This window comes from Sphingobacterium puteale (genome assembly GCF_003627955.1).
In the GTDB taxonomy this organism is placed as follows: domain Bacteria; phylum Bacteroidota; class Bacteroidia; order Sphingobacteriales; family Sphingobacteriaceae; genus Sphingobacterium; species Sphingobacterium puteale.
This window is the reverse complement of the sequence record NZ_RBWS01000019.1, coordinates 1-57,671: the sequence shown is the minus strand read 5'-3', so window position 1 is coordinate 57,671 and position 57,671 is coordinate 1. Positions and strand designations below refer to the sequence as shown.

Sequence of the window (57,671 nt, the reverse complement as noted above, 5' to 3'; positions counted from 1 at the left end):
TCCATATTACCTTGGACCCCGCTTTGATGGCACTTTTTTTTGCATAGACCTTCGTATAGTTCACACCAGGCTCATTCCAGGTACCGCCGTTGTTGGAACTATTCTGTAAAAGTGGTTCTAGGCGATCCATTGCCCTTGCGAATCTTGCCTCAGGGGTCTCTCCAGCTTCAAATTCCTCCCATATGGTAATAAATTCTTCCGCTTGAGATTTCGGTAAAAGTCCGAATATTCTATGGGCTGCCATACGCTCATCCTCCGTATTGGTATGTGCTTTCTGCGTATCGTAGATAAAAGTGTCACCAGCGTCAATTTCAACAATATCATGGATCAACACCATCTTAATAACTTTCAATAGATCCACTGATTCGTCTGCGTACTCAAATAAAACCATCGCCATTAACGCTAAATGCCAGCTATGTTCTGCATCATTTTCACAACGGTCGCTATTGAAAAGCTTGGTCTTTCGCTGAATGTATTTTAGTTTATCAATCTCCTTGATAAAATCAATCTGTCTTAATAATTTCTCCGGTGTCATCGTTATGCTATGATCAGGTAGACGTTATACAAAATTAATAGATTTATAAGTTCCGTTAATTGCCAAATAGCAATTAACGGAATAGCTCTTCCGGTTGCAGATTTTATTGACATCCATAGGACAAACCCAGGCTCACAGATCCGTGTAGATTTATTAAATTTGATCAACATCAAATCCCATCTTGACGAATGAAGAAAATAGGATTTTTATCTTTTGGGCATTGGTCCAAACATCCGGCTTACAGTACGCAGACTGCAAGTGACACCTTGCTTCAGTCCATCGATCTGGCTGTAGCAGCAGAAGAAATAGGCGTAGACGGAGCCTATTTCAGGGTACATCACTTTGCGAACCAGCTGGCGTCTCCTTTTCCCTTACTGTCTGCTATTGGCGCCAAGACCCATACGATTGAAATAGGTACCGGAGTCATTGATATGCGTTACGAGAACCCATTATACATGGTGGAAGATGCCGGGGCTGCAGATTTAATTTCAGAAGGCCGGTTACAATTAGGAATTAGTAGGGGTTCACCCGAACAGGTGATAGACGGTTGGCGCTATTTTGGCTACGAACTCGCTGAAGGGGAAACCGATGCTGATATGGGGCGTAGGAAGGCACTGGAATTTCTGGAAAAGCTGAAAGGGGTAGGTTTTGCCGAACCCAATCCGTACCCGATGTTTCCAAACCCTCCGGGCCTGCTCAGACTAGAGCCACATGCAGCGGGACTACGTGACCGCATCTGGTGGGGAGCGGCATCGAATGCAACAGCTGTATGGGCGGCTCAAAACAGCATGCATTTACAAAGTTCGACATTGAAATATGATGAAAATGGGAAACCTTTTCATATACAACAGGCTGAACAGATACGTTTATATAAAGCAGCATGGAAAGAAGCAGGGCACCCCGGCGAGCCTAGAGTTTCTGTGAGCCGGTCAATTTTCGCATTGGTAGATGACTTAGACCGGTATTATTTTGGGCAGGAGTCGGACCGTGCAGATAAGATTGGATTTATCGAAGCGGACAGACGCGCTATTTTTGGCCGCAGTTATGCCGCCGAACCGGATCAACTTGTCAAAGAACTGGCTCAGGACGAGGCCATCCAAGAAGCAGATACCATTCTCTTAACCATTCCAAACACCTTAGGTGTAGATTACAATGTGCATGTGCTTTCCGCTATTTTGGAACATGTCGCACCTGAATTAGGGTGGCGTTAGCTATCTCATACAAATGATAAACAACATTCGTTACAAAACCAAAATCGCAGTAATCGGCGCGGGCCAAGCCGGTCTTTCTTCAGCTTACCACCTGAAAAAACTGGGACTGGAAATTAATCGGGACTTTATTATTCTGGATGAAGCCCCTTCCCCCGGCGGCGCATGGCAATTTCGATGGCCTTCACTGACACTAAGCACAGTAAACAGAATCCATGACTTGCCGGGGATGTCATTTGAAGAAACATTGACAAACAGTGAGACTGAAGTGCAGGCAAATATTGCTGTTCCACATTACTTCGATTGCTATGAAAAGAGGTTTGGGCTACAGGTATATCGTCCAGTCAAAGTAGATCGGGTATCTTTACACGGGGCACGTTTTCACATAGATACTGCGGAGACCCTATTTTCAGCGGAAGGCATTATCAATGCCACAGGTACCTGGGAGAGCCCTTATATCCCTCATTATCCCGGAGCAGATTTATTTCAGGGGGAACAATTGCATACAAAAGACTTCAGAACAGCGGACTATTTTCGAAATAAACACGTTATCGTTGTCGGCGGCGGAATATCGGCCATCCAGTTGCTGGATCAGATTTCAGCAGTAACAACCACAACCTGGGTTACCCGGCGACCGCCTCTGTTCCGCGAAGGACCTTTTGATGATATGGCCGGTCACAATGCTGTGGCGATGGTCGAAGAACGAGTCAGACAGGGATTACCGCCGTTGTCGGTCGTGTCGGTCACGGGCCTCCCCTATTCCACTGAAATCCAGGCGATGGAAAAACGAGGTGTACTCACGAGATTTCCCATGTTCAGCGAAATTACGGCGACGGGCGTAAAATGGGAAGACGGCCGAGAAGAAAGGGCTGATATTATCTTATGGAACACCGGATTTAAAAGTTCATTGAAGCATTTGGACGCAGTATTACCCAAAGAAGAAAATGGGGGCATTTTAATGGACGGTCGCCTTGCGACAATGGTTGCTAAAGAGCCTCGAATTCATTTAGTTGGTTATGGCCCTTCGGCCTCCACGATCGGAGCCAACCGAGCGGGAAGTGCTGCAGCAAGGGAACTTGTCAAAACATTGCATCTTTTGTAGTACTATTTTTGGTCGGCATCAAATCAGAATTGCCGTATCAGTAAAAATCTCTTTATATTTAAGCCTATTTAAATCTTAAACAGAAATAGTTATCACGATGGATATCCAAAATATTGTTCCAGATCAATCCATTGCCCTTTTTGTCAAAAATATTCTCGTATTCGAAGACAGCGAATCCTCAGAAACCATCCTGCCGTTTTTTGCGGATGGATATCCCGGACTTCTATTCCATCAAACCGAAAATGGTATAACCATACAGCCGCATGGAAAAAAAATGCCAACATTTTTTTTATATGGCCAAACGATCAAACCCATCAACATACATGTGAACGGCCATTTTCAAATCATTATTTTTCAATTGTATCCATTTGTTTTACGCGCTTTCTGGGGGATCAATCCCCGGGAGATCAATGACAGCTGCCATTATCTGACTACTGGGCCCGAAAACGATATCAACAAGATTATTTCAAACATCCTATTCGCCTCAACCATAGAAGAAAAGATCAGGATTATCGCGAACTTACTGCTCGATTATTTTAAACATAAAAGTAATAAGCTCGATTTCCTGGTAAGAGAAGCAATCCAATACATCATCGACAGCAGGGGGATAATTGCTATCAAAGAAATCGCCGAAAAAGAAAAGCTGAACATTCGTACACTGGAACGAAGATTTCTCAGAGAAACGGGTGTTTCCGCAAAGCAATTCGCAAAAATAGTCCAATTTCAGTCTTCACTCAACCAACTGGAGACAAAAGATTTCAGCAAGATAAATGATATCGTTTATGCGAATGGATACGCCGATCAATCACACTTTATCCGGGTATTCAAAGCCTTTACGGGGGTGACTCCCAACACGTTTGGCAAAATCTAGTATTGTCGTTTTTGTTCTATTTTGAATGTTTGTTGATTCCGAATTTTACATAAAGAAAATTAAATAAAATCGTTATCTATTTAAATTCAAAAGCAATGAAACTACAAGAGATCACTTTAGGAGCAGCAACAACTACTTCAGCATTAATAGCAGGCCTATTTTTCGCCTATACATTCTCCGTCAATTTAGGGCTCCATAAATCGGATGACAAGACTTATTTGATAGCGATGCAAAATATCAATAGAGAAATTTTAAATCCTGCATTTTATAGCTGTTTTCTAGGAGCACCATTATTATTAATTGTTTCATCGGTATTGTATTTTGATTTATCATCTCCGAAATTCTATCTGATCCTGACGGCATGCATAAGTTATATTGTTGGTGTATTTATCATTACCGCGGCTAAAAATGTTCCGCTAAACAACCAATTGGATTCATTCGATCTTTCAAAAGCATCATCGGACGCCATCTATCGGATGCGACTTCGTATTGAAGATCCTTGGGTATTCTGGAACAATATACGAACCGTATTCTCCATTATCACCTTAGTTTGTCTAATTATCAGCCTTATTTTTTTTAAATCCAAAGGTTAACAAAAAGCGCAGGATTCCGTTAAAACTGCTACATACCATTTTCTAAAAGCATAGGCGGACACCCCAAGCTATCATAGGAAACTGATCCCGCCAAAAGCGAAAAAAGCAAAAGAGCTTACGGATTTAAATTTATTTACAACGGATTTAAACCCTACTATATTGAACTGTAGATTCTATTGTACTTTTATGAAAAATAAGAGCAAAAAACGCAGTTAATATCATATTAAAATATCAAAAACAATAAAACATATTCCTATGGAAATACAAAGAATAATTCCAGCCTTGTTACTTGCATCCCTGGGTTTAACATCCCTATCATCATGCAATGGTACATCAGTGGATACGATTAAGGCAATGGAATCCAACTACGACAACCATAACAAGACCATTGAACTAATTGGTGAGTTCGACGCTCCATCCTTTACCTTTTCATCGGGTAATTCAAAGACAATGGCAATGAATTTTGTTGTGAAACCGCATGCGATCAGCTCCGAAAAATTTACAGCATTCAGCGTGATATTACCGGTTGGCACAGAAAACAACAGTGTTCTATTTGAACTTCCGGCGGACCAAAAGAACTATACACTCAAAAATTTCCACGTCATTGATAAAAATGGGGAGAAAACCAATCTCGACACACATACTACGTTTAAAATGACCGGCACCGTACATTACAATGAATTAGAAAAGCCTGAAGCTGAGCGCGACAAAACTAATTTCAATTACAAGATAACGGACGTAACATTTGAAAAAGACTAAAATACGATTACGCAAATCTGATCTAATACATTATTAAAAAACTAAAAATATGATAAATATTGAGCTTGGAAACAGCTTCTCATTTGGATGGATAATTATTGCAATTGCCTTGATCATGGCACTGGGGATTTACATTGCGTACCGAAAACAACAAGTGATTAAAGTAAAATACATCATCGCGGTGATCGTGATGTTGGTAGTAGGAATAAAATGGCTTTTTGAAAATTAAATGCAGCGTGGTATAACGTCCGGTAGCTGCGCTGCAAGCTATCTTCAATGACCTGTGGGATAAGTAAAAAACTTACAGCGTTGAATAGATTTATTTTTGTAAATTCAAATTTGAAGGTGCGCGCGATCGCCACCAAATGTCAAAAGTCAGTTTACGATGAAGTTTATTTTCGCTTTTAGTATTTTTTTATTTTTTTCCTGTGCATTCGCTCAGGAGCATCCCCAGTTTATTCCTTTCAAATCCGAAGGTAAATTAGGTTTATTAAAGATTTCCGAGACGGAACTTGTCCCGCCCGATGCTTTTGTGGACGGCCCCGGTAATTATGATGTGGTCGGAGATTTTCAAAGTTATATCATCGCGAAAAATGAAGGCGAGGACGAGGTCATTGATGCCCGTTCTGGAAAAGCGCAGTTTGTTGGACATCTGGATCGCACATGTGGCCTTTTGAAAATCAACAAAGACAGCTATTATCACTTTGAGGTAAATGGAAGCTCTATTCTGTTAAATTCGGCAAGTTCGCCAATACAACTTACGCACTCCTACAAAAAAATCGAACCAAATCAGGATGCTTGGGACAACGAAAGCGTGGATGGTAAACAGTATCTCTGGGCGTTAAAAGAAGATGAAACCTACGCTGTTTTGGACGCTAACAATAGTTTTGTTCCAATAAACTCCTTACCCAAATTTGAAAGCTTTGATCTCATATACCGAATAAACGAAAATGCACCTTTGACCCTGATCGGATTTGTGCTGGGAAGCAAAACCGCAATCCAACGTACTTTTGGTCAGAAATACGGTATACCTGAGTCGAGTCACACCGTGGAAGTCTACAATACCAGTTTTAAAAAAATAGGCAGCACAGTTTATAAACGTGAGGCAATTGCAAAACTATTCAACCAGAAAATTGAACTACGCGGCAGTATGATGCCACCTCCCAGTATGGCGAACCAGATACTTATTCCTCATAACAAAGCTATTGTACTGAACAATGAATTTAGCTTAATACCGGCAACGGACGATCCCGGACAACTGGTATTGGTTAACACCCAACAGGGAAATGCTCCCGTCCTGGGAAATGACCATTTTGATTACAGATATATCAGTATATCCCAAAATCTAAAAGCGCTCCTACAGATAAGACATGCCGAAACAGGAACTTTCTTTTATTTTGATTTTAACGGGCTATATTTCCCAAAAGGGCTTCCTTTAATCCCTGAGAATTACAGGAAATGGAAGTAACAGAAAGAAGAAAGATTTCAATGGAGAATAAACAAAATACGATCACAAATATCAATTTTTAACAGATGATTATTTTGATTTTAGTATTAAGTGCAATGCTGGCGACTGTAGCTTTTCTAGTCACCGAAAAAAATGCAGACGCATCACTTTCTGGATATAACACACTTTCCACAGCTGAAAAACAACAATTTGATATAAAGGCTTTTATTCCATATTTCCGAAAATTTCATCTATTACTAGCGGTTTCATATTTGCTGATTTCTATCTTCCTGCTCTTCGCTATCAGTTCGCATTGGGCGAAGATTTTTAGTATAGCTTATCCTCTGCTTGCTTATATATTTTTTATCTGGAAAGCCAATAGCTTTTTCCTAAAAAGGAATAAAAAACAGTATATTCTTTCAATTGTTGTCATTTGCTTTCTTTTTATTGTGCTTATAGCGATGATGGTTCTGTTTTTAAGGGGCTGATCCTTTGATAGCCATAATCAATCCTGGTAGGATCGAAAGTATCAAAAAAACTATTTCTAATTTTATAGGATTATCGTTGACTACATGGACAAACGCTCAGAACATATACAACAATGGATCGACACCTACAGTGAAACACTTCTCAATAGTGCACTTTTTTTGTTATCTGACAAACAGGATGGGGAGGATATTGTCCAGAATGTATTTATTTCCGCATTTGAATCTTACTATTCTTTCGAAGGCCGAAGTAGTGTGAAAACCTGGTTAATGGCTATTCTCAAAAATAAAGTCGCTGAATTTTACCGCAAAAAATATCGACACACAGAAAATGTTCCACTGGACCGATATTTTGATCAGGAAGGATCATGGAAACATGCCGATATCCTACAAGACTGGAATGAACAAGACGAAAACCTGCTTGACAACAATGATTTCAACAAAGTAATGGCGGATTGTATAGATAAATTACCTTTAAAATGGCTTATCCCAATAAAGCTTTACTACTTGGAAGAAAAAAAAGCAGACAAAGTATGTCAGGAAACAGGCATTACGACAACTAACCTATGGAAGATCCTTCAACGTGGCCGTATGCAACTTCGGGAGTGTCTGGAATTCAATTGGTTTAACATTTTATGATTTTGTAAAGGATGGTAAGACGACTCATACATCTGCTATTGATGCCCTGCAGGCAGGCAACCCTACTCATGGAAAAGCGAAACACGAACAGCATAACGTCCCTACAAAAAATCCGTCTAAACGCGCACCTCATGATCTGTAAATGGTGCCGCGCTTATAGCCGTAAGATCAATGTAATGGAAGATGCGATGAAAAAAATATTTACACAGGACGTTCCTGACAGATTCAACAAAACTGATTTACAACTATTTAAAGATAAATTAAAAGAAAAACTGAAATAATAAGATTTTTTTGTCAGGAATTTGAGGTGCATACTACTAAGAGAGAAACAATTTAAATGTTAGAAAAATGCATCCCATGACACAAACAAAAAATCCCACGACCCCATCATCGCAATGGGGGTTTTACATGTCCACATTTGGCGTTGTTCTCATTCTTCTGTGGCTTGGAATATTCAAGTTTACAGCGACAGAAGCCATGGCCATTAAGCCATTGATAGCAAATCATCCGCTTTCTTCCTGGTTGTATCGCCTGCTAAGCGTACAAACAGTATCCAATATTATCGGCATCTTTGAAATCGTGGTTGCCCTACTTATTTTACTAAGTTTAAAACTCAATCCGCTGAGGCGATATGCCGGTGTGGGATTATGCATTATTTTTACAATGACCCTCAGTTATCTTTTTACCACTCCCAATATGTTGAGATATGTAAATGGGGTTCCGGTAACGGACTTCTTTATCCTCAAGGACATATTATTTCTTGGATTTGGAATCAATTTACTACAATCAGCTAACAAATAAAAGATCATGAAAATTATATCGACCATTACTATGCTCATCCTTTTTGGCTTCGCGATAGTAAAAATAGGCTTTACAAAAAGTGAAGAAAAGGTATCAGTTTCGGGGGAGAGTACCGTAGATTACAGGCTAACCAAGGAAATTTATTTCGCTGGAGGGTGCTTTTGGGGAACAGAACATTATTTTAAACAAATAAGAGGCGTAACGGCCACCGAAGTTGGTTATGCGAATGGAAAACTAGCCAATCCCAGCTATGAACAGGTATCCGAGGGCAATACTGGTTTTGTTGAAACCGTAAAAGTCAATTACGACCCGGCCAAAGTTGATTTGAAATTGTTGATTGACTTATACTTTAAAACGATTGACCCAACAAGTTTGAATAAACAGGGGAATGACATAGGTACGCAATATAGAACCGGAATTTACTTTACAAAAAAAGAGGATGAAAAAACGATCCGGGGAGAAATCGAACAGCTCGCGAAAAACTATAATTCCAAACTTGTCGTCGAAATTGCTGCATTACGTAATTTTTATACTGCTGAAAATTATCATCAGGATTATTTAGGAAAGAATCCGGGCGGCTATTGCCATATTCCGGCGGACCTATTTGAAAAGGCCCGGCAAGCAAACCAGCCCACGCGTTACAAGAAGATAGATAAAAAAATTTTGAAGAAAGAATTGACACCATTACAATATGATGTCACGCAAAATAGTGCGACCGAAAAGGCTTTTGACAATGGCTACTGGAATGAATTTAAGGAAGGTATCTATGTTGACATTACAACCGGCGAACCCTTATTTATTTCGACAGATAAGTTTGAGTCAGACTGTGGTTGGCCGAGCTTTTCCAAGCCGATTAGCGATAGTTTAATTGCCGAAAAAAACGATAAATCTTTTGGAATGAGCCGAACTGAAGTGAGAAGCAAAACAGGTGATGCTCATTTAGGGCATGTTTTTAATGATGGTCCCCCCGAAAAAGGGGGATTGCGGTATTGTATCAATAGTGCCTCCTTACGCTTTGTTCCAAAAGAACAGATGAAAGCCCAAGGTTATGAGAAATTTATTCCTTTATTACAGAAGAGCGATAAATCAAAGTAGTATCCTACTCCCGATAGCCTTATTCGTAACGAGAATAAAAGTTTATTTATCTGTCTATAACTTGTTATTTTAAGATCTGCATAAGCTGTTATATTGCGGCTTTTTGGATACTACCTTATAGATCAGCTATCGTAAATGTATCGGAAGTATAGGGACAAAAAAGCCAGGTTAAAAACTGGCTTTAAAAATAAACATATGATGGATTAGTAAATGGCTTCGACTGGATTTAAAATACCTTTATAAATTTACTTTTAAAGGTTTCCACGGAAACGTGAATAAGCTGTTCGATAACGACCCTCGCGGAGTCTTTGCTAAACTCTTCTAGAAATTTTCATAAATCATTTACTCTTACAGGAACAAAATACTGATAGGTATCTTCTATACTATTCTCAGACTTAAGTATATTATAACCTTTACGTTTCAAGTCCTGAAGGATATCACTCGTCAATGGTATATTCATTTTACTATTATTACTATCTCAGACGTTCATCACGCTGTCCATTTAATTGTTCGGATTTATAGGAATTGAAAGCAATGAACATGCAAGAATAATGAGCAACCAATGTTCTTATATGTACAACGATATATCCTAGCGCATTATATATACTGTTCGACGCCGGGACATCATACATTAAACACATTCATCAGCTTTCAATCCGTGTTCAAATATAGCAAATAAAACTAATTAAATTAGCTTTATTTACTATATATTTTAGCTGAAAAATAAAAAACTATTACCTATGGCATTTAATTCGACGCGGCCGGTTTTTACAACAAACAAGACAAATCCCCGGAAATATCAATTGAGGCTTACCAATCCGTGCTTGCATACCGAAAAATACACGCTGCTAATATTTGGATGAACATGTTTTCATGATGGTCAATCGTCGTCAGGTAGTTTTGTTGCGAATACCACTTCAGCGGAGTCCTATAATGAACGGCTGATATCAACGACATTGAAGATCTGATCCACGTCATCCAAACTAACTTCAAAATCCGGATAGGTCGCTTTATCCGAATTTAGCGAACGTAATGTAAGGATTCCGTTCGCGACATCGTGATGGGCGATTTCTTTAATAATTACTCCTTCATATCGATGAACGATGACCCAGTATCTATATTTATGGGTATGGAATTTCGATTGCCAGAGCTCCCGTTTAATCAGACGCCCAGTAACAATATCACCATCCAGAACACTGGCGTCAGTCCCATCGGTCATACTGTCACCACTAACTTCAAAAGAACGGTAAGCCCCCTTGTGAAATTCATTCACCGTAATAAAATGTGCTGGTAAATCATCCATGTATTCGGCATCTGAGAATCCCGAAAGATAACCCGCTTTTGCCTTCTCAGTAACGAGCTTAGTTTGCATCAGATATCGTCCGGGCGATACCTCAAAGAATATATTGTTCTTATTTTCATCAATAAACTTAACGTCATTTGAAAAATACCCAATTGATTTTCCATTCCCAACGCTGACTGCTGCAAGAGCATCAGACTGAACGAATATACCTGACTGGGCTCGCTCCCCCTTCCCATACAGCAGCCAGTCGTATTGAACCTGTGGAAAGGCATTTTGAATCCGTGTTTTCATGGTAAGTCCAATTGGATATTCCCCTTTCTTAATGCGGGAATATACCTGCTCACGCACGCCCAATAAACTCGCGAATTCCCGATTGGTAATCCCCATCTCCAAGCGTAAAACCTCAAAATTATTATGTGGATAAGTTTCCATGTTTTTATAGGATAAGAATAAATGTTACACTAATTCATAACAATCTGACACTAAGTTACACAAGATATTAAACCTAAACAAATAAATAAACAAATAAAACACATTAAGCACTAATTATGAGATAGTTACAATTAAACAAATAAGTTTAACAACGGTAGTAAACAATAAAAAAATGCGTAAAATAAAATTCAAAACCCTTGAATGATTAACAATTTTGTTTAACTTTGTTTAACAATGAATTCACATCGGTAAATTATATCCGAGAAATTTATTAGACGGCAATGTCCCATCAATGGCTTCGCTTAACGAATAACAAAAAGACAGAGAAAAAAACAGGTATATACTTAAAAGGAACATCAATATGGAACGCTTCATCACAACGCATGCACAGCTAAACGGATCCGTCGGATTAAACCGGAAGGATATCAGAAATCAGAACATTATTTCAAAACAAGCACAGGAAATGGAGCTTATGTCAGTTCTATTTCCACAACAAAAATTAACTGCTGTAAAAATGCAACGAAATAACAAGACCAATTCCCGACGCATGAACACATTATATTACTCTTTCATTTTAAGCTTCTTAAAAGAAAATCATCCGGAAATATTAAGATCAATTGACAAAATTTATGAGCCTGATCTTTCCAAAATCAGTCAAGTCATCGACTGTTATTGTGAATTTATGGGTATACCCACCCAACAGATCATGGGTGAATATATCAATTATAAAGATATTCAACATCGCTACAAAGCAATCGCGGTAGTCTTGCGCATTTTTCAGCCAGAAAAATTAGACAACTTAAAAACTAAAGTAAAGAGCACAATATACAAGGAACTTGGACCGTATTTAAAGATTAATAGTGATACCTTACAAAAATCCATTATCTGCGCATGCAACCAATTTGACTTATATAATGATTTTAAGAAAGATATCAAACAGGCGTCAAATTACTATTTCATTCATAAACGTTTCAATGATAAGTAAGATGATTTTCCCAGAAATTATACCGATCATAAAATTAGTGAGCTCAACACTTTCTCTGATCGGTATAATAACCCTTAACCTTTTCGCCATATCTTCCTTCGCAGCCACCAGAGCATAAGGCTTGCCAGGACAAGTAGACCAGTAATAAAAAATAGCATACTTGTTACCATTGGTCGCTCCGTTCGCCTTGTCGTTCTTTCCGCTGACTTTAATTTTTCATCTTTGCGCAGTAGATTTTCAATGACCAGCTGACTTTGTCCGGAAATAGACTTCCGGAATACATTGCTGCTATCTGCATAAAGCGTCCGTTTTTTATTGACCTTCCCTTTACCTATCCGTACAATTCCATCCGGACTGATCTCGATTTCCGCACCCTCGATCTGCATAAGATCTTCAGATTGTTTCAGATTTCGGACGTAGGACTGCCCAACCTCCAAATGACTGCTACTGGAATCTATTTGTGACGATACCATCACTTTCCCCCTTGCCTCAAGCATATGCGATTCACTTGTCTTTACTGTTTTTTTAAATAGACCGCAGCTACTAACGAGTAGTAGCACTACGGTCAATGCAAGTATATTTTTCATTTTTCACTTTTTTTAATTCAATCTGCAACTCTTTATAAAGCTTCATCAGATCATCATATTTCACCTGTAACTCCGCCAAGGTCTTTGAACAGGCCATACGATCGTCATTGGCGAGCCTGAGTCCTTCATTGAGGTCTTCAATAATTGCTCTTAAATGTTCAATGTCTTTTTCGAGCCGGTTTGCGTAACCTTCCCATTTGTCGATGACTTTCCCGGCATTCTCTACATTCGTTGCTTCCACTTCCGCCTGCTGTTTAGGCCGTCCAACAAGGTAACCACCGATAGCCGTAACGATAGGGATAATCAATTTTTCTAAAATCTCAAGTATTTCCATAGTAGTTCTTTTTTATGAGTGATTTAAACTTCATCCATGGGAACTGTTTTCCCGGATCCTCTTTTCTTCCCGGAGCAATATCACTGTGCCCTAAAATTTCCTGAATAGGATAATTGGCAACGATTGCCTCACAGACTTCAATCGCCGCGGCAATCTGCTTCTCCGTATAAACCTCATTTCCTTTATTTTGCAGCTCGATCCCAATGCTATAATTGTTCAGATCTTTTAAACCAGCCCATGAACTCAGTCCCGCATGCCAGCATTTAATATTGAACGGTGCCAATTGTGTCACTATACCGTCCCGGCTGATATGCACATGGGCCGAAACCCTGCTCTGGGGATCCAACATCCAATGAATCGCACTAGTGGCATTGGATGCACCATCATAATGCATAATGATAAAAATAGGGCTGATAACACGGCCTTTATTAGATGTCTCGTGATAGGAAACTCCTACCAATTTGTTTTTTTCAATATCCATATCTTCTTATATTATTGATGATTTATTTCTATATTCAGCGCTTTTCCTTATTAAAATCCGGACTTTAGTTTTATTCAAATAAAAGCCGTCATGTATATTTCAGCTAGTATTTCAATACAAATTTATTTATGGGCAGCACCTGAAAAATGAAATATTACGCATATACAAGCGGTATGAAACAACTACCGAATATCAGTGAAAGGATGGCTTCTTTTTATTCCTGATGTAAAAATAAAAGCTACTTCGGACTGATGTGGCTTTAAAATAGATGCATGGATTCGTTAAGAATATATGATCATGATTGTTAAATGTTGGCAATAAAAGGAGCTTTACGAATATAACTTCTGGCTTCTAACCGACCGATAAGAAAATCCGCCAATTCAAAAGCGGTCATAGCATCACTGGGACAATCTACAAGACTTGCTTCCACTGCTCGTCCGTATTCATTTGTTGATTCGATCTTGGGCAGTCGGACCAGCATACAGTCAATACTGTTTTTTGCCAACAGCTCGTATCCAAGCTGTTTGTCCACGGTGGATAGAGGATAGTGTGTCTTCATCCTTTTTTGATCAAATGGGCTATCGACATCTACACCTGCAATAAAGATATAACGTTTTACTCAGACTCGTTTGACAAAGAAATGTATTGTCCCGAAATCGTTGACCGAAAATTAGCACTCCTTTGGCCGGATAAAAACATTTTTGTTACTTTTTTGTTATTTGATCGTTATAGCATAGGATGAGTTATACCGTGAAGGCTAGGAAATCGGTTCGCCTAGCCTTTTTCATCAGTCCCGCCATTTTCGGAATTCGATTTCCGATAAATAAATGAGGTCCCTAAAATAAAGCAAAAATTTAAGATTCCTTGTTAGCCACCCTAACCAAAAGAAGGTTTAAAAAGCCGCTTGACCTCCTTCGTTCTTTTTTATTAAATTAGAGACCGATCAATAATTTTCATGATGGAATTCATACTATCATAAATCGAAATATGCGTAAAACAATTAAATAGAACAAAAAATCTTCAATAGAAATTAATTACAAATGGATAAATTCAGTCTTTTAGTTGGGAATGATATCAACAATATTTCTCCGGGGATCAGTTGGAGCGATTTATTGACCAATATTAAAGCAAAATATCAGCTGACGGGATTGGAAAATGGGCAAAAACCTTTCCCAATGTTATATGAAGAGATTTTTCTAAATGCGATCAAGATGCAGCAGCTTAATGAGAGGGAACTTAAAACATATATCTCGGACAGCGTCTCCCAAATAAAACAAAATGAAATACACCAGTTAATCCGATCTCTTCCGACGAAGAATATCATCACAACAAATTATGAATTCAGTCTGGAAGGCCCCACAGCAAAGGTTAATACAAGTCTTGTCAGGGAAACAACCTATAGTGTTTTTCGCCGGCATGAAACAACAGATAAAACATTTTGGCATATCCATGGGGATTGTGACAACCCGACCTCCATCAATCTGGGCTACGAACATTATTGCGGACAGCTCCAAAAAATGAGAGATTATGTTGTCAATGGCACCAATTACACGTCTGATACAGTATTTAAAGCGGCATTAATAAAAAGGCTGAAGCAAAAAAAGAACCTGAAACTGCAATCCTGGATAGATCTTTTCTTTACACAAGACATTCATATCCTGGGTCTTTCACTGGATTTTGTAGAGATTGATCTCTGGTGGCTATTGACCTATCGTGCTCGAAATAAGTTTTATCGAAAGAGTAATTTTATTCAAAATCAGCTATTTTATTATACAACAAAAAAATGGCATCAAATCGCTGTGGATAAAATGCAATTACTCAAAGCTAATGATGTGGAAATTATTGTTATTGATGAATCGGACAAAACAAAGTATTACAAAAAGATATTGAAAGAGATCAAAAAGCGCTATCAGCTTCCACCAGATAAATAATCCTTTTTATATGAATAACCAGAACGGAGTTTTTATAAGATTTTTGTTTCAGCGTATAGCACACTTTTTGAAGGCGCACTATGCATAAAAAAGGCATTTCCTCAATAGAGTCTCATTGACAAATTTCAGAAAAGTTGATCTTAACACTTTTTCAGCGATCGTTTTCTCTCTATTCTTCAGTTTCAGTAAAAAAATCCAGCATCTGTTGCAAAGCAGTTGCCGAATGCATTCTGTCACTATTTTCCAATGTATCCTGTGTCGCTGCGGCTCCCCGTTGAACCATCTGTTTTTCAAAATAGGAAAGTGCAAGTTCTAAGCTTTCAAAATTGCCATCTGTCAGGCACGCCGCAAGTTCAAATGCATCTTGCATGGCAACATTTGCGCCCTCTCCCGCAAAAGGCGGCATACGGTGGGCAGCATCGCCAATCATGGTGAGATTAGACTGCGTAATCCAACTTTGATCGAGCGGAAAATAGTACTGTGGCCGAGGTATAAAATACACATTTTCGTTAGCAAAAAATTCCTCCCAGGCTTCCCCCCAGCCCGAAAAATTAACATTTAGCCAATCGGAAACCTGTTGTTTAAGATTAACATCATTAGACTGCTCTTTAAAAACATGTTCGGGCGCTTTTGTACTAGCGACAAACATAATGGATCCATCTCCTTTCGTTCCATACCCAATGAATTGTTCATCGCCAAAAGCCATCACCTTCCCTCCTTTTGTAAATTCAAATAGTTTAGGGGCATTTTTTTGCGCATCATAAATATTTCCCTCTACCAATGTAATTCCCGAATAAATTGGATTGGGTGCATTGAGATAAGGACGTATTTTAGAATTTGCACCATCGGCGGCAATAACGAGATCCGCATAGGCCGTTTGTCCATTTTTAAATTGCAATTTCCAGCCTTCGCCTTTTTTTTCCATTGAAACAAAATGACGATTCCAGACCACAGTATCTGTATTCAGCGAATTCAATAAGATCTCACGTAGTGGAGCGCGATCAATTTCTGGTCGGTTTTCGGCAACTGCGGCGATATGGTCATGATCGTCAAATATAACATGGAGTTTCTTATCTACGATACGTAACTTACTGGCTGTCGGACGATGATATTTATAGAATTCGTCAATAAGTCCAGCACGTGTTATCGCTTCAAGACCTGTTCCTTCATGAAGATCCAGTGTAGATCCTTGCACACGTACCCCGCGGTCAATATCGCGTTCATAAACTTGTATATCCGCCCCGCGCATCTGTAATAATCGGGCAAGGGTCAAGCCGCCTATTCCACCGCCAACGATGGCAATTTTTTTGTTTTCAATTAACATCATAGTGTTCTTAAAAATATTTAAGACAAAACTATTTCGATGTCAGGGAAGATAATAGTATAAATCGGTCATTTTTATTTTTTAGCAATTCCTTAGGAACCACTCCTGCGAATTTCTTGATTTCTTTGATAAAATGATTCTGATCAAAAAAATGCTCCTCAGGAAAGAGCTTGCCTTGTGCTATATGATCTAAAGAAGCCCGAAAACGTAAAATGTTGGAATACGCTTTTAGGGAGAGCCCAAACCACTGATTAAAATAACGATTGATCTGTCGACTTGTCCAGCAGACTTTTTCTGAAAGCTCAGAAACTGTTACAGAGCCTTTACTCTTGTATATAAGATCAAATAATTTCTGTTTACGCTTATCGATAACTGTCGGTAAAACTGACAGCAACAATTGGGTAGATTTTTCAATAAACCGATCAAAATTTTGTAGATCCTGCTCACTAAAACCCCAAAAATCTTCCTTCAATAATTTACCGGAATTTATAATATCAGCTATGCTCTCCTGTAAAATATATTCTACTGCAAGTAACTTTAAACTAATGCAAAACATTACGCAATCAACTGGAATTGATGCCTGCTCATGTGGCTGTGTACCCAGGCCGAGCAATAGAATCCGGAAACCATCTGCCGGAGAGCAAAAAAGAAACAAATCCACCCGCCCATCCGGTAGGCCTATTGTTTCTTTTACCTCATCTGAGTGGTTATATAGACACCAAAAACTATCCACAAAATTAGAAAGCGGGTCATCGGGTTTAATAATCTTGTAATATAGCCCTTCTTCCATTATATTATTCCACTTGTATGTTATGACGTTCTTATTTATTGATTCATGCCGCTTTTATCCTTTGTTAAATTTAAAAATTAATCTCACAACATCGGGGGATCAATTCTTTTATTAACACAGAAATATGCTACCGATTCCGACAGGCTTTGCGGAATAAATTTTCGTCTATTTGAAAAGCCGTTGTTCTCATAGCACGTTTATTGTTCGGCAGTATTTTCCAAATCTTCTTCAATAACTAATATCGAGTTCGGTGCCGTCATAGGATATAAATCAGGAGCCTTCGGTTATAGGGAATTTAAGTTAGACAAAAAGGTATTGGAAGATGGGTTAAAATAAAAAACAACGTGCGCTACTGGAAGCAATAACATACGGGACTCAGCAAAAAAAATTAGGATGCCATGGAAAAAAAACATAAAGAATAGCCTAGGTAGAACTATATTTTCCTATTTTATCTGGAGCGTATTACTTACTTTTATACCTTGACCTTAACACGCTAAAAATGGCAATCAAAGATATTGAAATTGTAAAAACAGAAATTCTATCCAATAATTGGTATACCTTAAAAAAGGTCACCTATCAATATACAAAACCAGACGGAACGGTGCAACAGCAAAGCCGCGAAGCTTATGATCGAGGAAATGGAGCCGTAATACTATTATATAATAAAGAATACAAGACTATCATTTTGACCAGACAGTTTAGAATTCCAACCTATATCAACGGAAATGAATTTGGAATGTTAATTGAAGCCTGTGCTGGTTTATTGGATCAAGATTCGCCACAGGATTGTATCCGTCGGGAAACAGAAGAAGAAACAGGTTATCAGATCAAGGAAGCAAAAAAGATCTTTGAAGCGTATATGTCACCCGGTTCGGTTACCGAAATTCTACATTTCTTTATCGCGGAATATACGAACGGCATGAAGATCAGTGATGGTGGTGGATTAGAAGAAGAAGAGGAAAATATAGAGATACTGGAGCTAAATATTCAAGATGCATTAGCTATGATCGAAAGCGGCGAAATCAAAGATGGTAAGACCATTATGCTACTGCAATATATTAGATTGAACAATATTTTGTAGCGATATCCTCCCAGCCGAACATCTTAATGGACTACCGCTGTAAAAACATACTTGGCCTGCTGAAAACTGATCGTTGATGGTATGTAATGTGGTATCCCCATATACACCTGTTCGGTACCCGTTCCTAAAATATATTGAGACCCTTTCTTAAGCAAAACAAAGGGTCTTCTTTTTTTCTGTCCCCAGCCAAAGGGAACATAGTAATAATCACCAGCCAGCGTATCTTTTTTGATATTCCCCTGAATCTCTCCTGAATCAATTTCACCACCCGGGCGATAAAATCGTAATTTCCCATGAAAACGGCTTTCAAAGAGATTAAGTTCAAGTTGCGCACTATCGCGATTACTATAAGCAACGTACTTCGATAGCTCTGCATCCCTTCTCTTTTCCTGGCAACCTGTAAATAGGAGGACAAACAGGATAAAACAAATTGCAATTAACCGCATTCTTCTGATAAAATTTGACTAGCCATTGATTCAGCTAAAAATACAATTCGTAAATCTAACACTAAAATATTAGCCGTTACCCACGTTTGTCACGATTTTATCTGCTAACGCTTTAAGCTGCTGCATATCGGAATAATCCAGCTTTAAAGCTTCAAAGATCTGCATGGGAATGCAACTCGCTTTTTCTTTCAGTTCTGTCCCTTGTGTAGTTAATTGTATCTTCACGACCCTTTCATCTGTTTTGCTTCGGGTACGGGTGAGCAATGACTTGCCTTCCAGCCGTTTCAGTAAAGGTGTAAGGGTTCCGTTATCCAAAAACAACTTTTCCCCAAGCTGGTTTACGGTTTGTCCGTCATTTTCCCATAGGGCCATCATCGTAATATATTGCGGATAAGTCAAATCTACCTCTTCTAAAATAGCACGATAACGTTGCATAATCTCCCGATGCAAAACATATACGGAAAAACACAACTGTTTGTCCAATTTCAATAAGTCATCCATTTTACAAAGATATTGTTTTCTTAAAGTCTGAAGATCAGGAAGTGCCTATTTATATTCGATGACAAATTCTTCTTTTGGCATTCTCACTTTTTTCATGGTAGAGATCCAATCACGAGAAGCGTCGGCAACACCGACATACATTAACGATACACTTTTCAGCCCAAGTTTATCCAACTGCAGCACCTCATCCACAACTTTATTATCAAAGCCCTCTGCCGGAGTACTGTCTACCCGCAATTCGGCTGCTTGTGCCAAGGCTAAACCCAATGCGATATAAGTTTGTCGGGCAGTATGGGCAAAATTATGCTCTGCTGCCTCATTTAGATAAATGGACTTCAATTTATCTGTATAAGATCCGAAGCGGCCCCGCGGCAAATCCCGCTCATCTGTTGTGAAATCATATACTTTATCAATGCGCTCTTCTGTATATTTATCCCAGGCCGCAAAAACCAGCACGTGAGAGCATTCGCGCATACAGTCAGGATTTAAGGCACCTTTTGCCAGTTCATCTTTCAAAGCCTGATTTTCGACCACCAATACTTTAAATGGTTGTAGCCCCGAAGATGTTGGCGCAAAGCGTGCTGCCTCCAATATCTTATCAATATTTTCTTGTGAAACCTTTTTTGTAGGATCATACGCTTTCACAGCATGTCTCCATTGTAAGTCTGTAATTAATGACATTTAATTGCTATTTTATTTTGAAAAAAGAACGGATAATATCGCCAACAATGCCGGAATCCCCTGTACAAAGAATATCTTTCTACCTGCCGTAAAACCGCCGAAAATGCCTGCAACAAGAACACAGCCCAAAAAGAATAGGCGAACATTATCGCTCCAGCCCGGATCGCTGATAAAAAACGACCAAGCCAAACCGGCTACCAAGAAGCCATTATATAAACCTTGGTTTGCAGCCAGTCCTTTTGTGGGCTTAAACAGTGCATCGGGAAGCGATTTCCCGAAACTACGCCGTCCTGCAGTCTCCCATGCAAACATTTCCATCCAAACAATGTAAATATGTTCTACCAGGACAAATAGAGTAAGCACAGTGGCTATATGATCCATATATTATTCGTTATTTGATACTGTTAATTTTACTTCGATATTACCTCTGGTCGCATTGGAATACGGACATACCTGATGCGCTTTCTCAATCAGCTGCTGCGCAATGTCCAAGCTAACCGCAGGGATATTCGCATGCAATTCTGCCGCAAGTCCAAAACCGCCATTCTCCAATTGACCAATGCTCACCCTAGCGGTAACGGCTGTCTCACCTGTTTGTATCTTTTCTTGTCGAATCACTAAATTCAAAGCACTGTCAAAGCAGGCAGCATAACCAGCCGCAAAAAGCATTTCTGGATTTGCATAATTATCATTTGCACCACCAAGCCCCTTCGGCATCCGAACCTCCAGGTCCAATATACCATTTTCACTTTTCACCTGGCCGTTTCGGCCGCCTTTGGCGGTAGCCCCTATTGTGTATAACGTTTTCATATTTTATTTTGTTTTCGTTTCAACATCACAAATATAGATTGAAAAATTATATTGTGCAAAATATAATTGCTCTATTGACATTAAAATGAAAATTGGCGGCAATCCGAAGGGATGGGGCGTGGATATTTTGAGTTAATGAATAAAAAAATCTAAATTTGATTCTTGCAAATTTAATCCATATGGAAACAACCTCAATTGAACAGTTCTACCACGAAATCAACGCAACGATACCCAAGGAAATAGCACGGGAGATCGGGCATTTTAATGTGTTTAGTTACGCAGAACTCGCTGCCGCATTGAAAGAGAAGCCCATTATGCCATACAACAAACGAACTTATTATAAAATCAGCTTAATCACAGGAAAGAATACCGCTGAATACGCCGATAAAGTGATTGAAATAGAAGAGTCTGCTTTAGTATTTGCGACACCGAAAGTACCCTATCATTGGATACCCAGAGACGAGCAGCAACAAGGTTATTTTTGCGTTTTTACCGATGATTTTTTAGCACGAAATAAAAGTGGCGTTGTTTTGGATGATCTGCCTATTTTTCAACCGGGGGGACTTCCCGTTTTTCAGATCTCCCCGGAGCAGCGTCTTGAGATTGAACACATTTTCGAAAAAATGAATAAGGAGTTATCTTCCGATTACGTGTTTAAATATGATCTTTTAAGGAATTATGTGCTCGAAATTATTCATTATGGACAGAAACTACAACCGAAAGGCATCAGCAACCCGACCCATAATGCCGCCTCTAGAATTACCTCCCTATTCATCGAGCTATTGGAAAGACAGTTCCCCATAGAATCTCCGATGCAGCGTTTGCAGCTACGGACAGCAAATGATTTTGCCGAACGCCTTGCAGTCCATGTGAACCATCTGAATAAAATTCTGAAAGACAGTACAGGGAACACAACCACCCACGTAATTAGTGCCCGAATCACACAGGAAGCAAAAATTCTTCTCAAACAGACAGACTGGAATATTTCCGAGATTGCCTACTCGCTCGGTTTCGAAGAAATAGCACATTTTTCTAATTTCTTTAAAAAGCAGACCAAGCTTTCTCCAAACAATTTTCGTTCTCAGCCGCTATAATTTGAATTTCGCAAATATTCATTTGCTTTTCACAAACGCATCGGATACTTTAAAAGCGAAATTTGTCCTATTAAATTTTAAAACAAAATAAAAATGGCTAAAAATAAAATCGCTTTAGTAACTGGCGGAAGCCGGGGGTTGGGAAGGAACATGGCAATTAATCTCGCTAAAAAGGGAATCGATGTCATACTGACTTACCATAGCAACAAAGAAGAAGCAGATCATGTGGTGTCTAACATTCAGGCCTTAGGACAGCATGCCGCTGCATTTCAATTCGATGCGGGTAACATCAATTCCTTTGATCAGTTTATAGCACAAATAACCGATCATCTAAAAGAACAAACGGGGCAGCCGAATTTTGATTTTTTGATCAACAATGCAGGTACGGCATTATATGCCCCTTTTATGGATACGACAGAGGAGCAATTTGACGCAGTATACAATATCCATTATAAAGGTGTCTTTTTTCTAACCCAGAAAGCGCTTCCCTTTATAAACGACGGCGGACGTATTATTAATATATCGTCCGGTCTTGCCCGTTTCGCTTTTCCGGGCTCTTCCGCTTACGGTTCGATGAAGGGTGCGGTCGAAGTTCTGACAAGATACCTGGCCAAGGAGCTTGGACATCGTGGTATTGCAGCAAATGTCGTCGCTCCGGGCGCAATTGAAACAGATTTCGGCGGCGGACATGTACGTGATAACAAGGAAACAAATGCACATATTGCGAGTGTAACGGCATTGGGGCGTGCCGGCGTACCGGATGATATCGGCGGCGTTGTTGCCTTTTTGTGCACAGAAGACGCCCGATGGATCAATGGACAACGCATTGAGGTATCCGGAGGAATGAACCTTTAATCATCTTAATAGAAAATAAGTATATATCTTACTGTTATAATACAGGTTATATACTTATTAAAATATTGTATATTATTTTCGCTGCTATCACTCATGATTCATCTTAATGAATATAATACCAATTTCATTTTCTTTTTAAAAACAATAAGCATACTGTTAATTTGCGCTTCGAATGGCTAAGTTTGTAGGATAGATGAAGATACAACTTGCAATAATAAGTGATATACATGCCAATATTGTGGCATTGGACGAAGTACTAGCGGACATAAAAAAGAGCGGGGTAACACAGATTTACTGTTTAGGTGATCTGGTCGATTTTGCCCCATGGGGAAATGAGGTTATTGCCCGAATACAGGAAAGAAATATCCCCTGTTTACTCGGAAATCACGATCAGAGGATTGCCTTCGATGAGCCTATTATCCCCTTACCACACCACGATGCGATCGAAACAGTAAACCGTGACATCGCCATCAATCTCAGCAAAAACGATATAACAGCTGCTCACAAAAAATGGCTAGCAACATTACCTTACAATATTGAATTAACGTTCAAAGTCGGTGATCGTCTTAGAAAGATCCTGCTTGTGCACGCCAGTCTTCATAGTAATGATGAATACATTCATGAATCAACACCCAAAGCGGACCTCTCAATTCAATTACGCGAAAGAGCCATTGATATCTTGGTCATGGGTCATACCCATCACGCCTATGTCCAACGGACTGAAGAAGTCCTGTTTATCAATTGTGGGTCTGTCGGCCGAAGCAAAGAAAAAGACAGAAAGGCTTCCTATACCTTAGTGACGCTGACAGAAGAAAACATAGAAGCCAAAATAGTTAAAGTAGATTATCCGATTGAGGAAGTCGCAGCGGCTATTTATCACAGTGATATTCCCGATTTCTATGGCGATTTTTTACGCACCATAGAAAGTAATTAACAAAAATCCCCGATTGCTTATCTTATATCGTTTCAAAAAATAACTTAACTTTTTTAGAACAATATTAACACATCGGGGATATACATTTTTATTTCAGGAACAATTTCCGAATCGCTTTATTCGCCACATCCATAAGGTAAATATTGCCCTCTTTATCCACCACAACATCCTTTACCGACGTGAATTTAGCTGTCGCCAATGTACCATCCGCATAGCCATAGTTTGCTTTTATCAAGGTTGTTACCTCTTTGGTTGTCATATTGACTTCACGGATAGCATAATTATTGTTATCAGCGACGATTAATCGGTTATTCAGGCCAGGGCTAATTCCACCGATACCATTAAACCTTGCGGCAGTTCCTATGCCATCTACGTATCCAGCATCCGAATTTCCAACAAATATTACCCCGCGGTTATCACCCGGTTTCACTATTTCAATCCCATTGTTGCTGCTTGTATTCTGATCGGAATAATACAGGTAGCCCTGGTTATCCACAAAGGGTTTGCCCAACACCCAGGATGGTCCCGTTACCCTTGTATAACTTCCAGTGTTATTGACTTTGTTGACCCCCAATCCAAATCCAGCAACCGAGACATACAAATTTCCTGATAAGTCAATACACATGGCTGTCGGCGAAAATCCGCGTGCGTGTACTGTACGTTTACCTGTAGGCGTAATTTTAAAGATCTGATTTGCACGTTGATCGCTGACGTAGATATTATTTTGCTGGTCAATTGCTATTCCTGACGGATAATCAAAAATTGCGTTGGCGCCATCGACCTGCAAGATGGAAACACTCCCTGTAGGCGATACCTTCTTCACTTGTTTATTCTCTGGATCTGTGACGTAGATATAGCCTTGTTGATCAATTGCCATTCCAGCCATGTTACTGCCAAAAGTGGTCATTCCGGGGCCACCTGCCAGAGTCGTTATTCCGGCCCTACGGAATGGTCGCGGTGCCAGGGCGTCTTGGTTGCCAACGACAACTTTCACCTGACCTGTTGTTACTCCTTGTGGTGCTTCCAGTACTAATTGATTCTCACTGGCACTGCTTACCCGCGTCAAAACTCCGTTAAAATAAACGAGATTTTCTGCCAGATTTGTACTAAAACCAGTTCCCAGGATTGTAACACTCGTCCCGGCCAGACCATTGTCCGGACTCATTGAACGTATCCCCAATGTCTGATCTTTGAATTGTGGGCCTTCGACCGATTGATCATTGACAACAACCTTTACCTTGCCTGATCCAGTCCCCCCTGGAATGATCAGCTTAATCTGATTTTCGCTAATTGAAGAAATAGCGACCTGCTTTCCATTGATGAATACCTGATTTTCGTCCAATATCTTACTAAATAATAGCCCATTAATCGTCATTTCGGCTCCCTTTGGACCACTTAAAGGTGAAACTGCTTCAATCACAGGCTTGCCGACCACTGTAAACACCGGACCGGAGATCTTCTGTTCATTGATATTGACGGACAAGAGTCCCGTACCCACTCCTGCTGGTGCAACAACGACAATTTTCTCAGGGCTGGATTCCAGGACGGTAGCAATTTTACCATTAAAATCTACCACATTGCCCGAATTCAGCTTCTCGAAGCCTTCTCCTGTCAACGTAACCTTTGTTCCTGCTCCACCAGTGGCTGGTTTAATGCTGCGAATAACCTGATAGGTAAAATTCTGTCCCTGAGACTTTTTCCCGTCTACACGTACTTCCACAGCACCATATCCAGCATCTTCGGGAACTTCAGCAATGATCACCTTATCGGTCACGCTTACCACCAATGCTTTCTTGCCATTAACGTAAACCTCCGCTGGAGTTTCAGTGCTGCCAAATCCCTCACCGTCAATCCGTAATTGGGTACCGAGGGTACCATTCGTCGGAAAAACTTTTGCTATAGACAGGTCCTGATAAGTATACGTGCCCACATCAAAGCTATTGTTACCATATTTCAAGACAACTGTTCCACTTTTATCACCTTTCGGCACACGTAATACGACTGCTGTGGGAGTCGCGCTGATTACCTCTGCCGAATTTCCAGCAACTGTGGCTGTAAATTCAGTTATTGAACTACTGAATCCCTCTCCTTCAATGGTAACCAATGTGCCCGCCTTGCCTGAATTAGGATAATAGCTATTTACTTTCGCTATCTCCTTATCTATCAATTCCTCTTTTTTACTACAGCTGATGAATGCAATCGCCATTGCTATGCATATCATTGTTAGTTTTATTATATTTTTCATAAGAATAAATTCTTTTTTTTACCTTATTTATTGAGTTTCACCACTCGAATCATTGTTTCAATTGTTACAATTTAAACTGTCTTCTAGGCGTCTTTTAATTAGAAAGTATAGCGAACACCACACTGTATCTGTGCCCTCGAGTTAAAATAATCTATGCTGTAAGGTTGGCCCGGATCGCTGAACGTAAATACAGGCCAGCTTTCCGCATTTTGGCTCGGGGGGAACAATGTAGGTGTTAACCCTACGCTACTCGTGGAATTAAATGTATTGGGCGAAAAGTATTGAATACCCCATTTTCTATAGATCAGATTAGTCAAGTTCATAATATCCACTGAAAATGTAATAAATTGTTTTTTTGACTTCTGAACAAAGAGATCATGGGCAATGCGTAAGTCAGCCTGCAGATTCCATGGTGTTCTTCCCATATTTCGTTCTGTGAAGTCACCTCTACGGGAACTTAAGTATTCGTTGCCGTCAATAAATCGGTTAAAAGCTTCCGCCTGCTGTTGGGCGGACATCCCACCGGCGATATCCTTGAAATAACGGATTGCTTCTGTTGCTCTCGGAATGTACACCAAGCTGACCTGCTGAGGCAATCCCTGAATACTATTGTTGACGATACCATAGGTGAATGGGCTACCCGATTGCGCACTAAAATATAAGGTAAAACTTGTCCGTCCGGCACTGCGCCATACTTGTTCATAATTTATGCTTGAAACGATGCGGTGACGTATATCAAAGTTACTATAGGCCAATTTCGGATTGTTCGGAATTAACGATTGATTGAGCTGCCAATTACTCTCCATAGAATTACGGACCCCATTGCTCAAATCTTTGGACTGTCCATAGGTATAGCTCAAAGTCGCATTCAGCTTTTCTTTGATCGTTTTCCCGATCGTCCCTGTGATGCTATACCGATAGCCTTGACTGGTATTGCTCAACAGATAAACATTTGAAAAACGATTGTCAACAGTACCACTGTAAACAGGTTGTTGCTTGCCGATATCATATCCATACCATAACGGATTATCTTTATTATTTAGCTGTTGGAATAATACATCTTTTATATTTTTTGTATAAATACCTTCCAGTGTGAACTTCCAGCCTTCCGCCTGATAGTCTATCCCTAAACTTGACCGTAGAACTTGCGGCAGTACAAAATTATTATCAACCAAGTCTACCTGTGTCTTACCCGTGCTTGGATCATTGATTATGGCACCGTTTTGTCCAATAAAGTCACCTATCCCATTCTGGCTAGGTTTAATGGGATCAGAGCCCGGAGCAAAAGGTTTTTGATCAGCTTTTTGATCAAATGCACCATAACTGTCACCCGTATTGTAATAAGCATAAGCGAGCCAAGCGAACGGTATACGTCCCGTAAATAATCCGGCTCCGCCTCTTATGATCAACTGTCGGTTGTCCATTGCTTCCCATCGAAACCCAATACGTGGGGAAAGTTGGATTTTATTTAAAAATTCGTTTCTAAGGCGATTGGCAGGGGTGTATGTATAACTTGTCCCAAAACCAGGATCCGCCCACATATCGCTGACTTTGTCACTTAACGTTGGCATATCGGGTAGGCTAGCTAAATCTGCTCTAAGTCCAGGGATAATTTGTAAATGATCATTTACACGGATTTCATCCTGAACATACAGACTATACATATTGACCGAGAAGTCCGCTGCGGGATGATCTAAAATATAGGATCGTGTATTGTCTGTATAATTATAGCTCCCTCTAACACGATAAGGTACATTGGCAACAAAATCGGCAATACTGTTGTAATCCACTCGACCATTCCAACTGTTGACAAAACCATAGCGAATACGATAAAGTTCATTATGTGTTCCAAACAAAAACTTATGTCTACCTTTCGTCCAGTTCAGGTTTGCTGTAATCTCCCATGTCCCTTGTCGCATATTAAAAATACTGGCTTCGCGATCAGTTCCGAGATAGATTGTTGTTCCTGGTGTACGTCCCTGAATCTGCACCTGAGGCAAAGAAGGGTCACTCAGCGGGTCACGACGGTCGTTTACCTGCGTATACCCCAATACAACATTGGAGGAGAGATTGTTACTAAATCTACTCTTTAATTCTGCAACAGTACTCGTTTGGTTATTTTCCTGTTCAAATGCCATTCCACTGAAACGAAAATCTTGCTGATCCCTGTCCATATGTGTCGCTTTGCTGAAGATCGTATTGTTACGAATAGCCAGCTGATGCAAGGCATTGATATTCCAGTCCAAGCGGTTAAAGAATTTGGTTGAACGTGACCAATTGGTATAATTATCAGCTGTTCCAATATTAAAAATATCTCCGTAACGCGACTGCGCCGCCGTTTTTATCGCCTCGACATCAGCGCGATCCAGAATATGGGCCGTTTCAACCGTTCCTACACGCAGTTGTGTAGGATCTTGACGTCGTGTCAGCTCTTCATTGCTGAAGAAAAACAACTTATCTTTTATCAATGGAAACCCAATTCGAAATCCCGTTTGATAGTCATAAAAATCTTTATTCATTTTCCCTAGCGTTCCCACACGATCTTTCCCAGTAAGGGCGGCATTACGTCCATAAGCGTACACCGAACCCTCGACCTGATTCGTCCCGCTCCGTGTTACGGCATTGACAGATCCACCCGTAAAATTTCCTATTTTAACATCATAGGGAGCCAGATACACTTGCATATCCTGGATAGCATCGATCGATATCGGATTGGTCCGCGTGCTGCTTCCTGCCATTCCCGAGGTACCCGTCTGTCCGCCTAGAGAAGGGCTAAAACCTATCGCATCATTATTGACAGCTCCATCCACAGTCACATTATTGTACCTGAAGTTAGTTCCGCCAAAGCTATTATCCCGGCTTCCCTGTGGTGTTAGTCTAGTCACATCCGTAATCGAACGATTTGCTGTTGGCATATTTCGTACCTGTTCACGGCTAATATGACTCCCTGTTCCTACTGTACCGGCCCTAGTTTCCCGTTTTCGGCCTGTTATGACAACTTCACCAAGGGTTTCTGTGCGCTGTTGCAGAATAAAGTCAATTTGCAAAGCTTCTCCCAGGCGTACAAAGATATCCTCTCTGTGATCGGCCTGAAGCCCTATACTGCTCACATCCACTGTATACGGCCCACCGGTACGAATATTGTTCAAAGTAAAATGTCCATCTTTATCTGTGGACTGTACGTAACGCGTGCCTGTGGGGGTGTGTACAATAGTAACTGTCGCTTTCTCGACAGCGCTTCCAGCACTATTTTGAACCTTTCCGATAAGTGCACCTGACGTTTCCTGTGCCGAAGAAACAAATCCTTGCACGAGAAGTAAAAAGAGGAAAATTAACTTGAGTGTTGACAATAGCGGATAGGCGATCCCGATTGATCTTCCTATGCATATATTGTCATATTGATATCTATTCATTTCTTGTTTTCCTAAATCGTGAGATAAAACTTTTTTATTATTGTGTAATCTGCAAGCCCTGATCGACAATATGCAGTACCCCCTCACCAGTTAATATATCCTGTTTATACAGGAGGACGTCACTGGTATTACCCAGGCCACGGAGTGCGATGCCCATAAATGATCCCGGAGAGTTTACATTGGGAATCAATCTTATTTGAATACTATTTCCATCCAGCATCGTTTGCTTAGATAAATTTGTGTTACCTGTACTTAGAATATAATCGTATACAAAGCGGCGATCGCGAACGATATGATAGTTGACTACTTGTTTCAACTCTGCCAAACCTGCTTTGTCAACCTCTTGTACCGAAGCGAATCCCAGTTTCGCCATCGCCGTATTGATTGGCGCGAAAACGGTATAAGGCCCTTGATTACCTTTATCCGATAACACAGCAGTTCTTTTGACAGCTCGGGCAAATATGCTGATGCTTGCATCTGCATTGATCGCGTCCACAATCTTATCATGTACATAAGGCGTCATCACCCGGTCGAGGACCTGTACCAGTCCATTCGAGGCTGGCAAATTTTGGGTCAAAATACGGGCACCATTTAATGTGAGTACCGTATCTGCGCCTTTGACCCAATGTGTGGCATAAACTTTACCTTTTCGTGTTTGCAGCTCTTGATTAAATAAAAATGGCAGTTTATCCAATTCATATTTTCCGTCCAATAGGTGATAGTTGGCGATATTCGAAATTATTGAAGCACGTTCAGCTAATATTTCCACGACACTGGTGTATCCCGCATTAGCAAAAGCTTCATCCGACGGTGCCAACAAGGTATAAGGTCCCTTACCTGTTTTCAGTTCCTTATCCAAATTGCTTACACGCAAAGCAGCATTAAACGCCGATAAATTAAAATTATCAGCAACGACAAGATTCACACTGTTATTATCGAAGCCAACAGCACTGTCCTCCTTTTTACAGGCAAATGTTAGGCTACTGATCAGCAAAAGCATTACATATCTGCTAGCGCTAAATTTATATTGTCTCATCTCTATTTAAGTTTAAAACCTTTCGGAACTAACAAATTATCAAGTACGTGAATAGGTCCATTGATGGTATTGATATCCGTCTCCACCATATTGACCGGCGCCTGTTCTGCATTTTTTATCTTCATCTGGATCTGGTTCTCATTCTGGGAAAAGGCGAATGGCATTTTATAAGCATATTGAACCTGACCTGAACCGCCTATATTCACATAATAATCGTTTAACAATACAGGATCCAGGTCATTGCTATAAAATACAGTGTTGTTACCCATCGCCATACCATATGCCGGATCCTTTGTCGCCACTATCCTTCCCCAATTGCGATGATAGCTGAACAGAGTATCCATCGGATAGGCTCCACGGGGCTCAAAGTATAATTCATCATATCTCACATCTCCTCTTTTGGCATTGAACGCTAAAATATCCTGTACACTGTTAAATCCCGCCCGTTTAAAGGCATCATCCGTAGGTGCAAATGTTGCGGTCAAGGTCAGATTGGCCTCATTTTCGTAAATAGGATCGCTTTCCGCCACCCAGCCACGGGTATAAGGTGCCCTGGCATCGGGATAATAGCTTAAAAACTCCTCTTTGCTCATTCGATAACCCCACAATGGTTCAATATCATCCAACATTTTCTCAAAAAATGCCTCCTCTGCCAATCGCTGAGATTCAATAAAAAAGGTAAACCTTCCGTCTGCCTTTAATGCATCCAATATGGTCATAGTCGGTTTTTGAACAAATTTCTCCATGAAATAGATCCCCCCATCTGTTGCGGATTCGTAAGTTAATTTGCCTACTGATTTACCATTAACCAGTAGCTCTCCATCTTTTACAGCTAGATAATGTCGGTAATAATAAAGGTCATAGCGTCGTCCTATAGGTTCCTCATTATCATAAAAAGGAACACGAAATTTTGAATTTTTCAACATCGAACGAACCATTAAACTATATTTACCAAGTTTAGTCTGATCAAGCTCACCCCAGAAGCTATAAAACTGAACAAATTCGATAAGTTCTTCGGTTGTCATTTTTTGAATAGTCTCCGCTGTAATTCCAGCTTGCTTGAGCGCATTATCGGTTGGAGCCAAAACCGTGACTTTCGTATGAATACCTTGCGCTTTAATAAGTGCTGAGATATTGCTTTTTTGCCAGGCACCTAAAAATACTTTCGTCTCGTTATGTTTAGCCAGTAATTGGCCTATATCTTGTGTTGCCTCGTTTTGATAAGGAACCTGTTCACCTACAATGTCAGGCATAAATTCGGTCTTACGACAAGAGAAGATCAGGAGCAAACCCGCAACCCACATCAGTACGATATGTCGAGTGACCTTAATTGATTTATTTTTCATTTTCTTCCTTTTTAATAACCTGATCAGGACTTACTAAGCCTTGATCCAAATCATGTACCACACCGTTACTACACAGATAGTCCATTTTAGCCCCGACCGAATAACTTATATCCGCCAGGATAATTGAATAAAATGTATCGTTACTTCTAAGCTTCATATAGTAACTCATTTTCCAGGTCGGATAAGTCTCATTCGCCAAGTATTCCATGTAATGGATATTATCTTTCAAATGATACTTATACGAACCGTTCGAATTAATAATGCTGAACACCTGCGAATCCGAGATAAAAAAATGTTTATCATACATGATATAGGCACCGAATAATACCTCAGCTATATATCTTTCAGGCACGGCGGTATCCAAAAAGTTCATCGTAATTCCTTTCTTTTCCAGTGCCTCATTTGTTGGTGCGAACACCGTGAATGGACCTTTTTCAGCAAGTTGGTCCCACAGTCCAAATTTTTTCAATCCGGCGACAAACACCGTATATTCCTTTTTATCACTCAACCATTCCTGAATATTCTTTTCAAACTGGGGCTTCATCAGCTTATCAAGCACATGCAGGACACCGTTGGACAGCACTACGTCTTTACGGATTGTCTTTGCACCGCTGAAAAACAACATGTTGGATGGTGCAGTTGCCCCGGGCATGATCGAACCTATGGAAGCATATAATTCTGACCCCTCAAGGGTTGCATACCGAAAATCGACAGCGTTGCTCGGAATATCACTCAAATAAAGGCGTCGGGGAAGGATATGGTAGGCAATGATCCGCCGTAGGCTATCTTTATTCATCCTGTCAAAATCAGTTGGCCTAAATATCCCTATTTCATTAAATGCAAGATCATTGGGTACGAGCACTGTGAATGGTCCCGCTTCATTGAGCTCCACTGCCATTCCTGTCTTTTGGAGCGCAGCATCAAATAGGCGCATTTCGTAATTATTATGAATAAAATCTGCTGCCGGCCGTATATTTTCATTCGGTACAGGCATAGTAAGATTGTCATGTTTACAGCTTTGTAGGATAGAAATAGACAGGTATACAAAAAAGCAGCCTATAAACCTCATCTTAGCCATCTTATATTTTATATTTCGATTCATCTTTGCTTATGTTTAGTAGATAGGAGGTGCATATTTCCGTTGTATTGTCGTTAAGTACACTCGACCATTAACAACTTCAATCGTGTTGACCGTAGCGAAAGTGCGCGGGTTGTCTTTTCCGGAATGGACATTGACCAATAAATTCGGAAGCAGCGTTCCATTTTCATTACTTGTTAATCCAACTTTTCCATTCAGAAGACAGTTAAGTACAGCCCAATTGCTTCCTGTATTGCGGTCACTATCGTAAAAAGGATTTGTAACCGGATTCATTCCGGGCGCAAAAAAGTCAAACCGTTCCCATATGGATGTTCGAATGCCATTCGCATGATTACTTGCCCATAGCGGAAAGCTCGCATAGGAACTTACAACATCTGAGTTCGTATTACGTCTGATTGTGGCCATAAACTTACCGCGATATCCTTTTACGGTGGCGGCATAGTGGCTCAACTCTTCCTGACTTTCATAAAGCGACATATACACGTTCATTTCATCCTTGATGCCATACTTAAAACTTGCGAGTTTGTAATCGTCATCTTTTAAACTGGCATCAGCTTCCCAGAATCCTTTTGCGCTCATATTGTAAAAATTGACGTAGACCAATGAATCCGATAAAGGGAGTTTATGGAAGTTTTCCTGCCTCAATAAAATCCCATGGTCTTTCTTGACAAAATCTTTTTGCAGCAGATGCAATGTATACACCTCCTTACTTTGGAGGTTAATCACCGTATCTATCAGGATGTCATTTCTTAAGCGTTCTTCCAATTCAAAGAACGGAACTGTATTTTTGGGTCGGTAAGCAAATACAAGGCGCACTTCTCCAGATGGAATCTGTGCCCAGCTGCTTAGATCAAATCCATTTAAAACCGGACCAACCAGTACATTCTCTTTTCCCGGATATTCTGGATTACTCAAACTTGTGCTGTTGCCGATATGTGAAGGATAAGGTGGCGCATAAGGATCACGCTTGTCCAAAAAATCACCTATGATTTCTGCTCCTGTAAATTTCCCGTCAGCTCCAGTCTTTGGATTGATGAGCATACAGAAATAAGGTACCTTATCATCCTTGCTGCCCATGGTCTGCACATAATTGATGTTATTAAATACCCTGAGGTAAGCAGGCTCATCGATCTGTGTATAGTCAATTTTGGTACAAGCTGTGAACAGGATGAGAAAAAGGCCTAATACACTTACGCCATGTAATATTCTTTGTGTTTTCATCGTTTAATTTTATTTTTCAGCTGTAGTGAAGCGATCAGATTTATTCATCGAGTGTTTGCTTTAAGCGGCATTCATGAGCTCGCTTCGCCCGGTTAACCATTCCCCTATGTGAATGAATAAATCGTGATGGTTTCATTACTTATTATGTTTGATAATGATCATTCTAGCTTTCTCTTTAGCAGATGCTCCTGCACCGCTTTTTCCAATTAATGCGACGGTATAAATTCCGGGTTCGTGAGCAGGTAATGCTCTTTTTATTTTTGTATAAAGAGATTTATCCGCAATAAAGTCAGTAGATTTCAATACATCAATATCTTCGGCCCACACGCCAGGAACCACATCAGGCTTAGATCGATAAGCCATAATCTGGTAAGGCTCCATCATCGTATTCATATTCGTGTAAGGCATATGTGTCGACGGAATTCCCGGCTGAAGATTCACATTGGAATGATTTCCGATAGCTTGCCCATTTGGAAGTGTAAACGTGATATAAGGATTACCAATAGATAGATTCAGGAAACGATTGAAAAAGAAAAACTTAAAGGCGAGCCTGCTATACGTACCATCATCTTCGGCAGGTAAAGGCAGCGTACCACTTAGATCATTGGCAATCAGTAACAGTTGAGCCCTTCCATTTTGATCCGGGTATATCCAAATCGTATAATTTTGATTACTGCGTAGCTCCGAGTTTAGGGAAGCGATAACATTGCCCGAATTGTCGACTGCCTCAATCGTATACCGTTTCTGGGTAAATACACCATACGCACTCACTTCTCCAAAATCAAGGCCCGATGCAAGTGTCTTTCCGTCTATCTTAAATCCGATGGACTGGTCTTTGTATGCATTGACTCCCTGTATCCGAAGATAACTTTGGTTCACCGGCGCAGCGATATCTGTAATAATCTGAAATGAATTCTGATAGACATTCACAGTTTCATCTATTTCATTGGAGATATAGCTAAATTTCTGCGGAGCAACTACAATCGTATATACCCCACCGGGCTTGAAGTCCTGAATGGGAGCATAGACCAGATTAGTTGATCTTGCATGATTTTCCGGGATGGTAGAAGTTGGCAGATCAATCAGACCATATTCATGTCGTTCGGATCCCAATGCGGGAAGCGGTCTTCCATCCTGAAGCAATACCTTGAATTGATAAGTACCGTAAGGCAATTCAATATATTCAGACGCCATACGTGCAACTGATATTGCATTGGTCTTTGGGCTAACCAGTGCACCGTCGGCATAGGCCAGCGATATCTCCCCAACCAAATTCTCCTGTGCCCCCGTCAATCCATTGGCTGGATTTTTAATTGCCCCAGCTAGATTCACAATCCTGATCTTGAAATGATCGGGTTTATCCGGGCTTGTCGCTGCCCGCGCTATGGAGACAACCTCAGGCTGACCATTCATGAACGTAGTTGGTAGCAAAAAATAATCTTTGGGTGTATCATAACTATTATTTACATTGATTTTAAGATCATGGTCTACACCAAATCCCGTATAATAACGTGCAGCAAAACTCAATTCAGCCTCTTCTTTCTGGTTAAAAAGATCTTGTGGAATAGGCCATATTTTCCCCAGACGTCCATCCGTTGGGAAATACGATGTCCCCGGATATTTGTAGTTATCCTGATTTAGCGGATGTAATACCACAAAATTGGTCAAGCTATCACCATTGGCAATAAGTTGGTTGTAGTCAAATAAGTTAACAATTCTCGAATTCGAATTTGGTCTATTTTCGGTTACAGAACGATTGTCGGTAATAACGTCCAGCTTTTCTTTTTTACAAGCGGAAAAAGAAAGGGAACATAAAGCCGAAACTCCCAACAACCGCCAATAACTATTGGTAAAGACATTGATTTTCATTGGATTAAAATAAGTTATAGGTAAAACCGATCATAATTTCCGCACCACGTTTGTAGCTTCGGTTGATGTATTCATTTCCATACCATTTCCCGCCGGTCTGTGGGTTTGCATACACTGTTTTTATGGCAGGATTCATAATATTTTTGGCATAGCCTTTAAACAAGATCCGTTTATTCAGCTTTTGTGAAAACACAAAATCAAGATAAGGCACGGGCTGCGTGTACAGATCAGGCTCCCCTGTCAGATTAATCTGTACCAAACGTTCGCCCACCATGTTGAAGGTCAAGGTCAGATCAGTGCCGGACTTGCCATTATCATAATTTAACCAAGCATTGATGGAATAAGGGGCTTGTTCAAACAAAGGGCTATTTTTAGGCGTGTACCGATCAAGGGAACGATTCGCTTCATAACGTTCGGCAGATTTTTTTATCTCGCTCTGTGCCAACAGGAGGTTTGTACCGAGGAACAGATTTTTCAAAGGATCATATAAGCTTCCTAAATTCTTGACTACCTCGAACTCCAGTCCCCACACTTTACCGACATTAGCATCATTTTGGAATTGAATTGTCGGAAATTCAGGGTAAGTGGCGGCCAGACCTTCCGTTTTTAAATTAAAAACTTTGACCAATTGATTCTCGATACGTTTTCCGAAAGCAGAAATAGCGATCACTTCCCCTTTTGCAGGAAACCATTCCCAACGAAAATCTGCATTTTGTGTATACTGATTTTTCAGATTAGGATTACCGACGACCAACCCCATCTGGAACGCATCAAATTCAAAGACGTTCGTAATCTCCCGCAGCTCCGGTCTTGCCAAGGTCGTATTGAAAGCTCCACGAAAATTCATATTATCGTTGAGCGTATAAGTGGCATTTACCGAATAAAAAGGTTTGTAACCTGTTTTATAGACAGAATTTGGATTAATTGGATCCAATGGAATACGTGTTCCATCCGGAGATGTTGCCGTAAGTGCAGGATCTAAAAATACATTGGCTGTATCTACCGCCGATCCGATATTGGTCAGCTCAAACCGTACTCCTCCCGCTATACGTAGCTGCTCCGCAATTTTAAGATCCAGCATACCATAAAGCGCATTGGTTTCGAAATAGCCTTTATAGTTGTTTGGTGATTTTTGGCTATTGTATAGAAATCCTCCTATTGGCATCATTCCTTCCCCCTGTCCGGCCTTGGGCAGCACAACGCCAACTATTTCATTGCTGACCAGGCGATCCAGATTTCCTTGCACATCATACAAAGGAATTGATTTATTGCCCGTAAAATTCGATCCCGGCAGAAACAATTGGTTTTCCATGAATTTGCGGTCTCTGAACAGGTAGTTAAAGCCCGTCTTTAACAATTGTTTCTGTCCAAACAGCTTAAAAGGAAAATTTAAATCCGCTTTTGCATTAAAATTGTCTTCATTTAAATTGCGCCATCTCCGACCATTGGGTTCGGCCTGGATAATGCCATAATTTCCAAATCCGTTGACATATCCCGATGTGAGTGCATACAGGTGTTCAGAATAAACATAATCATCGCTACCTGCCTGTTCTCCGACAATGGGCCGTCTATACCAGCCCCCGCCTCTGGGGGTGTAATCCACCAGACTTACAAATCTAAAATCCGGATCATTTTGGGTGGATTTTGATGTCGCCACGTTATAGCTCAATCGCGGGGAAAATTCATCTTTCAAAAACTTATGTTCACCTTGTAAATTAAATGTATTCAGATTTCGGAAAGTCTGTTTTAAGGAATGAATGGTGCTTCGGACCTCCCCCGGTAAACCTGAATATTCATAACGCCCATTCAGATTAGTTGCGATTGATTCACCCCCCCAGCTTCCGAGGTATTGCATGCTGATTTCATGCTGTGGATTGAAACGATAGGTAACACCGACAAGTGTACCATAGTTAAGAGTTTCTGTCCCTGTATTTTCTTGATAGGTTTGATATTTGCCCATAAATAAGCTATTGGGCGTGATATAATTGGGGATATTTCTAAAACTGAATATATCGGGATTGCCTGTAACGACACCTTGGTAGATACTGTATTGTGTCAGTTCGCCCTGATAAGTATCCGAGAACCTTCGGTAATAATTTCCACCGACAACAAGTCCCAATTTGTGTTTACCGAAAACGTCGTAGCTATTTCCAAAGGTAGCGGAATACAGCTGATTCATAGGTGCCCGACGATATCGTGTCGTCATGACAGGATCAAAACTTTTCATAATACCATTGATGCGGTTCACTTCCTGATATCCGGAGGGACTATAGTTGCTATTGGCGATCATATCCTGAATCGAACTGAGGCCATTGGGATATTGTTTCGCGAGATCCAGGAAATCCCGTGACAGGTCCTTTTTATTAATTCTTGTCCCTAACAATCCCATTTCGCTATTCCAGAAGCTATTATAATTACCGCCCAGACCGATATTCGAATTGAGACCGGTCTGCGCGATAAGTTCGAATGTCATCTTATCTGGTACAGATTTCGTTTTGAGTTCAACGATACCAGAAGCTGCATCTGCGGGCTTATCTGGCGTAACTGTTTTATAAACCGTAATATTGTCCAGCAGTGACGCAGGCACGAGATCCAGGGGGATCGCACTACGATCAGGATCTGAAGATGCCAGCCGCACCCCATTCAACTGTCCAATCACAGACCGGTCCCCTAGCCCTCTAACGGCAATATATTTATCATCCGTTACGGTCACTCCCGTGACACGCTGTAGCGCCTGAGTAGTTGTGATACTTCCTGTTCGCTCGATCATTTCAGCGGAAATAGCATCCTGTACAATGGATGCACGTTTACGTTCTTCCAGTACGGCCGTTTCCGTATTCGTTTTGCGCCTTGCCTGAACAGTGACCTCCTCCAGGGCTGTCGCAAGTGGTGCCAGACTGACCGCAAGATTTGCCTGTGCTTCTTTTATCTCCAGTTCTCTTGTCTGATAACCTAAATACGAAACAACCAATGTTGCCGGAATTCTGGAAACCGTTAAGGAGAAGTTTCCATTGGCATCGGAATTCGTCCCACCCGAGGTTCCCTTGACACGGATAGACACACTGGCCAGCGCGCGCTTGGTTTCCTGGTCGGTTACCCGCCCCGAAAGGAGCTGTTGCTGTACTATAGGAGTTGCTTTGCTGGAACCCGAAGGCGCAGCTGTCACAACAACTAATTTATTCTTCACGACATAACCAAAAGGCTGTCCTGCAAAACAGATCGCTAACGCCTCCTCCACAGTCGCATTTTTGAGGCTGATATTAATGGTTTTTGCTCGATTAAATAAGCCATTATCGTAAAAAAAATCATAGCCGCTCTGCTGCCTTATTTCTTTTAAAACAGTTGGGATATTGCTATTTTGCCTGTTGAGTGTAATCCGTTGACCATAAGTAAACGCACTGACTTTCACCAACAAACAAGTTAAAAATACCATGGTGATTTTCATAACACGCATGCATTGATAAAAACTCATATATTTGTTGTTGTTAATATTATTTGATGATTATTGAATCGCAACGTTATCGATAAGCTTAACACATTGACCAAAGGTGTTACCAGCACCTTTGGTTGTTTTCATTTGGCTTATCGCATGATTAGATAGGTCAATCTATCACAATAAGCCTCCTTCCATTAAGTTTTATTTTTACTTTTCCAGTGATTTCTAACATATCAATGATGGTGGATAACGGCTGAGAACGCGATACCATACCATCAAATCTGAGCTTTTCTAATCGTTGGGGGCACTCCACATCCACATTGTACCACCTCGAAATCTTACGCAACAAACTACTCAACTCTTCGCCTTTAAATACAAAATCGCCCTGTGTCCAAGCAATATCCTGCGAGCTATCGGTATCATCTATACGCAAGCGCTCATTTAACAATGACCTTTGTCCGGGTTTTAACAAAACAGATTCATTCCTTTTTAAAGAAGTGACGCGCACACTGCCTTCCAACAGCGTTGTCGTGGTATAAGGTTCATCGGGATAAGCATTGACATTGAAATGAGTTCCGAGTACTTCGATTTTTTGTTCTGCTGTTTCCACATAGAAAGGAATCCGTTTTCTATTCGCTCCAGTCCCTATTTCCAATTTTGAGATTTCAAAATAAATTTCTCCCGTCATACGCACAGTTCGGGCATTTTGAGCAAACTTCAATGGATAGGTTAGCGTGGAATTTGCATTCAAAAAAGCTTTGGATCCATCGGGTAGAATAACCTGATATTGATTGCCCCGATTGGTTGTAATTTTATTGACCGCAGCAGTGGCTGCAACATCTTGCTCAACGGCCCGATAGACCAATTCACCGTCTTTGTTCTTTTGTATCTCTACGCCACCCTGGAGCGCCACAACACTTCCCTTGCGAATATCTGCCAAAGAAATTACTGAACCATCTTTTAACGTGAGCACTGCAGCATCTTTTCCCGGAGAACCGACCTGTTGGACGGTTGCCATTGTTTCTTCAGGAACTTGTTGGCGGAATAAAAACAGTGAAATTGCCCCCACAGCAAATAAGGCGGCTGCAATTTTAAACCAGACCGTTTTGCCAATTTTCTTAAAACGGTGCTGGTCAGAACGCTTTTTTATCTGTTGCTGCAAACGGGAATAATTTGCCTGAACGGATTCTTCACCGGAATAATAGCCCAATGCCAGGATAGTTGTCTTTAATTCTCCAATGGACTGTTGATGTTCCGGATATTTTTGCAGCCATTTTTCCCATTTCTCGATGTCCTCTTTATCCGTTCTCTTGCAATAGTTGATAAAAGATTCATCTCGCAATAAAGCCTGTAAATTAAGTTCGTCCATTCTGCTCTAATTGTAATTTATCCAATAGAGCAAGGGACATCATTTTTTCACTACTTATTTTTAAGAAAAAATCAACAAAAATGAAGAAAGCAATCCTACGGCCACTTTAAGAAAGATTTCTTGTTCACTGGATAGATTATTTTTGATCTTTTCCAGCGATTTATAGATGGTATTATAAATGGTATGAATAGAAACTTGATTCGCATCAGCAATCTCTTGATAGGAAAGGTCCAGAAAAAAGCGCTGATAAATGACCAGACGTTGTTTTGCCCCCAGCTGTTCCAGGTGCTCTTGCACCAATTGCGCAACAGTGTTTGTTGTTACTGTACGAATATATTGTTCTTCGACAGACTGATGGACAGCCGGATCATGTGGTTCTTCGGTAAAGTCCAGATCTGTTAGTTGAAGTGTTTCTTTCCGAAAGAGCTTTCGAAAGAATACGGTGATGATATAATTGTGGTAATTCCGTATTTGTCGATTGCCTGTTTTTTTCTCCCACAGTTGTAAGAACACATCATTGATAGTGTCCTGAATGCGCTGCATCGACATTTTTTTCTTCAGCCCCAAATAGGAAAGATAATGGTAATAGTGTTTATATAAGGTATAAAATGACTCCTCACATTCATCTTCCACAAATTGGTCCCAAACATTCTTTAAATCTTTTCCGGTTAGTGCAAACATGATCTCCTGGTAACAATGAATTGAACAAAAGAACAAAAGTCTTATTAACAAGAGATTAACCCAAGATGAAGAATAAGGAAATTGTATGTAAATTAGCGAAGGAAGAAACTAATCAATAAACCACATAATAAGTCATGGATAGAAATTCCTTCATTGCAAACAGACTTAGAGAAGTTTTATTAAGCGGTCATTGGATTGCAAATACCAATTATCAGGAACAACTGTCGGATATCAGTTGGCAACAGGCGATCTTCAAGATCAAGGATTTAAATACAATTGCGGCCCTTACTTATCATATCAATTACTATTTAAGGGGACTGCTTGCGGCGCTTGAAACAGGAAAACTGGAAATCAGTGACAAATACAGTTTCGACCTGCCTGAAATAACTGAAAAGAACGATTGGGATAAACTTCGGTCTGATTTTTTGACAAATGCAGCGCTTTTTGCCGATAAAGTCGAACAACTTGATGCAGAAATTTTTGACCAGCCTTTCTTTGAGGAAAAATATGGATCCTATCTCAGGAATATTGAGGGTGTGATTGAACACAGTTATTATCATTTGGGACAAATTGTCCTGATAAAGAAAATGATCAGCCAATAAATCGCATTATCGAAGGAAATTTAGCTAATTTTGGCACTTATGATAGCAGCTTATTTTCAGTCATTAGGCCTCTTCAATCCGGAAGAAATTGACCAGATTGTTCAGCTTTTTGAATATAAAAGACTGAACAAGAACGATTTTTTTGTCAAAGAAAATCAACCCTGTAATGAGGTCGCGTTCATTGCATCCGGAGTCTTTCGTTCGTATTACAGTACCTCAAGCGCAGAAGATGTCACCTATTGTTTCCGATTTCCCAACAGCCTAATCGCGGCCTACTCTTCTTTTATCACCGGAGGACCAAGTGTTGAAACCATGCAGGCCCTCTCTCCCGCCGAATTATGGGTCATCAAAAAGAGCGCTATTGACAAACTTGCTGATGAAAGTCTAGTTTGGACAAAGTACCTCAAAATGATCGCTGAGCAACAATATCTGGAACTTGAAAAACGCATCTTTCAATTACAGAAAGAAACAGCTTTGCAACGCTATACGGTCTTACTTCGAGATCAACCCGAATTTGTCCAACAAATACCGCTACAATATTTAGCCTCTTATCTGGGCATTACACAACGGCATTTAAGCCGAATCCGAAGCGAAATCACTTTTTAGACATTTGTCCTATAATTCAAGGACCAGTACCTCTACTTTTGTGTTATCAGAAGAATAACATGATGAAGAAAATACTTGTCATCAACGGTCACCCCAATAGGGAATCCTTCAACTTTGGTATTGCGGCAGCATACAAAAAAGGCGCTGAAGAAGCTGGAGCAGAAGTCCGTTCGATTAATATTGCTGATCTGAATTTTAATCCCAATCTTCAGTTTGGGTACCAGAAGCGAACAGCGCTCGAACCCGACCTCCTGAAAGCCTGGGAAGATATCCAATGGGCAGATCATTTAGTTTGGGTACATCCCGTTTGGTGGGGCGGTCTTCCGGCTATCATGAAAGGTTTTATCGATAGGCTCTTTTTGCCCGGTTTTGCGTTCCAATACCGTGAAAACTCTCTTTTTTGGGACAAATTACTCAAAGGAAAATCTGCGCGGATTATCACCACATTAGATCAACCCGGTTGGTATTATGCCCTTATCTATGTCAGGCCGAGTGTCAATCAACTCAAAAGATCAACCTTGCTATTTTGCGGTATATCGCCTGTAAAAGTGACATACCTCGGAATTATAAAGACTTCCGATGCGACAAAGCGGGATAAATGGCTGCAAAAAATCAAACAGCTCGGACAAAGACAAGCTTAAACCCGCTTTGTTTCTCCGGCAAATTTTTCAAAGAGTAAATGCCCTCATTTGTCTTTTTGCCAAATGGCAATTGTCCCTTTCGCGCTATGCCCTAGTTTTGTTCCATCAATTCAATACAACAAGCAATATGGATATTTTAATTGGACTCCAGTGGGGAGATGAAGGAAAAGGAAAAATCATTGATCTGATCAGCCGTGATTATGACATTATCGCCCGGTTTAATGGTGGGGCAAACGCGGGGCATAGCATTTACCATAAAGGCAAACGTGTCACACTCAAACTGCTGCCCTCAGGAATCTTTTATCCCCATATCAAAAATATCATCGGTACCGGTGTGGTCATCGATGCTTTGGCACTTCGGGCGGAAGTGGAACAGCTTCAAGCCGATCTGTCTGATGCCGATTTAATCCATCGGATTATCCTATCAGCAAAGGCCCATCTTGTATTACCTACCTACAGGTACTGGGATATGTATTTCGAAGAATCCCCACAATACCGTACTATCGGAACAACAAAAAATGGCATTGCCCCCACCTATTCCAATAAAATACTCCGACACAATGTACGTGTTGGTGATATACTCTCCAACAATTTCGAAGCAGACGTGTTCCAGATCCTAAAAAAGCAGCACCTTGAGCTGCAAGCTCTGGGGCAGGATATTCCGGCAGTACAAGAATTATTTGATAATTTTCTGAACGCATGTAATTTTTTAAAAAAGCTACAGATTACGGATACCGAAATTATCATCAATGAAGCACTCAGCAACAATAAAAAAGTATTGGCTGAAGGTGCTCAGGCCACTTTATTGGACATTGATCATGGTAGCTACCCCTATGTCACCTCCTCAAATACCATTGCCTCCGCAGCATGTGTAGGTTTGGGTGTGTCGCCCAGACTAGTTGATAAGATCTATGGAGTTACCAAGGCCTATTGCACACGTGTGGGAAACGGTCTATTTCCAACAGAGCTAACAGGCCCCCTTGCTGATGAACTACGTGAAAAAGGAGGCGAATTTGGATCCAACACCAAACGACCCCGGAGGGTGGGCTGGCTAGACCTTCCTGCATTAAAATATGCGGTCATGTTAAACGGCGTGACCGATCTTGTCCTGACAAAGGCTGACATTTTAAACGGCATGTCCGAAGTACCGATTTGCACAGCCTATGAGATAAATGGCAACACAAAAACCTTAGCCGCTCCATCTTTTGTGGACGATGCTGCGCGGCCAGTCTGGAAATTTTTTGACGGGTGGGATACACCCCTGAATAAAATCAACCAGCAGGCACAAGTTCCGAAAGAACTGAAACTATTTATCTCCTTTTTGGAAGAGGAGTTAAAGATCTCCGTAAAATATCTATCCACTGGACCGCAACGGGAAGAAATGATTATCTTAGGTAATTAATGCACGTATTATGGAGCAGCTTTTAGCCTATATCCGAAAATTTGGTCAACTTGATAAGCGGGAGGAAGGCCTGATCAGGCAGGCCTTTGAGAAGAAGACTACTCCAAAAGCGACCTATTTTGTCGCCTGTGGAAAGGTTACCAATAGTATAGCTTTTGTAGAAAGCGGTGTATTTCGTTCCCTTTATTACAATAATAAAGGCGACGATTTTACAAGATACTTTATCTACGAAGGCCGATTTATCGGCGATTTTCAAAGTTTTCTGGACCGTACTCCGTCCAACGATTATATCGAATCCATAACAGATGCACAGCTATGGAGCCTTGATATCCATAATTTTCTGCTGTTGGAAAAAGAGATCAAAATCTGGCCCTTACTGATGGCTAAGCTGTACGGTTTTGTCATTGAAAGCAAGTTAAAAACAGCAAATACGATGATGAATCTCGACGCCAGAGAGCGCTATCTGCTGTTTCTAAAGCTCTATCCCGGGCTGGCAAACCGAGTGCCTTTAGCGATGCTGGCTTCCTATCTGGGCATTACCGCTTCATCCTTAAGCCGCATCCGAAAAAATATCGTATAAAGGATACTATTCATAGCGGGCCAACATCCGCCGTGAAGCCGGCGGGCTGTCACGGAACCATACATCAAACTGTGGTTTTGCGATATGAAATGTCAGTTATTACCTCATTTAATCTACCATCTGTATAGCAAGCGCGTTGTAAAAACGTTGTCTTTGAGATCATCAGAAAAATTCGGCAAACTAGTCGCCTCATTGGTTACATGCTCGTTATAGACGGTAAGTTTCAGACGATTGCTGATCTGATAAGCAACACCGTAACCCAATGTACTGAATTTTACATCTCCATCGGCCGTAAAATTATCAGGCATTCCGATGGTCATTCCGCTTGCCTTTGTATTGGGATCATACACATCGTAAGCTAACAAAGCTGTCACACCTGTTTTTGCGATTTCCTGCGTAAACCAAAGGTAATAACCGTTAAATTTCCGTTGGTACAAATCCGTTGTCGGCTGTGTCGTAAAACTTCTGCTGGCATACGGGCCTTTGATATCCGCCCCTCCTGCGACACCGGGCTGGTCGCCAGCGACATATTCTGTTTTGAAGCTGGATTTTCCAAAGCTGTTGTCCAGTTCAATCTGTAAGTTTGCCCCATAGTAATTTCTGCCAATTCCTTTGCCTTCATTCTCATCGCTGGTATGCGCAATATAACCGGCTCCATTAGAGGTATAATAAGTCTTTGTGTCGTTACGGACAGATCCTTTATAGAAAGAGCCCCCAAAACCAAGGTGCAATCTCTCATCGGCAAGACTATCGAATTTAAAAGCTAAGTTTCCGATCAGATCTTTTTTGGAATCATAGTCTTTTGCTGAGTGTCCACTTCCATTTACCAGGGCGAGGTCTAAATTCAAGAATTTCACTTTACCCCCAGGGTGATAGCTGACCATCCCGCCAAGATCACGCTCCCGTGGCATTAAAGTTTGAAAAACACGTGCTCTTTCCGGGAAATCACGATAACCTGAGGAGTAAACGATGGAATAACCAAAGGGTCTGTTGAAGAGACCGGCTGTAAGACTTAAGCCTTTCTGATCAGGATGTCTCAATTGGATAAAAGCATCCATTAACTGCACGCCGTCCTGAGTCGCATCGAGTTGGAATACAATACTTGAATAGGTATCCACCCGGTCGATCTTAAGGCGGCCACGTCGGATCATAAAACGATTGTCCGAGTTCTTGGAAAAATCACCACCGGAGAACGAAGTTATTCCTGGAGATTGCGCCTTTTGAAACTGTGTCTGAAGGTACCCTGTGATTTTGATATCGTGTGGATCATAACTTGAGGGCGCATTGTTATTTTGCGCCATGGCTACTGCCGGACCGATCAGAGTTGCGAGTAAAAGTGCTTTTTTCATTGAATAACTTTTTTGTAGCAATGGATATCATCAGAACTTGCGAACATGTCTATAAACAGATCTTATGTCCAGATGGTTCATTGGTATTATAATAATCTCTAATATAATGAATGAATCTTAAGAGGATTACAGGTTCTGATTAAATATTATAAGTCCTCTTATTTCAATGCCGTAAAAATAGATTCTCAATGTTAAGTTAGTATTAATAAATTGTTAGACTATTAATTTGTACACATAAAATTAATGATTTGGTAATAATACATCAAGATTAAATAGCCACAAAACATAATTGCCATCCCTTTTGATAAGGGATGGCAATTATTATTACAAAACAAAGGAATATTAGTATCCAGGATTTTGAACAAGATTAGGATTCTGTTGAACCTCAGCTTGCGGAAATGGTAATACGACAGTAGTTGCGCCCCATTTCTGTTCTTTGGCAGTTCCATGAGCAGGAATATCTCTCCCTGTTCTTAGGAATTCAAATGTTCCATGTCCTTCAAAAGCTAATTCGATTCTTCTTTCTTGTAAAATTTTTGAAATCAACTCACTTTTGGCGGAAGCAACTATAGAAGTTGAAGCATCAGATCTATGTCGTACTTGATTTACTATAGTAAGCGCCTCTGCACTAACAGAAGTTCCTGAAGCAAGATTTGCCAAAGCTTCTGCTTTTGTCAACAATACTTCACTATATCTCATCACAGGAGCCCAGTCTCCTATTGTGGTAAACTTTCCATTCCAGAAAGCGCCATCTTCATCTACAATTAGATCTTTCCTTCTTAAATCATTAGTAGTCATTAGATTAACAAAATCAGGACTTGCTTGAATATCCCCTCTTAATCCAGGAGAATAATGTTGTCCTAAAGCATGATTTGTATTCGGATTATCCGAACCATTATGCGCAACGGAGAAAATACTTTCCGGAGTTGTATATTTAGTAAAAATGTCTTTTGGAGACACTTCCAAAGAGTATTTACTAGAAGAAATTACCTTGTTAGCAAACTCCAATGCTTTAGTATAATCCTGTTTATATAAATAAACTCTAGCTAACAAAGCATCAACAGCACCCTTTGTAGCCCGCCCTACATCCGAAATGCTTCTAGTATTAGTAGCTTCTGGCAATGAAGGATATGCCTCTTCTAAATCTTTAATAATTTGGTCATAAACTTCTTTAACCGTATTACGAGGGATTCTGTTCGAAGGATCAAAGGGTTTATCAGAAACTGCTAGAACCAACGGCACACCTAAATGCGAGCCATCAGCAGTAAATTTATAAGGCTGAGCCCAAAGGTTTATCAAGTAAAAGTAACTTAATGCACGAATAAATTTTGCTTCGGCTTTATATTTCGCCTCGTCTTCTGGCGAAGCTATACCTGAATAGATTGCAATATTTTTTAGAAATAAATTTGCTTCGTTAATCGTTCTATACCCACCAATGAATGCGTCTTCAACTATTAGATCATCAGATCGCAATAACGAGAAATTAGGAATATTTCCAAAATTGGAAGGGACTCCGCAGTCAATACCTCTTATATCAGAATATATCAACACTCTTCCACCCAAAAACTCTCTATTTTGCAATGCATCATACATTCCAATTGCCGTTTTGGCGATTCTATCTGCAGAAGCAAAAGCCTCTGCAGGATCCAACTGTGCATAAGGACTTTCAAATAATTGTTTCTCACACGAAACAAACAAGGACCCAAATGCTATTGATCCCATCAAAATATATTTAAATTTTAACATAACTCAGATTTTAAAGTGAAACATTTAATCCAAATGTATACGTTCTTGGTTGCGGAACAGCTCTACTATCAACACCAATAGCAATATTTGAATTATTTCTATTAGAATTAACTTCTGGATCTTGACCCTTATAGCCTGTTATAATAAAAGGATTATAAACCTGAGCGAATAGCCTTAATCTACTAATTCCGATACGTGATAAAGTTGCTCCACCGAAATTATAACCCAAACTAATTGTTCTTACCCTCAAAAAGTCGCCTTTTTCTAAAAATTTATCAGAGGCAGAGTTCGCCTGATTATCAGTCAACACCACTCTCGCAACGTCTGTTTTCTGTCCAGGGGTAGTCCACCTATCCAAAATTTCCGTACTATTGTTTACAAAGAAATTTGAAAGTAATGCAGCTCTGGTAGAATTGTAGATATAAAATCCACCAGTATAAACCATAGAAACACCAAAATCAAAATTCTTATATGTAAAATTATTGTCGATACCTCCATAATACTTAGGTAAACCTGATTTGTCTGTGTAAACAGCATCAGCCCCTGTCATTGCGGTTGTTGCTTTCCCATCTTGCGTCCAAGACTGAGTATCTGGATTATACATCTTTACTGCTCCATCAGCTGTATACCAAGTTGGATTTCCAGTCTGTTCATCAACTCCAGCCCAACGTCTTAATTTATAGGTACCTAAAGACCTACCAACGCTTGCAACAGAATTACCTTCAATAATATCTACACCTTCAGTGATCAAATCTTTAACTTTATTGCTAATCGCTGTAAAATTAAATGAAGTATTCCAAGTGAAATTCTCTTTTTCGATGGTTTTCATATTAAAAGTGAACTCGACCCCTTTATTGACCATTGAACCAATATTCATGAATATCGAGCCTGCTTCACTTACTTCAGATGAAGGTACCCCTGTAGTATACAATGGTTTTGCTTGTAAAATTAGGCCAGAAATATTGTTGTTAAAATAATCGATTACAAAATTATATCGATTATTCATTATATTAAAGTCAATACCAATATCCAGCTTTTCTGAAGTTTCCCATTTTAAATCTGGAGTTCCAACTTGGTAAGCAGAGTAGCCGTTTAAGCTAGCATAGGATCCACCTTGGTATAAATCTCTTGAAGCATAGGATCCAATCCCCCTAGAATTACCAACTTTACCATAACTCGCTCTCAATTTTGCATAGGAAATCCAATCAACTGATTTCAAGAAATCCTCTTCTGATGCTACCCAACCCAACGATGCAGATGGAAAGTATCCCCATTTTGAGTTCTTACCAAATGCTGAAAATGCATCAGCACGTATGGCTAAATCAATTAAATACTTATTTTTGAATCCATACCCAACCCTTGAGAAATAAGACTCTAAACCATTAGAGAAAACCGTTCCCCCAGTCATACCCATTACATCATCTGTACCAGGAGCGACGCTTGTAAATGTTCCGTCAATAATATCGGTAAAGTATTCGTCACTAATATTACTAGCTCCGGCATAAACTTGCTTTTCTTTTGTAAACTGATATTCTGTCCCTAATGTTACAGACAATCGATGATCTTCATAAAAGGTCTTATCATAATTGATATAATTTTGCCATACCCATTGATTTCTATTTCTAAAATTATCCTGAATTAATCCTAAATAAGCTGTTCCAAGTCCACCAATGTTAGGGTGGCTGTATTGATGTTCATAGTTATTCAAATAATCTATACCAAACTTACTCGTCACTCGTAGACCCTGGACCGGTTGAACTTCGATATAACCATTAGCCAATATCTGCTCTGGAGTGTTCTGATTTAATTGCTTGTCCAACGTAGCAATTGGATTCGCTATATTTCCTCCTGTGACACTTGAATTGTTTATTTGATTTAGATTCTTTCCAAACCCCAAGTATCCAGATCCACTCAGATTGTACCCAATGATATTGTTTGGGTTTCTAATCGCAACATTTGGAAATGCATTTAATGCTGCAACGGTTGCCCCCGCAATATATCGATCTGTTAAAACCCCATCATTCACAGTTTTAGAATACGATAGTGAAATCCCACTCTTCAACCATTTGGTCGGTTTAATATCACCATTTAACCTAACTTGACCTGATTTCAACTCGTTTTTATAAATGATGCCTTTTTGATTCAAATATCGAGCAGACCCATAGAAATTTCCTTTATCATTTCCAGAAGATATCGAGACAGAATTATCATAGCCAATACCAGTTCTATAAACTTCGTCTAACCAATTTGTTCGATCATTTACACCGTCTCCATCAATATCACTTTCTTTCGCTATAACGTTTACAACACCCTTATAGCGCGGTGCCGCATTTTTTGCCTTTTCATTACTGATTTCTATAAACTGATCTCCATCCAACAGATCTATTAACTTCGAAGGCCTACTTGAGGTAATCTTGGATTCAAAACTAATATTTGAAACTCCATTAGCAGCTCGAGATCCATAAAGAACCGCAGCAGCCGCATCTTTTAAAACTTCTATGGACTCAATATCATTACTGTTAATTAAGGCCATTGGATTAAAACGAGTCCCGTCACCGCTATTAAATGTATTCACATTTTCAACAGCGTTCATTGGAACACCATCGATTACATATAAAGGAAGCGAGCTTGATGAAATTGAATTAACACCTCGAATTCTAACAGACATTCCATCTCCCAATGTACCTCCTGTTGAACCAATTTGCACACCGGCCATTTTTCCAGACATTGCTTGTTCAAAACTTAATGTTGGTTCTGCTGCAATTTTATCGCCTTTTATAGTACCTTGTGAACCTGTCAAATCTTTTATCTGCCGTTGTCCATAACCGGTGATCACAACCTCTTCCAATTCTCTATTAGAATCGTCTAAAGTCACATTAAAAGCAGACTGTCCTTCTTTTACAATTAAAGTTTTGTCTGCGAATCCAACTGAACGAAATACAATGACTTTTCCTGTTGGCACAGATAATGAATAATTACCATTCGCATCTGTTTGGGTAGCTACATTTGATCCTTGAACAGCAATCGTCACACCCGCTAATGGTTTACCATCAGCTCCAGTAACACGACCACTTACTTTCTTCTCCTGAGCAAACGCGACAGAAGTTAGGATCATACTACCCACGAAAAAACTGAGTAATTTGTGTTTCATATGTTTACGTTTATTTAAATAAGTATGTTTATTTTTTTATAAAATAATCTGGCTAGTATTTATTAAAACTTTCCATAATTCATATATGCTAGTTAGTTGCCATCTTCCCCAAGTGGCGGAGCCCGCTTGTTAAAAAATGTTAAATACAAAATTATAACTTTTTTTAACATTTGCAATGCATGCATAATTTTGTGATAACATTAAGCTAAAGAAAAAATAACAAACATCTAATAATCAGCAAATTATTTTCTTTAAAATTCTTTAAAAAAGAAAATAATTGTAAAGAAAATATACTCAATTCATTGAAATATAATAAAGCACAAATATAAAAGGGCTGTATCATTTTTTGATACAGCCCTTAAGAGCTTTTATAGAGGTAATAATTCTAACTCTTACATCCCCCACCAAACCGCAACATCCATCGGAATGTTTTTCGCATTTGGATTATATAGTGTAGTTGTTTGTGGAAACGGATAACGCTTTGGAATAATTGACAATGTTGCTCCAACACTTTGTGGTCTTGGTGTTAATGCTGGAATTCCAGTTCGTCTATAATCATTATATGGTTCAATTCCCTGATTATAGAGGGCAACCCATTTCTCCGTTAAGATATCTGTCTTAGTAGCGGTTGTATAATTTGCGACGGCATCAGCAGATTCTGCTCCATCTGTCACATAAGCTACGTTCGCCTTAATGGCCTCATTTAATAGTGTAGCCGCATTTCCTCCCTGCCGTTGTTTTACTTCGGCCTCTATAAATTTAGCTTCATAGTAGGTAACAATTGGAAAATTGTGATCTCCAGCAAAAAAAGATCCAATAATACTGATATCCGGATTAATATTTTCATCCATTATATTACCACCGATAAATTTATCTTCAGAATTTGGAGACAAGAAATAAGTTAATCTCGGATCCTTTTTTGCAACCAAGCGATCCACAAATAACTTATTTGAACCTAAATACCCTCCTCTTGAATCCTCGAAAGCTCCCCATTGATTTTGACTGTTTTGGTCATGTGGTGCTAACATATTTTCCGCGTTAGAAGAAATTCCTTTCGCTAGATACTCCAATACTTTAGTTTCTGTCCCTGAAACCTTGCTGGAAGTACGGTTAAGAAAACGTGCTCTCAACGTATAAGCAGCTTTAATCCATTTTGCGTTATCTCCTTTAAATATTAAATCTTCATTTTCAGGCAAATAATAGTTTTTATCTTTGGATACGCTAAGATCTGCAATTGCCTCCCCTAAAAGATTATCAATCGCTTTGTAAATATCCTGTTGTGTATCCAATTTCGGGGTTTTGTTACCACTTGTCCATTGAAAAGCTTCTGAATAAGGTACATCGCCCCAAAGGTCTGTAGCAAAACTAAGGTTAAGCGCCATTAAAACCTTGCCCATTCCACTATAATGTGGACTTTTTGTTTCAGCAATATTTGCTTTGTCAATCATCAATTTCAGATTGTACATGGTATTCGCGTATAATCCGATCCAAACATTATCAAAGTCGCCTTGAGTGATCCGATAATTCTGAACATCAGCATATTGCGCATTTAAGCCTGCCGAATGCTGCACCATAATGCTGCTCATCCTGGACAAATCTCCTTCCACATTCTGAAATGTATTTACCTCTGAAGCGGTTAACAACGAAGGTAAGTTTCCTTCTAAAGGATTATTGGGACTTATATATAAATCGTCACCTGTCTTACAACCAACAATAGCTGTAAAACATAAGGCATATAATAATTTCACTTTATTTTTCATGTTATGAATATTGTTTAATTAAAAACCAACTCTAAAATTAATCGAATAAGACTTTGTTCCCGGGTTATTAAAGAAATCATACCCCGCAAAATTTTGATCGGAACCGGTCAAACTCGTTTCGGGATCAATCCCTTTATATTTTGTAATTAAGATCGGATTTCTGAGATTGACCCCCACTTGTATATACTGGATTGCTTTGGAAACTTTATTAAAGCGATAATTAAGATCAATCGAGCGCAATCTTGCCCATGTACCATCTTGAATGGATACTTCCGAAGATGAATTTCCTAAGTAATTTTTAAAATAATTAAATGCTGTTAGTTCCGTTGTATTTTTCTGTCCCTCGTTTGAACCGCTACCGTAGACTCCATCTATCACGTATTTTCGTTCACGATCTTCAGTTATAGCCGCCTTACCTCGATTAATCAATACAGCGTTTGTGCCACCCCATAATTTTCCACCTTTTCTAAAATCCCATAGGAATGAGAATGACCAATTTTTATAAGAAAACTCATTGTTAATATTCATTAACCATTTCGGTATAGTACTTCCAACGTTACCCAAATCAGATTCATACATAGGAAGGCCACTATTGGGATCTATTAATACCTGCCCCTGTGCATTTCGTTGAAATTTTTGCGCATAGATCACACCAAATGGCTGTCCTACGATTGCAAAAGATTGCGGTGAAGAAAAAGCATCACCAATAGACAGCTTATCTACTCCAGGAGCTAACTCTGTTACCTCATTGGAATTTTTGGACCAGTTTAAAGTAGCATTCCAGTTAAAATTTTCAGATTTAACAACATGGCCGTTTAAAGTCAGTTCGATACCACTATTTTTCATTTTACCAAAATTATTATAGTAGTATGCAAATCCGCTTGTCGGATCTACGGGCATAGAAATCAAAAGATTAGACGCCCGTTGTTGATAATAAGTAAAATCAAAGCCGAGACGATTATTCAGGAATTTCATTTCCAAACCTGCCTCATAACCGACATTTCTTTCGGGTTTCAAATTTTCTGCGATAAATTCATTTGAAATAGCGAAACCTAATTGTCCTTGATATGGAAAGGAATAACCATTTGTCATACCATCAGCAATAAGCGGCGATGTAAAATACGTTCTGTCAGAATAGGGTTTAGGCGATATACCCACATTTGAGTAGGCTAAACGAACCTTACCAAAGTTGACAATCTCAGAATCTTTAAATAAATCTGAGAAAACATAAGAGATATCAGCTTTCGGGTAAAAGAATCCTTTTGCATTCCGGCCAAAGGTGGTAGACCATTCATTCCGACCTGTCAACGTCAAAAATAAAATGTTTCTATAATCAAAAGTAGCATCTAGAAAAATCGCTTTGCTATTTCTGTATTCTTCAGAATTACTGGCATAAAGGGTTCTAGCATTATTTAAATTGTAATAATCTGGAATAAGTAAGTTTTTCCCTCTTGCGAAATTAGCGATACTTTGAACATAGTTAAAGTTTCCACCTAACAAACCTGATACTGAGAAATCCTCTGAAATCTTCTTATTAAATTTCAACAATAGATCGGTATAGATATTGCGATAATTAACATTTGTTCGCTTGATTTCACCCCATCCAGCTGAATCATCATCACCATTAGAACCAATTGTATAAATCTGGTTGCCATTCGTTGCATAACTGTCTAATCCAGTTTTCCATGAGACAGAAAAAACATCATTTAATTTAATGTCCGCATAAACATTTCCAAGAAAACGATTATTCTCTTCTTTATAGGGGTTACGTTCGGTAGAAAAATAGGGATTATCGTAACTCGCAAAATATGTTTTCTGTACACCCAACTCATCTTTATAATCTTTCAAATTAAAATCTACAGGGGAGCGCAAGAGAGCGAGCATGACCCCTGCAATATTACTACCGTTTTGTGCAGCGCGTGTATTGGCTGTTGTGAAGCTAAAATTTCCACCTACAGTAATTCGATCATTTAATTTAGATTCAGCGTTTAATCTGGAAGTATAACGATTATAGCTTGTGTGAGGTATGATACCCGTATTATTTGTCGATCCTACAGAGAAGCGCATTGTGGTTTTTTCACCACCTGAAGTAATTGCTAAATTATTATTGAAAACGTTTCCGTTTTTGAAAAAATCTTCCACATTGTTATAAATAGGTTTTCCCGCCGCAATCAAATTCTCCCCCCAGCTATCCGCTGTACGGTCGGTATAGGTTCCACCACTTCCCTGTCCATATTTCTTTTGAAATTCAGGCAATTTATTGACCTTTTGCATTTCGTAGCTCGAGGAGAAAGTAATACCAAGACCAGAACCCAGTTTACCTTTTTTTGTGGTATAAATAACGGCACCATTACCTGCTGCCTGACCATATAGGGCTGCCGCCGCAGGGCCTTTTAATATGGTTACCGTTTCGATATCATCTGGATTGATATCCAGTGCCCTATTCGCAACCTGTACTCCCGAAAGACTTTGGTTATAGGGATCATCACCGGCCTTTGTATTGTTCAAGCCATTGTCAATAGGAACCCCATCCACGACGATAAGTGGTTGGTTATCTCCCGTGAATGACGCCGCTCCGCGTAAAACTATTTTTGAAGAAGCTCCAGGGGTACCTGCTGATGAAGTAATCTGGACACCAGAGGCTTTTGCCGCTAGCCCCTGAATAATATTCGCTTCACCAGACTTCACCAAGTCATCCCCACTTACTTTAGATGTGGAGTAACCGATGCCTCGAGAACTTTTAGAAATTCCCAATGCAGTTACTACAACCTCTTCTAATGCATTATCTTTATTGTCCAACACCATGTTAAAAGATGTTTGGCCTTCTTTTACGATCAATGTTTTATCTGCAAAACCTACAGAGCGAAAAACAATGACTTTACCGGTTGGTACCGTCAGTGTATAGTTTCCGTTCGCATCTGTGGAAGTCGCTACATTTGATCCTTGTACGGCAATAGTTACTCCGACCAATGGTTTGCCATCGGCACCTGTAACACGACCACTGACTTTCTTTTCTTGCGCAAACGCAACAGAAGTCAAGATCATACTACCCACAAAAAAGCTGAGTAATGTCTGTTTCATATAATTTATGTTTATAAAAATGTGTTTATAATCTTAGCAAGCCGGATAGCACGGGCCATTTACCGCTTAAATAAGTTGTTAGTTAGTAATGTATTTTTAACAAAATTTTATTCTGTTAAAAAATGTTAAAGGCAAATTTATAACATTTTTTATCTTTTGCAATGCATGCATAGTTTTAAAGATGAAACTTTGTAAAAAAAACAATTAAAACACTATAAATGAGTTTATTATTTTCTTTAAAAATACAAAAAATCGTAACATGACCTTACAATAATTAGTTCATCAACATACTAAAAGGTACCACAGTAAATTATGTATTCAAGTAAGGACAATTGTAAATCTTGCAATTTTTAAGAGGCTTTCTTGTAAATAACTTATGGACAAGTTCGCCCCAAGTTCGCCCTCTTCCCGACTTGTAAAAAACATACAGGTACATTGAAAGCACCTTAGAAAGTGGACGCAAGGCGGACTTACTGTACACTCGAACCGCTTAAAGGGCGAACTTGTTAATAACTTGGTCTTAATTTATCCCCATCAAAGGGCTCTATCAGCCGAAGCTAGACTACCCAATCCCACAATAATCCATTTCTTATTTTAATTTTCTATCTTTTTCAACTAATAATCGCATTGCAACCCTATCACGTTTATCCTCAGGACAGAAGCTGATCATCCCTTTCTCTTCATGCAGCAGCACACCTGCCTGGCGGATAGCACTGTATACTTCTTCCTTGCCGCTCTGATAACAGATCGCTGCCGAAATGTGCTTGTCCTTTGGAATACATTCCCATCTTTTAATCGTAAACCCTTCCCAGCGGCTCATTTCATCTACAAAGGCCCACAAAGGCATGTTTCTATAAATCCGGATTTTTCGGGTCCACATCTTGGCTTCTTTGAAATCCTGATTTGCCACATAGCTCATCGTATCACGCGGAGG

General features: G+C 39.9%; 51 protein-coding genes and 1 pseudogene (1 of these 52 running past the window's edge). 23 read left to right on the top strand and 29 right to left on the bottom strand.

Annotation, left to right across the window (positions count from 1 at the left end; translation table 11 throughout):
* On the bottom strand, positions 1-535 hold the 5' portion of the coding sequence (locus D7322_RS21990; protein WP_121126365.1) for an HD domain-containing protein. It extends 59 nt beyond the left edge of the window; 535 of the gene's 594 nt are visible here — the first part of the coding sequence; the start codon lies at positions 533-535; its stop codon lies beyond the left edge, outside the window.
* Positions 536-723: 188 nt separating this feature from the next.
* Here D7322_RS21990 and D7322_RS21985 point away from each other — a divergent pair, with 188 nt between their 5' ends.
* From D7322_RS21985 to msrB, 12 genes are all read left to right on the top strand, one after another.
* Positions 724-1,746 (top strand): LLM class flavin-dependent oxidoreductase, encoded by a 1,023-nt coding sequence (locus tag D7322_RS21985; protein ID WP_121126364.1) that lies wholly within the window; start codon positions 724-726, stop codon positions 1,744-1,746.
* Between the two features lie 13 nt (positions 1,747-1,759).
* Positions 1,760-2,845: an NAD(P)-binding domain-containing protein gene (locus D7322_RS21980; RefSeq protein WP_121126363.1), complete on the top strand. Its 1,086-nt coding sequence runs from the start codon at positions 1,760-1,762 to the stop codon at positions 2,843-2,845.
* Between the two features lie 97 nt (positions 2,846-2,942).
* On the top strand, positions 2,943-3,716 hold the full coding sequence (locus D7322_RS21975; RefSeq protein ID WP_121126362.1) for a helix-turn-helix domain-containing protein: 774 nt from the start codon (positions 2,943-2,945) through the stop codon (positions 3,714-3,716).
* Positions 3,717-3,811: 95 nt separating this feature from the next.
* Positions 3,812-4,309 (top strand): anthrone oxygenase family protein, encoded by a 498-nt coding sequence (locus D7322_RS21970; RefSeq protein WP_121126361.1) that lies wholly within the window; start codon positions 3,812-3,814, stop codon positions 4,307-4,309.
* A 255-nt stretch (positions 4,310-4,564) separates the two neighbouring features.
* Positions 4,565-5,068: a hypothetical protein gene (locus D7322_RS21965; RefSeq protein ID WP_121126360.1), complete on the top strand. Its 504-nt coding sequence runs from the start codon at positions 4,565-4,567 to the stop codon at positions 5,066-5,068.
* 49 nt (positions 5,069-5,117) lie between these two features.
* Complete coding sequence (locus tag D7322_RS21960; protein WP_121126359.1) at positions 5,118-5,297, top strand: hypothetical protein; 180 nt, start codon at positions 5,118-5,120, stop codon at positions 5,295-5,297.
* 156 nt (positions 5,298-5,453) lie between these two features.
* Positions 5,454-6,536 (top strand): hypothetical protein, encoded by a 1,083-nt coding sequence (locus tag D7322_RS21955; protein WP_121126358.1) that lies wholly within the window; start codon positions 5,454-5,456, stop codon positions 6,534-6,536.
* A 65-nt stretch (positions 6,537-6,601) separates the two neighbouring features.
* Positions 6,602-7,003: a DUF3784 domain-containing protein gene (locus D7322_RS21950; RefSeq protein WP_121126357.1), complete on the top strand. Its 402-nt coding sequence runs from the start codon at positions 6,602-6,604 to the stop codon at positions 7,001-7,003.
* An 84-nt stretch (positions 7,004-7,087) separates the two neighbouring features.
* Positions 7,088-7,639, top strand: a complete 552-nt coding sequence (locus D7322_RS21945; protein ID WP_121126356.1) for a sigma-70 family RNA polymerase sigma factor — start codon at positions 7,088-7,090, stop codon at positions 7,637-7,639.
* 11 nt (positions 7,640-7,650) lie between these two features.
* Complete coding sequence (locus D7322_RS21940; RefSeq protein ID WP_147430517.1) at positions 7,651-7,920, top strand: hypothetical protein; 270 nt, start codon at positions 7,651-7,653, stop codon at positions 7,918-7,920.
* Positions 7,921-7,996: 76 nt separating this feature from the next.
* A complete protein-coding gene (locus D7322_RS21935; RefSeq protein WP_121126354.1) occupies positions 7,997-8,440 on the top strand; it encodes a DUF417 family protein in 444 nt (147 codons plus the stop codon).
* A 6-nt stretch (positions 8,441-8,446) separates the two neighbouring features.
* Complete coding sequence (gene msrB / locus D7322_RS29365; RefSeq protein ID WP_121126353.1) at positions 8,447-9,535, top strand: peptide-methionine (R)-S-oxide reductase MsrB; 1,089 nt, start codon at positions 8,447-8,449, stop codon at positions 9,533-9,535.
* 928 nt (positions 9,536-10,463) lie between these two features.
* Here the strand turns inward: msrB and D7322_RS21925 are convergent.
* Positions 10,464-11,270, bottom strand: coding sequence for a LexA family transcriptional regulator (locus D7322_RS21925; RefSeq protein WP_121126352.1), 807 nt, complete (start codon positions 11,268-11,270; stop codon positions 10,464-10,466).
* Positions 11,271-11,631: 361 nt separating this feature from the next.
* Between D7322_RS21925 and D7322_RS21920 the strand changes: the two genes are divergently transcribed.
* Positions 11,632-12,255, top strand: coding sequence for a hypothetical protein (locus D7322_RS21920; RefSeq protein WP_121126351.1), 624 nt, complete (start codon positions 11,632-11,634; stop codon positions 12,253-12,255).
* 74 nt (positions 12,256-12,329) lie between these two features.
* On the opposite strand, the gene D7322_RS21915 is transcribed toward D7322_RS21920, so the two are convergent.
* The 4 genes from D7322_RS21915 to D7322_RS21900 form a co-directional block, all read right to left on the bottom strand.
* Positions 12,330-12,842, bottom strand: a complete 513-nt coding sequence (locus D7322_RS21915) for a hypothetical protein (protein WP_147430516.1) — start codon at positions 12,840-12,842, stop codon at positions 12,330-12,332.
* The gene (locus D7322_RS21910) at positions 12,799-13,176 is read right to left on the bottom strand and encodes a hypothetical protein (RefSeq protein ID WP_121126349.1); all 378 of its coding nucleotides are present in this window, start codon (positions 13,174-13,176) and stop codon (positions 12,799-12,801) included. The genes D7322_RS21915 and D7322_RS21910 overlap by 44 nt, the downstream gene beginning before the upstream one ends.
* Positions 13,163-13,657 carry an N-acetylmuramoyl-L-alanine amidase gene (locus D7322_RS21905; RefSeq protein ID WP_121126348.1) on the bottom strand — a complete coding sequence of 165 codons (495 nt, stop codon included), beginning with the start codon at positions 13,655-13,657 and terminating at the stop codon, positions 13,163-13,165. Before D7322_RS21905 ends, D7322_RS21910 begins: the two co-directional genes overlap by 14 nt.
* 304 nt (positions 13,658-13,961) lie before the next feature.
* Entirely contained in the window at positions 13,962-14,216 is a 255-nt protein-coding gene (locus D7322_RS21900) for a hypothetical protein (protein ID WP_121126347.1), read from the bottom strand.
* A 481-nt stretch (positions 14,217-14,697) separates the two neighbouring features.
* Between D7322_RS21900 and D7322_RS21895 the strand changes: the two genes are divergently transcribed.
* On the top strand, positions 14,698-15,588 hold the full coding sequence (locus D7322_RS21895) for an SIR2 family protein (protein ID WP_121126346.1): 891 nt from the start codon (positions 14,698-14,700) through the stop codon (positions 15,586-15,588).
* Positions 15,589-15,757: 169 nt separating this feature from the next.
* Here D7322_RS21895 and D7322_RS21890 read toward each other — a convergent pair whose 3' ends face one another.
* Positions 15,758-16,915 carry an FAD-dependent oxidoreductase gene (locus D7322_RS21890; protein WP_245971414.1) on the bottom strand — a complete coding sequence of 386 codons (1,158 nt, stop codon included), beginning with the start codon at positions 16,913-16,915 and terminating at the stop codon, positions 15,758-15,760.
* A 28-nt stretch (positions 16,916-16,943) separates the two neighbouring features.
* Positions 16,944-17,702 carry a helix-turn-helix domain-containing protein gene (locus D7322_RS21885; protein WP_121126344.1) on the bottom strand — a complete coding sequence of 253 codons (759 nt, stop codon included), beginning with the start codon at positions 17,700-17,702 and terminating at the stop codon, positions 16,944-16,946.
* A gap of 499 nt (positions 17,703-18,201) precedes the next feature.
* On the opposite strand from D7322_RS21885, the gene nudK reads away from it, so the two are divergent.
* Positions 18,202-18,783, top strand: a complete 582-nt coding sequence (gene nudK, locus D7322_RS21880) for a GDP-mannose pyrophosphatase NudK (RefSeq protein ID WP_121126343.1) — start codon at positions 18,202-18,204, stop codon at positions 18,781-18,783.
* Between the two features lie 23 nt (positions 18,784-18,806).
* Here the strand turns inward: nudK and D7322_RS21875 are convergent, their stop codons facing one another.
* From D7322_RS21875 to D7322_RS21855, 5 genes are all read right to left on the bottom strand, one after another.
* Complete coding sequence (locus D7322_RS21875) at positions 18,807-19,229, bottom strand: hypothetical protein (protein WP_121126342.1); 423 nt, start codon at positions 19,227-19,229, stop codon at positions 18,807-18,809.
* Positions 19,230-19,298: 69 nt separating this feature from the next.
* A complete protein-coding gene (locus D7322_RS21870) occupies positions 19,299-19,730 on the bottom strand; it encodes a MarR family winged helix-turn-helix transcriptional regulator (protein ID WP_121126341.1) in 432 nt (143 codons plus the stop codon).
* Between the two features lie 45 nt (positions 19,731-19,775).
* Complete coding sequence (locus D7322_RS21865; protein WP_121126340.1) at positions 19,776-20,411, bottom strand: nitroreductase family protein; 636 nt, start codon at positions 20,409-20,411, stop codon at positions 19,776-19,778.
* A 12-nt stretch (positions 20,412-20,423) separates the two neighbouring features.
* Positions 20,424-20,792: a DUF1304 domain-containing protein gene (locus D7322_RS21860; protein WP_121126339.1), complete on the bottom strand. Its 369-nt coding sequence runs from the start codon at positions 20,790-20,792 to the stop codon at positions 20,424-20,426.
* Between the two features lie 3 nt (positions 20,793-20,795).
* A complete protein-coding gene (locus D7322_RS21855; protein ID WP_121126338.1) occupies positions 20,796-21,221 on the bottom strand; it encodes an organic hydroperoxide resistance protein in 426 nt (141 codons plus the stop codon).
* A 179-nt stretch (positions 21,222-21,400) separates the two neighbouring features.
* On the opposite strand from D7322_RS21855, the gene D7322_RS21850 reads away from it, so the two are divergent.
* The 3 genes from D7322_RS21850 to D7322_RS21840 all read left to right on the top strand — a co-directional run bounded on the left by D7322_RS21850 (position 21,401) and on the right by D7322_RS21840 (position 24,104).
* The gene (locus tag D7322_RS21850; protein ID WP_121126337.1) at positions 21,401-22,315 is read left to right on the top strand and encodes a helix-turn-helix domain-containing protein; all 915 of its coding nucleotides are present in this window, start codon (positions 21,401-21,403) and stop codon (positions 22,313-22,315) included.
* Positions 22,316-22,408: 93 nt separating this feature from the next.
* Positions 22,409-23,170 (top strand): SDR family NAD(P)-dependent oxidoreductase, encoded by a 762-nt coding sequence (locus tag D7322_RS21845; RefSeq protein ID WP_121126336.1) that lies wholly within the window; start codon positions 22,409-22,411, stop codon positions 23,168-23,170.
* A 193-nt stretch (positions 23,171-23,363) separates the two neighbouring features.
* Positions 23,364-24,104 (top strand): metallophosphoesterase family protein, encoded by a 741-nt coding sequence (locus tag D7322_RS21840; RefSeq protein WP_121126335.1) that lies wholly within the window; start codon positions 23,364-23,366, stop codon positions 24,102-24,104.
* A gap of 88 nt (positions 24,105-24,192) precedes the next feature.
* Here D7322_RS21840 and D7322_RS21835 read toward each other — a convergent pair whose 3' ends face one another.
* The 10 genes from D7322_RS21835 to D7322_RS21790 all read right to left on the bottom strand — a co-directional run bounded on the left by D7322_RS21835 (position 24,193) and on the right by D7322_RS21790 (position 41,819).
* The gene (locus tag D7322_RS21835; RefSeq protein WP_121126334.1) at positions 24,193-26,349 is read right to left on the bottom strand and encodes an IPT/TIG domain-containing protein; all 2,157 of its coding nucleotides are present in this window, start codon (positions 26,347-26,349) and stop codon (positions 24,193-24,195) included.
* Positions 26,350-26,447: 98 nt separating this feature from the next.
* A complete protein-coding gene (locus D7322_RS21830) occupies positions 26,448-29,762 on the bottom strand; it encodes a TonB-dependent receptor (protein WP_121126333.1) in 3,315 nt (1,104 codons plus the stop codon).
* A 37-nt stretch (positions 29,763-29,799) separates the two neighbouring features.
* Positions 29,800-30,798, bottom strand: coding sequence for a fasciclin domain-containing protein (locus D7322_RS21825; RefSeq protein ID WP_121126332.1), 999 nt, complete (start codon positions 30,796-30,798; stop codon positions 29,800-29,802).
* Between the two features lie 2 nt (positions 30,799-30,800).
* Positions 30,801-32,144: a fasciclin domain-containing protein gene (locus tag D7322_RS21820; RefSeq protein WP_121126331.1), complete on the bottom strand. Its 1,344-nt coding sequence runs from the start codon at positions 32,142-32,144 to the stop codon at positions 30,801-30,803.
* On the bottom strand, positions 32,134-33,246 hold the full coding sequence (locus tag D7322_RS21815; RefSeq protein WP_121126330.1) for a fasciclin domain-containing protein: 1,113 nt from the start codon (positions 33,244-33,246) through the stop codon (positions 32,134-32,136). Before D7322_RS21815 ends, D7322_RS21820 begins: the two co-directional genes overlap by 11 nt.
* 12 nt (positions 33,247-33,258) lie before the next feature.
* Positions 33,259-34,464, bottom strand: coding sequence for a hypothetical protein (locus D7322_RS21810; protein WP_121126329.1), 1,206 nt, complete (start codon positions 34,462-34,464; stop codon positions 33,259-33,261).
* Positions 34,465-34,599: 135 nt separating this feature from the next.
* Positions 34,600-36,333, bottom strand: coding sequence for a DUF4397 domain-containing protein (locus D7322_RS21805; RefSeq protein ID WP_121126328.1), 1,734 nt, complete (start codon positions 36,331-36,333; stop codon positions 34,600-34,602).
* Between the two features lie 4 nt (positions 36,334-36,337).
* Entirely contained in the window at positions 36,338-39,805 is a 3,468-nt protein-coding gene (locus D7322_RS21800; protein WP_245971413.1) for a TonB-dependent receptor, read from the bottom strand.
* A 130-nt stretch (positions 39,806-39,935) separates the two neighbouring features.
* Positions 39,936-41,138 carry a FecR family protein gene (locus D7322_RS21795; RefSeq protein WP_121126327.1) on the bottom strand — a complete coding sequence of 401 codons (1,203 nt, stop codon included), beginning with the start codon at positions 41,136-41,138 and terminating at the stop codon, positions 39,936-39,938.
* A gap of 60 nt (positions 41,139-41,198) precedes the next feature.
* Positions 41,199-41,819 carry an RNA polymerase sigma factor gene (locus D7322_RS21790; RefSeq protein WP_121126326.1) on the bottom strand — a complete coding sequence of 207 codons (621 nt, stop codon included), beginning with the start codon at positions 41,817-41,819 and terminating at the stop codon, positions 41,199-41,201.
* 134 nt (positions 41,820-41,953) lie between these two features.
* Here D7322_RS21790 and D7322_RS21785 point away from each other — a divergent pair, with 134 nt between their 5' ends.
* From D7322_RS21785 to D7322_RS21765, 5 genes are all read left to right on the top strand, one after another.
* The gene (locus tag D7322_RS21785) at positions 41,954-42,421 is read left to right on the top strand and encodes a DinB family protein (protein WP_121126325.1); all 468 of its coding nucleotides are present in this window, start codon (positions 41,954-41,956) and stop codon (positions 42,419-42,421) included.
* Between the two features lie 39 nt (positions 42,422-42,460).
* Positions 42,461-43,027, top strand: a complete 567-nt coding sequence (locus D7322_RS21780; RefSeq protein WP_121126324.1) for a Crp/Fnr family transcriptional regulator — start codon at positions 42,461-42,463, stop codon at positions 43,025-43,027.
* A gap of 59 nt (positions 43,028-43,086) precedes the next feature.
* Positions 43,087-43,668, top strand: a complete 582-nt coding sequence (locus D7322_RS21775) for an NAD(P)H-dependent oxidoreductase (RefSeq protein WP_245971412.1) — start codon at positions 43,087-43,089, stop codon at positions 43,666-43,668.
* 127 nt (positions 43,669-43,795) lie between these two features.
* Positions 43,796-45,070 (top strand): adenylosuccinate synthase, encoded by a 1,275-nt coding sequence (locus D7322_RS21770; RefSeq protein ID WP_121126322.1) that lies wholly within the window; start codon positions 43,796-43,798, stop codon positions 45,068-45,070.
* A 10-nt stretch (positions 45,071-45,080) separates the two neighbouring features.
* Positions 45,081-45,650 (top strand): Crp/Fnr family transcriptional regulator, encoded by a 570-nt coding sequence (locus tag D7322_RS21765; protein ID WP_121126321.1) that lies wholly within the window; start codon positions 45,081-45,083, stop codon positions 45,648-45,650.
* Between the two features lie 113 nt (positions 45,651-45,763).
* Here the strand turns inward: D7322_RS21765 and D7322_RS21760 are convergent, their stop codons facing one another.
* The 6 genes and pseudogenes from D7322_RS21760 to D7322_RS28565 all read right to left on the bottom strand — a co-directional run.
* The gene (locus D7322_RS21760; protein WP_121126320.1) at positions 45,764-46,999 is read right to left on the bottom strand and encodes a porin; all 1,236 of its coding nucleotides are present in this window, start codon (positions 46,997-46,999) and stop codon (positions 45,764-45,766) included.
* 342 nt (positions 47,000-47,341) lie between these two features.
* Entirely contained in the window at positions 47,342-48,745 is a 1,404-nt protein-coding gene (locus tag D7322_RS21755; protein WP_121126319.1) for a RagB/SusD family nutrient uptake outer membrane protein, read from the bottom strand.
* 10 nt (positions 48,746-48,755) lie between these two features.
* Entirely contained in the window at positions 48,756-51,896 is a 3,141-nt protein-coding gene (locus tag D7322_RS21750) for a SusC/RagA family TonB-linked outer membrane protein (RefSeq protein ID WP_121126318.1), read from the bottom strand.
* 392 nt (positions 51,897-52,288) lie between these two features.
* Entirely contained in the window at positions 52,289-53,656 is a 1,368-nt protein-coding gene (locus D7322_RS21745) for a SusD/RagB family nutrient-binding outer membrane lipoprotein (protein WP_121126317.1), read from the bottom strand.
* Positions 53,657-53,674: 18 nt separating this feature from the next.
* Complete coding sequence (locus tag D7322_RS21740; protein WP_121126316.1) at positions 53,675-56,737, bottom strand: SusC/RagA family TonB-linked outer membrane protein; 3,063 nt, start codon at positions 56,735-56,737, stop codon at positions 53,675-53,677.
* Positions 56,738-57,326: 589 nt separating this feature from the next.
* A pseudogene (locus D7322_RS28565) lies at positions 57,327-57,671 on the bottom strand (hypothetical protein); the annotation flags it as partial.

Bases quoted from the DNA above. Each gene is read 5' to 3' on its own strand.
- D7322_RS21805 (WP_121126328.1), bottom strand. From the start codon at position 36,333: ATGAAAATCAATGTCTTTACCAATAGTTATTGGCGGTTGTTGGGAGTT.
- D7322_RS21845 (WP_121126336.1), top strand. From the start codon at position 22,409: ATGGCTAAAAATAAAATCGCTTTAGTAACTGGCGGAAGCCGGGGGTTG.
- D7322_RS21760 (WP_121126320.1), bottom strand. From the start codon at position 46,999: ATGAAAAAAGCACTTTTACTCGCAACTCTGATCGGTCCGGCAGTAGCC.
- D7322_RS21810 (WP_121126329.1), bottom strand. From the start codon at position 34,464: ATGAAAACACAAAGAATATTACATGGCGTAAGTGTATTAGGCCTTTTT.
- D7322_RS21750 (WP_121126318.1), bottom strand. From the start codon at position 51,896: ATGAAACACAAATTACTCAGTTTTTTCGTGGGTAGTATGATCCTAACT.
- D7322_RS21895 (WP_121126346.1), top strand. From the start codon at position 14,698: ATGGATAAATTCAGTCTTTTAGTTGGGAATGATATCAACAATATTTCT.
- D7322_RS21755 (WP_121126319.1), bottom strand. From the start codon at position 48,745: ATGTTAAAATTTAAATATATTTTGATGGGATCAATAGCATTTGGGTCC.
- D7322_RS21765 (WP_121126321.1), top strand. From the start codon at position 45,081: ATGGAGCAGCTTTTAGCCTATATCCGAAAATTTGGTCAACTTGATAAG.
- D7322_RS21890 (WP_245971414.1), bottom strand. From the start codon at position 16,915: ATGATGTTAATTGAAAACAAAAAAATTGCCATCGTTGGCGGTGGAATA.
- D7322_RS21955 (WP_121126358.1), top strand. From the start codon at position 5,454: ATGAAGTTTATTTTCGCTTTTAGTATTTTTTTATTTTTTTCCTGTGCA.
- D7322_RS21945 (WP_121126356.1), top strand. From the start codon at position 7,088: ATGGACAAACGCTCAGAACATATACAACAATGGATCGACACCTACAGT.
- D7322_RS21770 (WP_121126322.1), top strand. From the start codon at position 43,796: ATGGATATTTTAATTGGACTCCAGTGGGGAGATGAAGGAAAAGGAAAA.
- D7322_RS21850 (WP_121126337.1), top strand. From the start codon at position 21,401: ATGGAAACAACCTCAATTGAACAGTTCTACCACGAAATCAACGCAACG.
- D7322_RS21975 (WP_121126362.1), top strand. From the start codon at position 2,943: ATGGATATCCAAAATATTGTTCCAGATCAATCCATTGCCCTTTTTGTC.
- D7322_RS21800 (WP_245971413.1), bottom strand. From the start codon at position 39,805: ATGAGTTTTTATCAATGCATGCGTGTTATGAAAATCACCATGGTATTT.
- D7322_RS21950 (WP_121126357.1), top strand. From the start codon at position 6,602: ATGATTATTTTGATTTTAGTATTAAGTGCAATGCTGGCGACTGTAGCT.
- D7322_RS21740 (WP_121126316.1), bottom strand. From the start codon at position 56,737: ATGAAACAGACATTACTCAGCTTTTTTGTGGGTAGTATGATCTTGACT.
- D7322_RS21860 (WP_121126339.1), bottom strand. From the start codon at position 20,792: ATGGATCATATAGCCACTGTGCTTACTCTATTTGTCCTGGTAGAACAT.
- D7322_RS21780 (WP_121126324.1), top strand. From the start codon at position 42,461: ATGATAGCAGCTTATTTTCAGTCATTAGGCCTCTTCAATCCGGAAGAA.
- D7322_RS21795 (WP_121126327.1), bottom strand. From the start codon at position 41,138: ATGGACGAACTTAATTTACAGGCTTTATTGCGAGATGAATCTTTTATC.
- D7322_RS21820 (WP_121126331.1), bottom strand. From the start codon at position 32,144: ATGAAAAATAAATCAATTAAGGTCACTCGACATATCGTACTGATGTGG.
- D7322_RS21980 (WP_121126363.1), top strand. From the start codon at position 1,760: ATGATAAACAACATTCGTTACAAAACCAAAATCGCAGTAATCGGCGCG.
- D7322_RS21855 (WP_121126338.1), bottom strand. From the start codon at position 21,221: ATGAAAACGTTATACACAATAGGGGCTACCGCCAAAGGCGGCCGAAAC.
- D7322_RS21830 (WP_121126333.1), bottom strand. From the start codon at position 29,762: ATGAATAGATATCAATATGACAATATATGCATAGGAAGATCAATCGGG.
- D7322_RS21825 (WP_121126332.1), bottom strand. From the start codon at position 30,798: ATGAGACAATATAAATTTAGCGCTAGCAGATATGTAATGCTTTTGCTG.
- D7322_RS21815 (WP_121126330.1), bottom strand. From the start codon at position 33,246: ATGAATCGAAATATAAAATATAAGATGGCTAAGATGAGGTTTATAGGC.
- D7322_RS21745 (WP_121126317.1), bottom strand. From the start codon at position 53,656: ATGAAAAATAAAGTGAAATTATTATATGCCTTATGTTTTACAGCTATT.
- D7322_RS21865 (WP_121126340.1), bottom strand. From the start codon at position 20,411: ATGTCATTAATTACAGACTTACAATGGAGACATGCTGTGAAAGCGTAT.
- D7322_RS21785 (WP_121126325.1), top strand. From the start codon at position 41,954: ATGGATAGAAATTCCTTCATTGCAAACAGACTTAGAGAAGTTTTATTA.
- D7322_RS21920 (WP_121126351.1), top strand. From the start codon at position 11,632: ATGGAACGCTTCATCACAACGCATGCACAGCTAAACGGATCCGTCGGA.
- D7322_RS21970 (WP_121126361.1), top strand. From the start codon at position 3,812: ATGAAACTACAAGAGATCACTTTAGGAGCAGCAACAACTACTTCAGCA.
- D7322_RS21940 (WP_147430517.1), top strand. From the start codon at position 7,651: ATGGTAAGACGACTCATACATCTGCTATTGATGCCCTGCAGGCAGGCA.
- D7322_RS21935 (WP_121126354.1), top strand. From the start codon at position 7,997: ATGACACAAACAAAAAATCCCACGACCCCATCATCGCAATGGGGGTTT.
- D7322_RS21985 (WP_121126364.1), top strand. From the start codon at position 724: ATGAAGAAAATAGGATTTTTATCTTTTGGGCATTGGTCCAAACATCCG.
- D7322_RS21885 (WP_121126344.1), bottom strand. From the start codon at position 17,702: ATGGAAGAAGGGCTATATTACAAGATTATTAAACCCGATGACCCGCTT.
- D7322_RS21835 (WP_121126334.1), bottom strand. From the start codon at position 26,349: ATGAAAAATATAATAAAACTAACAATGATATGCATAGCAATGGCGATT.
- D7322_RS21790 (WP_121126326.1), bottom strand. From the start codon at position 41,819: ATGTTTGCACTAACCGGAAAAGATTTAAAGAATGTTTGGGACCAATTT.
- D7322_RS21905 (WP_121126348.1), bottom strand. From the start codon at position 13,657: ATGGATATTGAAAAAAACAAATTGGTAGGAGTTTCCTATCACGAGACA.
- D7322_RS21775 (WP_245971412.1), top strand. From the start codon at position 43,087: ATGATGAAGAAAATACTTGTCATCAACGGTCACCCCAATAGGGAATCC.
- nudK (WP_121126343.1), top strand. From the start codon at position 18,202: ATGGCAATCAAAGATATTGAAATTGTAAAAACAGAAATTCTATCCAAT.
- D7322_RS21965 (WP_121126360.1), top strand. From the start codon at position 4,565: ATGGAAATACAAAGAATAATTCCAGCCTTGTTACTTGCATCCCTGGGT.
- D7322_RS21960 (WP_121126359.1), top strand. From the start codon at position 5,118: ATGATAAATATTGAGCTTGGAAACAGCTTCTCATTTGGATGGATAATT.
- D7322_RS21875 (WP_121126342.1), bottom strand. From the start codon at position 19,229: ATGCGGTTAATTGCAATTTGTTTTATCCTGTTTGTCCTCCTATTTACA.
- D7322_RS21900 (WP_121126347.1), bottom strand. From the start codon at position 14,216: ATGAAGACACACTATCCTCTATCCACCGTGGACAAACAGCTTGGATAC.
- D7322_RS21925 (WP_121126352.1), bottom strand. From the start codon at position 11,270: ATGGAAACTTATCCACATAATAATTTTGAGGTTTTACGCTTGGAGATG.
- D7322_RS21910 (WP_121126349.1), bottom strand. From the start codon at position 13,176: ATGGAAATACTTGAGATTTTAGAAAAATTGATTATCCCTATCGTTACG.
- D7322_RS21840 (WP_121126335.1), top strand. From the start codon at position 23,364: ATGAAGATACAACTTGCAATAATAAGTGATATACATGCCAATATTGTG.
- msrB (WP_121126353.1), top strand. From the start codon at position 8,447: ATGAAAATTATATCGACCATTACTATGCTCATCCTTTTTGGCTTCGCG.
- D7322_RS21915 (WP_147430516.1), bottom strand. From the start codon at position 12,842: ATGAAAAATATACTTGCATTGACCGTAGTGCTACTACTCGTTAGTAGC.
- D7322_RS21870 (WP_121126341.1), bottom strand. From the start codon at position 19,730: ATGGATGACTTATTGAAATTGGACAAACAGTTGTGTTTTTCCGTATAT.